Raw genomic sequence first — 41,106 nt, forward strand, 5'->3', positions numbered from 1 at the left:
ATATTCCTGGAATTTACGCAATTGGTGATGTAAATACCTATCCAGGAAAATTAAAACTGATTTTATGTGGATTTCATGAAGCAACATTAATGTGTCAAAGTGCGTACAAAAAAATCTTTCCAGACAAAAAGTATGTAATGAAGTATACCACAGTTGGTGGAGTTCAAGGTTTTGATGGTACAACAAAAGAAGCGCCAAAAGCCGTAGTAAAAGCTATAAATTAATTTTTTTAGAAGCTATTTCCAGCTTTCCACTATATCTTTTTTATCTGTCATTCCTGCGAAGGCAGGAATCTCATCTAAAAAAGGATGTCGTTTCAATCTGGGCTAAACTTGTTTGAAACAAAACGCTTTCTTACAGTCAATAGCAAATTTAAAAACATAACATAGATACAGATTTTAAAAACTTGAAAGTTTAAAACCTTAAATTGTCAGGATTACTTAACTTTGTAGACTCAATAACGAAAAAAAGAATATATTAATAGCTAAAGACTAAAGTCCAACAAATAAAAAGATGCAAGACATCAATATAAAAATAACAGATAGAAATGGTGTAACGCATGATGTTGTTGCGCCAACAGATATGGCAATGAACTTGATGGAAGTTGTACGTTCTTATGAATTAGCAGAAGAGGGTACAATTGGAGTTTGTGGAGGAATGGCAATGTGTGCGTCTTGTCAGTGCTATGTAAAATCAGCGCACGAATTACCAGAAATGTCTGATGATGAAGATGCAATGTTAGCAGAAGCATTTTATGTAGAAGACAACAGCAGATTAGGATGTCAAATACAAATGACTCCAGAAATAGACGGATTAGAAGTAGAATTAGCTCCAGAAGCATAATTTATATTGATGAAAGAAGTAGAACCTATAGTAGCGTTTAAAAACTACAGTATGTGTTTGCGAGACGCTGTAGCTACGTTTACCAAACAATTAATCAACAATTTGTTTGATGTCAATCATCTATCTGAAAGTGGAGTAAAAACTAAAGTACATTTTTTAAAAATTTTAGAAAGACTATCCATTGAAGATGGTAAAGAAATTTGGGCTGTTTACGAGAGCTATTTTACAGAAATAAGAGAAAAATTAGATTTAGATGCTTTAGCTGCTCATAAAAATGACCCAGCATCAAAAAGTTTAGAAGAAGTTTATTTAGCGTACCCAGGCTTTTATGCTATTGCTGTGCATCGTTTAAGTCATCAATTGTTACAATTAAAAGTGCCAATTTTACCAAGAATGATGAGCGAATTTGCCCATAGCACAACAGGTACAGATATTCATCCAGGAGCAGAAATTGGTGATTCTTTTTTTATAGACCATGCCACAGGAATTGTAATTGGAGAAACCACGATTATCAAAGACAATGTGCAAATTTTTCAAGGTGTTACTCTAGGAGGAATTCAAGTAAAGAAAAGTTTAGCCTCTACCAAAAGACATCCAACTATAGAAAGTGGAGTTGTAATTTATGCAAACGCTACTATTTTAGGTGGTGATGTTGTTATAGGTGCAAACTCTGTAATAGGCGCTAATGTTTGTATTACAGAATCAATATCAGAAAATTCGGTGGTTACAGTGCAATCAGAAAATAAAATATTTCAAAAGAGAAAATAGAAAGATGAAAACTAAAAGTATCATAGATTTTGTTGGAAACACACCTTTGGTGGAAGCTCAAAACATTTTTCAAAAAGAGGGTGTAACCTTATTGTTAAAACTAGAAGGAAATAATCCTGGAGGAAGTGTAAAAGACAGAGCTGCTTATTATATGATTTCTGAAGCAATCAAAAGAAAAAATATAAAAAAGGGTGATACTTTAGTAGAAGCAACAAGCGGAAACACAGGAATTGCTTTGGCGTTAATGGCAAAAGTTTTAGGTGTAAATATGGTAATTACAATGCCAGAAAACTCTACGATAGAACGTGTAAAAACAATGCGTGCTTATGGTGCAAAAGTAATTTTAACTCCTTCTGATAAAGGTATGGAAGGTGCCATAGATCATGCCTTAAAATTAAAATATAAAAAAGGATATTTTCGTTTAAATCAGTTTGATAATTTCGATAATCCCAAAGCACACTATAATACTACTGGTCCAGAAATTTGGAGAGATACAGAAGGGCAAGTAACCCATTTTGTATCAGCAATGGGAACTACAGGAACCATCACAGGGGTTTCGGATTTTTTAAAAGGGAAAAATAAAAATATTCAAATCATAGGTGCACAACCTAAAGATGGAGCAAAAATTCCAGGAATTAGAAAATGGCCAGAAGAATATTTACCCGCAATTTTTAAGGCGAATAAAATAGATCAAGTTTTAGAAGTTAGTGAAGAAGAAGCCAAAGAAATGACCATTCGTTTGGCAAAAGAAGAAGGCATTTTTTCTGGAATGAGCAGTGGAGGTTCTGTTGCTACAGCTATAAAAATAGCCAATTCAATTGATGAGGGGGTTGTGGTTGCTATTATTTGTGATAGAGGAGACAGATACCTGTCATCAGATATCTTTGAATAAATTATAAAAACACAAAAAAAGTTCGTTACTTTGTCTCGAATTTAGTTCATAAACTTATTAATATGTTATCACGAAAGGTTGAGGGAATAGACCCTGTGAGACCTTGGCAACCCTTTTAATGCTGAACTTGTTTCAGTATCTTTAGAGAAGAAGGTGCTACATTCTACGAATGTTTGCTGAACTTGTTTCAGTATCTTTTAGATATTTCTAAATAGATTTTACATACGAAAGATAACAGCGAAAACACTTTACTTTTCCTGATGACATATTAAAGAATACTAGAATATGTCAAATATTTATAAAGCTTTACAAGAAAGAATTTTAGTCTTAGATGGTGCCATGGGTACTATGCTACAAGCCTATAAATTTACGGAAGAAGATTTTAGAGGCGAACGTTTTAAAGATTATCCAACACCTTTACAAGGAAATAACGATCTATTGTCAATTACACAACCAGAGGCTATCAAAACCATTCATGGTAAATATTTTGAAGTAGGTGCTGATATTGTAGAAACCAATACATTCTCTGGAACTACGATTGCAATGGCAGATTATCAAATGGAAGATTTGGTGTATGAATTAAACTACCAATCTGCAAAAATTGCCAAAGAAGTTGCTGATGAATTTACAGCAAAAGAGCCTCACAAACCACGTTTCGTAGCAGGTTCTATGGGGCCAACTAACAGAACTGCAAGTATGTCTCCAGATGTAAACGATCCTGGATACAGAGCCGTTACTTTTGATCAATTAAGAATCGCATACAAGCAACAAGCAGAAGCTTTGTTAGATGGTGGTGCAGATTTATTATTGGTAGAAACGGTGTTTGATACTTTAAATGCAAAAGCAGCTTTGTTTGCCATAGAAGAAGTAAAAGAAGAACGAAATATAGAAGTTCCTGTAATGCTAAGTGGAACAATCACAGATGCTTCAGGAAGAACTTTATCAGGGCAAACTGCAGAAGCTTTTTTAATTTCAGTTTCTCATATTCCACTTTTATCTGTAGGATTTAATTGTGCTTTAGGAGCAAATCTTTTGCAACCACATTTAGAAGCAATAGCCAATAAAACAGATTTTGCAATTTCTGCACACCCAAATGCAGGGTTACCAAATGCATTCGGAGAGTATGATGAAACTCCAGAAGAAATGGGTGAGCAAATCGAAGAATATTTAAAGAAAAATTTAATCAATATTATTGGAGGATGCTGTGGCACCAGTCCAGAACATATAAAAGCAATTGCAAATATTGCTGCTAAGTACAAACCGAGAATAGTTGTTGGTTAATGGTTTTTAGTTTTTGGTCAGAATAAAAACCATCAACTACAAACTAATAACTATAAACTAGATAAAATATGGATTATACAGAATTGGATGTTTGGAAATATTCTAGAAAGTTAGTGAAAGAAGTATATCTTTTAACTAAGAATTTTCCTAAAGAAGAATTATATGCTTTGACTAATCAGGTTAGGAGAAGCTCTATTTCTGTACCTTCAAACATAGCTGAAGGTATAGGAAGACAATCAAATAAGGAAACAATACATTTTCTATATATAGCAAAGGGATCTTTACAAGAAGTGGAAACGCAGTTATATTTATCTTTCGATTTAGATTACATATCAGAAGAACAATTAAAAAGCATTTTAGAAAAAATTACTTCTAATAAAAAACTATTAAATGGTTTTATTAATTATTACAAGAAATTAAAAGTATGAGTAAGACCAACAACCAACAACCAACAACTATTAACCAAAAACGTTATATGAAGCTGTCAGGTTTAGAACCTTTAGTTCTAAACGAAAACAGCAATTTTATCAACGTTGGAGAACGAACAAATGTAGCAGGTTCACGTAAATTTTTACGATTAATTAAAGAAGAAAAATTTGATGAAGCTTTAGACATTGCACGTCATCAAGTAGATGGTGGAGCACAAATTATCGACATTAATTTTGATGATGGTTTGATTGACGGAAAAGAAGCCATGGTTCGTTTCCTAAATTTAATTGCAGCAGAACCAGACATTTGTAGAGTTCCTATTATGATTGACAGCTCTAAGTGGGAAATCATAGAAGCAGGTTTACAAGTTGTGCAAGGTAAATGTGTGGTAAACTCTATTTCTTTAAAAGAGGGCGAAGAAAAATTTATATGGGAAGCCAAACAAGTAAAACGTTATGGAGCAGCAGTAATTGTAATGGCTTTTGATGAGGTTGGACAAGCAGATAATTACGAACGAAGAATTGAAATAGCTAAAAGATCTTATGATATTTTAGTTAACAAAGTAAACTTTCCTTCAGAAGATATAATTTTCGATTTAAACATTTTTCCTGTAGCCACAGGTATGGATGAGCACAAAAGAAATGCCATCGATTTTATTGAAGCTACAAAATGGGTAAGAGAAAATTTACCCAATGTTTCTGTAAGTGGTGGTGTAAGTAACGTATCATTTTCGTTCAGAGGAAACAATGGTGTTCGAGAAGCAATGCACTCTGTGTTCTTATATCATGCTATTCAAAATGGTATGAATATGGGAATTGTAAATCCTGCAATGTTAGAGGTGTATGATGATATTCCTAAGGATTTATTAGAACATGTAGAAGATGTTATTTTAAACAGAAGAGAAGATGCTACAGAACGTTTACTCGATTTTGCAGAGACTGTAAAAGGTTCTAAAAAAGCAGCTGGAGCAGATTTAACTTGGAGAGAAAACCCGTTACAAGACAGAATTACTCATGCCTTAGTAAAAGGTATTGATGCTTTTATTATAGAAGATGTAGAGCAAGCAAGACAAGAAGCTGACGCACCAATAGAAGTTATAGAAGGTCATTTAATGATTGGTATGAATGTGGTAGGCGATTTATTTGGAGCAGGAAAAATGTTTTTGCCACAAGTAGTAAAATCTGCTAGGGTGATGAAAAAAGCGGTTGCCTATTTAAACCCATTTATAGAAGCAGCAAAATCTGACAAATCAGAGCCTGTAGGAAAAATATTAATGGCAACTGTTAAAGGAGATGTGCACGATATTGGTAAAAATATTGTAAGTGTTGTTTTAGCTTGTAATAACTATGAGATTGTTGATTTAGGTGTGATGGTTCCACCAGAAAAAATCATTCAAACTGCTATTGATGAACGAGTTGATGCCATTGGTTTAAGTGGTTTAATCACACCTTCTTTAGATGAAATGGTGTATTTAGCCAAAGAAATGCAACGTCAAAATTTTGAGTTACCATTATTAATTGGTGGTGCAACAACCTCAAAAGCACATACAGCTGTTAAGATAGATACCCAATATAAAAATGCAGTGGTTCATGTAAATGATGCCTCAAGAGCTGTAACTGTTGTGGGTGATTTGTTGAACAAAAAATCAAGCCATTTATACACGGCAAAACTGAAAAAAGATTATGACGAATTCAGAACCAAGTTTTTAAAGCGTGGTAAAGAAAAATCATATATTTCTATTGATGAAGCTCGCAAACGTAAATATAAAATCGATTGGGAAACCTCAGAAATTGTAAAACCAAAAGAATTAGGTATTCAAACTTTAGAACAACTGAGTTTAAAAGAATTGGTACCTTTTATAGATTGGAGTCCGTTTTTTAGAAGTTGGGATTTGCATGGAAAATTTCCAGATATTCTTACAGATAAAGTTGTTGGAGAACAAGCAACCATAATGTATGAGGAAGCACAAGAAATGATTAAAGAAATCATTGCTAAACAATTGCTAAAACCAAAAGCAATTTTTGGTTTGTTTGAAGCAAATACAATCAATGATGATGATATTGAAGTTTCACGAAAACCGAATAGAAATATCATTTCGAGCATTGGTTCTAATGAAAAGAAAGTTTCATTAGAAGTAGCCAACGAAGTTGTCGAAAAATCTCATAATCACAAGATTGTTTTCAGAACTTTAAGACAACAATTAAAAAAACGAGAAGGCATACCAAATTTAGCATTAGCAGATTTTATCGCACCAAAAGAAACAGATAAAAAAGATTACATAGGCGCATTTTGTGTGGGTATCTTTGGCGCGCAAGAACTAGCAGATAGTTACAGAACAAAAGAAGACGATTACAATGCAATTATGGCACAAGCCATTGCAGATCGTTTTGCAGAAGCTTTTGCAGAATATTTACATAAACAAATTAGAACCAAACATTGGGGATATGCAGTTAATGAAGCCTTAACGAATGAAGATTTAATCAAAGAAAATTACAAAGGTATTCGTCCTGCACCAGGTTATCCTGCATGTCCAGATCATTTAGAAAAAGAAACTATTTGGGATTTGTTAGATGTAGAAAATCAAATAGGAGTAACCTTAACAGAAAGTTTGGCCATGTGGCCAGCAGCAGCAGTTTCTGGTTATTATTTTGCCAACAAAGAAGCCAAATATTTTGGTCTGGGTAAAATTACAGATGATCAGGTAACAGATTACTCAGAACGAAAAGGAATTACAAAAGAGAAAGCACAAAAATGGTTGCACTCGAATTTGGCGGAGGAGTAAAAAAGTCATTACGAGGACAAAGGACGAAGTAAACTCTTGTTAAATAATAGATTGCTTCATTACATTCGCAATGACGTTAGCAAACAAATTGCGTTAGCGATTGAAACGACATCCTTTTTATGCTGAACTCGTTTCAGTATCTTATAGGGTAAATTCATAAAGTTCTTAGAAAAGACAGATGCTAAAGAAACTTAGCATAAAAAGATATAGTGTAAAGCGCGACTTGGTCCTGATTGCTATCAGGATAAAGTAACGCCCAAATAAAATAAATTAATAATACAAAATACCCACAACAGTTTCCCTCCTTTGGAGGGATTAAGGGAGGCTTATGAAAGTTACAGATCACATTAAAGAAGCAAACGGAAAAACATTGTTTTCGTTTGAAATTATTCCGCCTAAAAAAGGAAATAGCATTCAACAATTGTATGACAACATAGACCCTTTAATGGAGTTCAAACCGCCATTTATAGATGTTACAACATCAAGAGAAGAGTATGTTTATATTGATAAAGGGAATGGTTTATTAGATAGAAAAATCACCAGAATGCGCCCTGGAACTGTCGGGATTTGTGCTGCAATAAAACATAAATATGATGTAGATACTGTACCACATGTTTTGTGTGGAGGTTTTACAAAAGAAGAAACTGAGTATGTTTTAGTAGATTGCCATTATTTAGGAATCCAAAATGTTATGGCCTTACGAGGTGATGCCATGAGTCATCAAAAATATTTTACGCCAAATAAAGATGGTAATCACTATGCTAAAGATTTGGTAGCGCAGATTCATGATTTAAATAAAGGAAAATATTTACATGATGTTGTAGAAACCAACAATTGCTCAGATTTTTGTATCGGAGTTGCAGGTTATCCAGAGAAACACCTAGAAGCACCATCGCTACAAACCGACTTAAAACGCTTAAAAGAAAAGGTAGATGCTGGTGCAGATTATGTAGTAACACAAATGTTTTTTGACAATCAAAAGTATTTTGAGTTTGTTGAGGCTGCAAAAAAAGCCGGAATTAACGTGCCAATTATACCAGGAATAAAACCAATTGCAGTAAAACGTCACTTGCAATTATTACCTCAAGTTTTTAGAATCGATATTCCAGAAAATTTAATTGCTGAGGTAGAAAAATGTAAGACAAATAAAGATGTACGTCAAGTAGGTATTGAGTTTGCTATTAATCAATCTAAAGAATTATTAGCAGCTGGTGTGCCTGTTTTACACTACTATTCAATGGGTAAAAGTGATAATATTCATGCTATTGCAGCTGAGTTGTTTTAAACCTATTCATAAAAACAATTGATAGATAGATAGTAAAAAGCAATTTTTTAAAAATTTAGTAGCAAATAAAAAGTGTACTTTTGACTATCAAAATTTAAAATAATATTAAAAAATATATAGATGGCATTAGAAATAACAGACGCAACTTTTGATGAGGTAGTATTAAAATCAGACAAACCAGTATTAGTAGATTTTTGGGCAGCTTGGTGTGGACCTTGCAGAATGGTTGGGCCAATTGTTGATGAAATTCATACAGAGTACGATGGTAAAGCTATTGTAGGTAAGGTAGATGTTGATGCAAACCAAGAATTTGCTGCGAAATATGGTGTAAGAAATATACCAACTGTTCTAATTTTTAAAAATGGTGAAGTAGTAGATAAGCAAGTGGGTGTTGCGCCTAAAAATGTTTATACAGGTAAAATTGATGCTGCATTATAATAGTTTAACAATATATAAAACATAAAAGGTTTGGCTAACGTCAAACCTTTTTTTATTTTAGAATTTTAGTTGTAATAGCCTATGGACAAACTTTTTGTGTATGGTACCTTAAAACCAGGGTGTTCTAATCATCATATCTTACAAAATATTGGAGGAGATTGTATAAAAGCAACTCTTTTTGGATTTGAATTTGATAAGGATTGGGAAAAACAAACAGGATATCCTGGATTGATAAAAAGTAATTTTGATGCTAAAGTGGAAGGTTTTCTGTTTGTTTCTGAAAACTTAAAGAGAAATTGGGAGGTTTTAGATGGTTTTGAAACTGAAGCTTATACCAGAAAAATAGTTCCGATAACCATAAAAAATAATCAAAAAGTTAACGGTTTCGTATATGTAATTAATACCAATTTTGATATTAATAATTTCTGAAGAAAACATGAAAAAAGTATTTAGTTGTATTGTTAGTGTTTTGATTTTGGTTTCTTGTACAACAACAACTAAAGATCTAAAATTAGAAACCGGAATTTCATATAAATTAGCCAAAAAAAGAAAACAACAAATTTTTGATGTTGTTTACCATCTACACTTTCAAATTCCAAGAGAAAAAGAAAAGTCGATTTCATCAAAATTAACAATCAATTTTACAATTAATGATTTAAAAAATGATGTTGTTTTAGATTTTAATGATAAAACCTCTAACTTAAAATCAATTGTAATAAATGATAAAAATGCTGAAATTAATCATCAGAAAGAACATATCATCATTGACAAAAGGAATTTGAATTTAGGGGATAATTCAGTTGAAATTATTTTTGATGCAGGAGAACAATCATTAAATAGAAATGATGAATTTTTATACACATTATTAGTTCCTGATAGGGCAAGTACTTTGTTTCCTTGTTTTGATCAGCCAGATATTAAAGCCAAATATAACTTAACAATTACTGCTCCTAAAGATTGGAATGTGTTAGCAGGTGCTGTGCTTAAAGTTAAAGAAAATACCAAAGAAGATTTTAATACTCATGTTTTTGAGCAATCTGATTTAATGAGTACTTATTTATTTTCTTTTGTAGCAGGTAAATTCACAGAAGAAACTAAAAATCCAGGTGCTTTTGACATGCGCTTTTTATATCGAGAAAATAACAAAGAAAAGATAAATGAAAGTGTGGGAGAGGTATATAAAATTCATCAAAATGCATTAGATTTTTTAGAAGGTTATACTGATGTAAAGTTTCCGTTTCAAAAAATGGATTTTGCTGCAATTCCTTCTTTTCAATATGGAGGAATGGAACATGTGGGCGCCATTCAATACAGGCAATCTTCTTTATTTTTAGATAAAAATGCAACACAAAATCAATTATTACGTAGAGCAAAGTTAATTGCTCACGAAACCTCACACATGTGGTTTGGCGATTTGGTTACCATGAAATGGTTTAATGATGTATGGATGAAAGAAGTCTTTGCTAATTTTATGGCAGATAAAATAGTGAATCCTAGGTTTCCTAAAATAAATCATAAATTGAGTTTTATGATGAGTCATTACCCAAGTGCATATTCAGAAGACAGAACAAAAGGCACAAATCCTATTCGTCAAAATCTAGACAATCTTAAAAATGCTGGTTCTTTGTATGGTAGAATTATTTATAACAAAGCACCCATTATGATGCGTCAGTTAGAGTTTTTGTTGGGTGAAGATGTGTTTCAAGAAGGAATTCGAGAGTATATTAAAACTTATCAAAATTCCAATGCAGATTGGGGCGAACTCGTAGCTATTTTAGATAAAAAATCAACAGACAATATCAAAAAATGGAGTGATGTTTGGGTAAATTCGTCAAGCAGACCTATTTTTTATGAGGAAATTGAAACCAATAAAAATGGTAATATTACCAAGTTTGTCTTACATCAAAAAGCAGAAGATGGTACTGACAAAATATGGCCACAATCTTTTAAAATTACATTGATTGATCAAAGAGGCACTAAAAAAGATATTGAGATAAACAATATTGGAAAATCGTTAGATATTACTTTCGCTACAAAAGGTTTAAAACCAAGTCAAGTAGTATACAATACGAACGGTTTTGGTTATGGAGTTTATCCTATTTACAAAAATCAAGTGCATACGTATAGGAATATTAAAAATAAGGTTTCCAGAGGTTATCAATACATTAATTTATATGAAAACATGTTGATAGGAAATATTACTCCTTTAGATGTGTATAAATTTTATTTAGAAGCTATTAAATACGAAAAAAATGAATTGATTTTAAGTTATTTATGTGGTAGAATGGATGTTATTTTTTGGCATTTTTTAAATGAAAAACAACAAGAAGACTGGGTGACAATTACAGAGCAAGTTTTAATTAAAACATTGTTAGAGGATACACCTAAAAACATAAAAAAAATACTATACAACTTGTATGTAGAGCAAGGCTATACCAAAAAATCTCTAAAAACACTTTATACGCTTTGGAGTAAAAAAGGAACTATAGATAACTTGTTTTTAAACGAAAACGATTATACAAAATTAGCTATGAAGTTGGCCATTTTTAAACATCCATTAGCAACACAAATTTTAGAGGAACAACAAATAAGAATTTCAAATCCAGACAGATCTAAACGTTTCAATTGGTTACTTCCTTCATTATCGTCCAAATCTACGGTTAGAGATACTTTTATGGTGTCACTTTTAGATAAAAAAAACAGAGAAAATGAATCATGGGTGCAAACTGCTATGAATAATATTCATCACCCTTTGCGTCAAACAGCAGCATCTAAACATTTACGCCCAATATTAAAAAAATTAGAAGAAGTGCAATTAACAGGCGATATTTTTTTCCCTAAAGGATGGTTGGCTTCTTCAATTGGAAATTATTCATCAAAAGAAGCATACACTATTTTACAAGAATTTTTATCAGAAAATCCAGACTATAATCCCGTTTTAATAAACAAATTATTACAGGTTACAGATAATTTAGTAAAAGCACAAATAATTAAAAGAGAAGAATGAAGGTATCTGAAGTAAAATCATCAGAAATTAAAAACTTAGAATTACTTGCCAAGCAAGTGGTAGAAGGCTTTATTACAGGTATGCATAAAAGTCCGTTTCATGGTTTTTCAGTAGAGTTTTCAGAGCATAAACTTTATAATAAAGGAGAAAGTACACGTCATATAGATTGGAAATTATTTGCGAAAACCGATAAATTATACACCAAAAAATACGAAGAAGAAACCAATTTAAGATGCCATATTATTATCGATAATTCTGCATCTATGCATTATCCCATTGTAAAAAAACAAACTTTAGATAACTTAAATAAAGTTGGATTTTCGGCGGTTGCAACAGCGTGTTTAATGGAAATTTTAAAAAAACAAAGAGACGCAGTGGGCTTAAGTATTTATGCTGATAAGTACGAATATTATGCACCAGAAAAAGGAAGCGAACGTCATCGCAAAATGTTGTTACATCAATTAGAACAGTTGCTAGTATCAGAATCTACAGCTACCACAGAAACTTATCGATATTTGCACGAGATAGCAGAGAAAATTCATAGACGCTCTTTAATTTTTTTATTTACAGATATGTTTCAAACCACAGCAGAAGATACTGCATTGTTCGAAGCTTTACGTCATTTAAAATACAACAAACACGAGGTCGTTTTGTTTCATATTTATGATGCGAAAACAGAACTTAACTTTAATTTTGATAATGCACCAAAAAAATTTGTAGATGTAGAAACAGGAAACGAAATAAATGTGTTTGCTGAAAATGTGCAAGAAAAATACAAAGATTTAGCTTTGGGTTATTTTAAAGATTTGAAAAACAAATGTTTGCAATATAAGATTGATTATGTTCCAGTAGATATTAATAAAGGTTACACAGATATTTTAACCGCATATTTATTACAAAGAAAAAATTTTAAATAATTTTTTTGTTTTCTGCTTGCAAATATAAAAATCTGTGTTATATTTGCACCCGCTATTAGCAACGGTTTGGTAGTTCAGCTGGTTAGAATGCCTGCCTGTCACGCAGGAGGTCGCGGGTTCGAGTCCCGTCCAGACCGCATAAAAAGTCCTTAACAATTTAAGTTAAGGGCTTTTTTCTTTTTATCTTTGTGGTATAATATCGCATAAAAAATACCAGTTTTTTAAATCTGATGATTCAGAGTTTACAATTTTAATTTAAAAAAATGAGCATACAAAAAGCACAACAACAAGTTGATACTTGGATTAAAAATCACGGAGTTCGTTATTTTAATGAATTAACCAATATGGCTCAATTAACAGAAGAGGTTGGGGAAGTAGCTAGAATCATTGCAAGACGTTATGGAGAACAAAGTGAAAAAGAATCTGATAAAAATAAAGATTTAGGGGAAGAGTTGGCAGATGTGTTGTTTGTGGTTTTGTGTTTGGCTAATCAAACTGGCATTGATTTAGAAGATGCTTTTAATAAAAAGTTAGACATAAAAACAAAGAGAGATCATGATCGTCATCATACTAACGAAAAATTAAAATAAAGCCGTTCAAAGCAAAAGTGAAACAAACTGAGGTTTGGTTAAATTTTTTAAAATTTCAGTTCACTTTTTACAATTCTATCACTTATTGTATAGCTTTATAAAAATTATAATGCTTTTTTAAAAGGTGATTTTAAAGTTATTGCCGATGAAAATTTTAGAAATGGAAAGTAGATGGTTTTCATTGGTTAAAAATATAACTCATATTATTTTTAGGGTGTATGTAACGAATAGGAATATAAAATAGTGAATTTAAAAAGTATCAATAACAAACTCAACAAAAATGTAAATGAAGAAACCGAGTATCTGAATTCTATTCCTCTATGGAAATATTTCTTGGTGTACATTCCTGTTTTATTTTTAATGTTTGCAGTTGCTCAATTTATTGGTTCTCTTCTATTCGATATCAATTTTAAATGGATAGCTATTTTTATTCAGGCTGTATTATTTGCAGTATTTTTTAGAATTTTTCATTACATAAAAAAAAGGGTAAAGGAGAACTGGAATAATAAGTACAATTAAAGAATTACAGAAATTTTAACTATTCTTTATAAAAAATAAACGGTGGTGCATAATAAATTTTATGAATAAGCACAGAGGTAAAACTATTAAAATTAGATAATGAAACGAATTGTTTTTTTTGTGATACTATGTATAGGTCAATTGATAAATGCGCAATGCGCTATGTGTAAAGCAGTTGTGGAAAATGGAGATGTATCTATGGCAGAAGGTGTTAATAATGGAATTACTTATTTAATGGTTTTTCCTTATCTATTAATTGGTATTTTGTTCTTTACCATTTATAGATATCGAAAGCGCGCTAAAAATTAACATTTCAATAAGAGTAAATTGTTGTAACATATTTTACTTTTAATCGTCTTATAAACAATAGCAAAAGAAATGATACTTCTTTTGTAAAAAGACGAATAACAATCAACCAAAAACAAACCTGTTTTGAAAATTAAACTTATAGTATTTGTAGCTTTATTTACTTCAATAGCTACCTTTTCTCAAAAAAAATGGACACTAAAAGAATGTGTAGACGAAGCATTAAAGAAAAATATTTCTATTCAACAAAATAGATTAAGTCTTGAATTGGCTAAAAAAGATGTTGATATTGCTAAGGGTAACTTTTTGCCAAACTTAAATGCGAACACTGGTGGTAATTTAAACTTTGGTACTGGTTTTGACCCTGTTTCACAAGATAGGGTAAATACAAGTTTCTTTGGGGGTTCTTTAAGCGCGAGCTCAGGTATCGCTGTATTTAATGGTTTTAGAAATACCAATATCTATAAACAGGCACAATTAGGTGTAGAATCTAGCTTGTTAGATTTAAAACAAATGGAAAATGATATTTCACTATTTGTAGTAAACGGGTATTTAAATATCTTGTTTGCAAAAGAAAATCTTGAAGCTGCAAAAGTACAATATGAAATTAGTAAAACTCAAATTGAAGCAGCAGAGGCAAGGTTTAAATCTGGTGTAATTCCTAAAGGAGATTTACTAAACACACAATCTACTGCAGCAACCAATTTGCAAGCTGTAATCACTCAAGAAAACACCTTAGATTTAGCCTTATTGAATTTGGCGCAATTATTACAAGTACCAGTGGTTAATTTTGATGTTGCTCCTGTAGATGTTGGGCAACCATCAGCTAATTTGTTTTATAATAATTCAAATATGATTTATAATAAATCTTTGGATAGAATGCCAGAAATTGCTAGAGCAAAATTAGCTATTGAAAATGCAGATTTGAGTATAGAAATATCTAAAGCTTCATTTTTACCTTCAGTATCTGCTTCTGTAGGTTTATCTACAAATTACGGGTACAATTTAAATTTGCCAACAGGTTTTTCTAACACTCCTTTATTTGATCAATTAAGTGATAATTTTGGTTATGGTGCAGGATTTAATGTAAGCATTCCGATTTTTAATAGATTTCAAACTAAAAATAGAGTAGCTCAATCTGTAATCAATAAAGAAGTCTCTCAGTTAAGATTAGAAAGTGAAAAAGTATCTTTAAAACAAACTATAGAACAAGCTTTTTTAGATGTAAGAACAGCATTAAAAAGTTATGAAGCTGCAAAAATATCATTGGCTTCTCAAAAAGAAGCATTTAAAAATGCGCAAGAACGTTATAATTTTGGGGCAATGACACAGTTCGATTTCGACCAAGTAAGAACACGTTTGGTAAATGCACAAGCAACCTTAATACGCTCTAAATACGATTATGTATTTAAAACTAAAGTGTTGCAATTTTATGCTGGTGATTTGGTTTTAGATTAAGTTTTCACTAAAAAAATATTTGAAGCCTCACTAATTTAGTGAGGTTTTCTTTTTGAACTATATTTGTAAAAAAAACAGGTTTTGAGTATCATTTTAAATATTGAAACAGCCACAAAAAATTGTTCTGTCAGTTTAGCTAAAAACGGAGAAATTTTAGCAATTAAAGAATTGAACAATGGTAAATATTCACATGCAGAAGTACTGCATCCTTATATTGAAAACGTTTTAAAAGAATCTAACTTATCACCTAAAGAGATTGATGCTGTTGCTGTAAGTAAAGGCCCAGGTTCTTATACAGGTTTACGTATTGGAGTGTCTGCAGCCAAAGGCTTGTGTTTTGCTTTCGATAAGCCTTTAATTTCAATTGATACGTTAACTTCATTATCTCACGCTATTGATGTTGAGGATGGACTAATTGTACCTATGATTGATGCTAGAAGAATGGAAGTATATGCAGCAGTTTACAATCAAACTCATCAACAAATAAGAGAAATTAAGGCAGAAATTATAGATGAGAATTCTTTTTCGGAATATTTAAAGGATACTAAAGTTTATTTTTTAGGCGATGGTGCAGAAAAGTGTAAAACTATTATTACGCATCATAATGCTATTTTTTTATTTGATAAGTTTCCATCAGCAGAACAGATGGCTAAATTATCATTTGATAAATACAAAAAAAGCGACATCGAAAATGTCGCTTATTTTGAGCCTTTTTACTTAAAAGATTTTGTAGTAATTCCTGAAAAAAAGAAAAAGCCTACTTTTTAATTCTATTCAGATTTGTTAATGTTAACTCTATGTGGATAAGGTATATCTATACCAGCAGCATCTAGCGCTTCTTTGGTTTGCTCAATTAAGTCAAACTTTACATTCCAATAATCTTCTTTTTTTACCCAAACTCTTGTAAAAAAGTTAATAGAGCTATCTGCTAATTCAGAGAGATTTACGGCTGCAGCTGGTTCTTTTAAAATAGACGGATGAGCATTAATTATATTAAAAATTACTTCTTTAGTTTCTTTAATGTTAGAATCGTAACCAACACCGAAAGTTATATCTAAACGTCTTGTATCTTCTGTACTAAAATTAACAATATTACCATTAGAAAGTGATCCATTTGGAATTATAACTTCTTTATTATCAGGAGTGTTTAATTTTGTGGTGAATATTTGAATTTCTTTTACAGTTCCACTTTCACCTTGGGCTTGAATAAAATCTCCTATTTTAAAAGGTTTAAAAATCATTATTAAAACACCACCAGCAAAATTACCTAAAGATCCTTGTAGCGCTAAACCAACCGCCAAACCTGCTGATGCAATAATAGCAGCAAAGGATGTGGTTTGAATACCTAATAACGAAATTACAGTAATAAAGAGTAAAATTTTTAAAATCCAACTAATAAGATTCCCTAAAAATTTTTGAAGCGTAATATCCACGCCTCTATTATTCATTACTTTTTTTGATGATTTAACGATTACCTTAACTAAATATAAACCAACGATTAGTAATAGTAAAGCAGCTATTACTTTTGGGGCATATAAAATTAAAACATCTTTTGCTGTTTCTACGTATTTTTCCATAATGTTATGTATAAGAATTAACTGTAAAAATAATAGTTTTAAATAGAAGTGTAAAACGTTTTCTTACATTAATGCTGTGGTAATAATACCTAATATGGAAGGTATTGATTGGATGTAAAATATGCTTATTTTTTTTGTTGAATAGAAACCATAAATACCAGCAATAAAAACACATATTAAAAAAAATAGGGTTACATCTGTGTTGTTAATCGCTAATGACCATAATAAACCAACAGCTAAAAATCCATTGTATAGGCCTTGGTTAGCAGCCATAACTTTGGTTTGCTCAGCAAATTCTTTACTTTTTAATCCAAATGTTTTAATACCTTTTTCTTTAGTCCAAAGTACCATCTCTAAATAAACAATGTAAAAATGTATGATAATTACGAGTAATGTAAAAGCAATTGATAGGTACTTCATATAAAAAAGATTAATGATAATGTAGTTATTAAGTGTGTAGGCTTAATATCAGTTTATCAATAGTTTAGGTTTCTAAGTGAGGTAAATATAATTGATTTTGATAAAACAGATGTAATAATTATTTTCTAATGTTAATTTAATGTTACCAAAATGTTGCGTAAAAGTAAAAAAATTAGTATTTTTGTAAAGGAAATGTAAACCTTAAAAAACAATGATCATGAGAAAAATTATTTCACTTGTTATCCTATGCTTTGCTATAGCAGGATATGCGCAAGAAAAACAACCGACTTTTAAGGCTGAAAAAGATTTAGTAAAAGCTACTTATTATTATGAAGATGGATCTATAAAAACTCAAGGTTTCTTTAAAGATAAAAAATTGACTGGAGAGTGGGTTCGTTTTGATAAATCTGGTAACAAAATTCAAATTGGTAACTATGATAATGGTAAAAAGGTAGGGAAATGGTTTCTTTGGGCTAAAGAGTCTTTAAAAGAGATTAACTATCAAGATAACGCTATTGCATCTGTAAATGTTTGGAAATCTGAATCTAAAATAGCTCTTAATAACGATTAAATACAAGTTTAGTTTTATTTAAATCCATTAAAGAATATCTTCTTTAATGGATTTTTTTTTGTTAAAGCAAACTTTTTAGGTACTGATATTCTTTATGACTTTGTTCTAATATAGTGTTTGTTCTATACGCTTATATTATGAAATACGTAATATTATCAATTTTAAGTAATAAATGAAAGCCTATACTTTAAGTCTTAACCTTATTTTATTATTTAAAAATATGATCCACCTTAATCTAAAAACAAAAAACGTTTCGAAAATTCGAAACGTTTTTTTGTGTTTTTGAAGATAATAAATATATAATCAATATTATTTAAAAATTTATTTATCTAAAATTATAATTCTAACAATCCGTTAGTTTTAGAAACTCCAGCAGCAGATTCTTGTAAATGTGCTTTTTCAGCATCATTTAAGTTAATTTCTACAATACTTTCAATTCCTTCTTTTCCTAATACCACAGGAACCCCAATACATAAATCAGATAAACCATACTCACCATCTAATAGAGTAGAACATGGGAATATTTTCTTTTGGTCACAAGCAATTGCTTGCACTAATCCAGATACTGCAGCACCAGGAGCATACCAAGCAGAGGTGCCTAATAAGCCAGTTAAAGTTGCTCCACCTACTTTGGTGTCCTGTAAAACTTGCTCTAATCTTTCCTCTGAAATAAATTCAGAAGCAGGAACCGAATTTCTTGTTGCCAACCTAGTTAATGGTACCATACCTTTATCAGAATGACCACCAATTACCATTCCATCAACATCAGAAATTGGCGCACCTAAAGCTTCAGCCAGTCTATACTTAAAACGAGCAGAATCTAAAGCACCACCCATTCCAATAATTCTATTTTTAGGCAATCCAGTAGTTTTATGCACTAAATAAGTCATTGTATCCATAGGGTTAGAAACCACAATGATAATTGTATTTGGAGAATGCTCAATTAGGTTCGAAGAAACTGTTTTTACAATTCCAGCATTGATTCCTATTAATTCTTCACGAGTCATACCTGGTTTACGAGGTATTCCAGAAGTAATTACGCAGATATCAGAACCTGCTGTTTTAGCATAATCGTTTGTACTACCTGTAATTTTGGTATCAAATGCGTTTAAAGATGCAGTTTGCATTAAATCCATAGCTTTTCCTTCTGCATAACCTTCTTTAATATCTAACAAAACCACTTCTGCAGCAAAGTCTTTAATAGCAATGTATTCTGCACAACTTGCACCAACTGCACCAGCACCAACAACTGTAACTTTCATATCTTTTCTGTTTTTTTTATTTGTGATAAATTTACGATGTAAAAATACGATTTATAAAATATTTATAGATGATATAAATCATAAAAAAAGCACCTATAACTAGATGCTTTATTTTGTTGAAATTTTTTGTTATCTAATGCTAAAAGCAATACCTAAATTTGCAGTATTGTATTCTTGTATAGCATAGCTACCATATATTTTAAAGAAACCTAAACTTAATCTGGCATCAAGGGTGGTTGCAATTCCACTAGAATTAAAATCTAAATTTGATGGTATGGTTAATGTTTGGGTCACTGTATCGTTTGGAGCTGGAAAACCTGTTTCAAATACTCCAGTATAAGTACCAGACATATTAAAAGATGAAGAGCCAGAATTATACCCAATACCTCCAAAAACATTGATAAATGGAAAATTTAAAGAAGCAATTGCTTGCACAGTAAAAGCATTCAAATCAAACTCAGCCAATGCATTTTGAGTTCTAATATTTCCAGAAGTAATATCTGCTATACCATAACTTACAGTCATCGAGGTGTAAGCAGCTAATAACGAAACGTGTAAAGGAGTTTTGTCTATTGGGCCAAACCAGTTAGTAATTTCTTTTTTAAGTCCAACACCAAATAAGTTTAAAGAACTTTCATCTTGGTCTTCGCCAAAGTTAATATTAGGTACAAATCTTACCATAGCCTCAAGTTTCCAAGGCAATCCCAAACCTATTTGTACTGCAGGTGCAGGTACTAAGTTTGCTGGTAAACTTACTCCACCAGGTGCAGTAAAATCTGCTGTAACAGTTTGGCCATTTACATTTCTAGTTACTTGAAAATTAGCACCAGTATCAGCACCAGAAAAAGATGATGTTGTTGGAGATGTTGAAGTTAAATTGCTAGAAAGCCCCAATGCAGATATATTAATAAGATCTTTTTCTGATGGTATTTGAGCTCCACTCGCCCCAATAGAAATATCAAAACCTAATTTTTTATGCACTTTAGCAGTATGATACCATCCTGAATTCATACCATTGATAAAACCTTCCATACCAGGTGCAAAATAGGCTTGTAAAAGTTTTTGTGAATCATTGACATCTGCCAATAGAATATTTTCAAAACCATCTTGTGCTTTTGAATGAAATGATAAGGCGAATACGCCTAAAAATAACAATACAGCTTTTTTCATGTCGTATATGTTTGGTTAATAATTATTTATATTTAGTCTTTATCTTTGCTAATATAAAAAAAATACACATTCCTTTTGAGAAATGTGTATGATTTGTTCTTAATAAAGTATGTTATACATCAATATTTGCATACTTAGCATTGCGTTCTATAAAGTCTCTTCGAGGAGGAACTTCATCACCCATTAACATAGAAAAAACACGATCTGCTTCTGTCATGCTATCAATAGTAACTTGACGTAAGGTTCTAAATTCAGGATTCATCGTTGTATCCCAAAGTTGTTCTGCATTCATTTCTCCTAAACCTTTATATCTTTGGATATTTGCACTTCCGCCCATTTTCTGAGCAATTAAATCACGCTGATTGTCATCCCAAGCATATTCTCTTTTTTGTCCTTTCTTCACTAAATATAGAGGAGGTGTTGCAATATAAATATAGCCTTGCTCAATCATTTCGCGCATATATCTAAAGAAAAATGTTAAAATTAAAGTGGCAATATGAGAACCGTCAACATCGGCATCACACATAATAACTACTTTATGATAACGAACTTTCGTTAAATTTAAGGCTCTTGGGTCTTCTTCTGTACCAATAGAAACACCTAAAGCTGTAAACATATTTTTGATTTCTTCATTCTCAAAAACCTTGTGTTGCATTGCTTTTTCAACATTTAAGATTTTACCACGTAGTGGAAGAATGGCTTGGAAATTTCGATCTCTACCCTGTTTTGCTGTTCCTCCTGCAGAATCTCCCTCAACTAAGAAAATTTCACATTGAGAAGGATCTGTTTCAGAGCAGTCAGACAATTTACCAGGTAAACCACCAATAGACATTACAGTTTTACGCTGAACCATTTCACGAGCTTTACGTGCTGCATGTCTGGCTTGCGCTGCTAAAATTACTTTTTGAACAATAGTTTTTGCATCGTTAGGATTTTCTTCTAAATAATCCGTCAACATTTCTGCAACAGCTTGCGATACTGCAGCGCTTACTTCTCTGTTCCCTAACTTTGTTTTGGTTTGGCCTTCAAATTGTGGTTCTTGTACTTTAACAGAAACTATTGCTGTTAAACCTTCACGAAAATCATCTCCAGCAATATCAAATTTTACATTTTTAAGTAAACCAGATTCATCTGCATACTTTTTTAAGGTATGGGTTAATCCACGTCTAAAACCAGATAAATGCGTTCCTCCTTCATGTGTATTGATATTATTTACATAAGAATGTAAATTTTCTGAATACGATGTGTTATATACCATAGCAACTTCTACAGGAATCCCATTTTTTTCACCTTCCATGGCAATAACACCAGCTGTTAATTGCTCTCTTGTAGAATCTAAATATTTTACAAATTCAGATAAACCTTCGTTAGAGAAAAAAGTTTCCGATATAAAATTACCTTCATCATCTTTATTCCTCCTATCTGTTAAAGTTATAGTTACACCCTTATTAAGATATGATAACTCTCGCATTCTGTTAGCAAGTGTATCATAATTATATTGAGTTGTTTGTTGAAAGATTGATTTGTCTGGTAAAAAAGTAACAATGGTACCTGTAAAATCAGTTTCACCTATTGTTTTTACAGGGTATAAGGTTTTTCCTTTAGCATATTCTTGTTGCCAAACTTTACCTTCTTTATGCACGGTAGCTGTTAAATGATCTGATAATGCATTTACGCAACTAACACCTACACCATGTAAACCTCCAGAAACTTTATAAGAATCTTTATCAAATTTACCACCAGCACCAATTTTTGTCATTACCACTTGTAATGCAGAAACGCCCTCTTTTTTATGAATACCCACAGGAATTCCACGACCATTATCTTTAGTAGTAATAGAGTTATCTTCATTAATGGTAACTTCTATACTATCACAATAGCCACCCATTGCTTCATCAATAGAGTTGTCTACAACTTCATAAACTAAATGGTGTAAACCACGAACTCCAACATCACCAATATACATTGATGGACGCATTCTTACGTGTTCCATACCTTCTAAGGCCTGAATGCTGGAAGCATCATATTCTTTTTTAATTTCTTCGCTCATTTTATAGGTTTATATTATAATTTTGATTGAAAATTGCAAATTATGCAACCTTCAAATATAAGGAAAAATAACACTTTTTTTCTTGTAATGTTGATAAAAATAAGAAATGTTGATAACTCTAAAAGTTTCTTAAATCGCTTAAAAAGCACCTTAAAACGTATTTTAATATTTTTTACCCAGTTAAATTTTATTGAAAAACCAAAAATGCTTTATAGAGATTATTTTAAAATTAAAAAAAATGATGACTACATCGATTTAGCTTTTAATGTTTTAAAAAAAAGTGAAAAATTTTATGATGATTGTCACGTTTTGATGAGTATGTATCTCTTAATTTTGTCCTGTTATTCATAATAAAAGACAAGATGAAACAGATTAAAAAATGGTTGTTGGTAATGGTATTATTTTCTTCAATCATTTCAAATGGACAAGAAAAGAAGAAGTTTAAACCTGAAATAAAATGGAATATGACTTCTCAAATTTGGTTACGTTATTCAGATTTTAATGAAGGGTCTTTAATAAACAATGAAATTACCAATAATTTTATGGATATTTCTATTAGACGTTTAAGAATTCCTGTTTATTCTCAAATAACACCAAAAATATTTGTGTATGCTATATTTGGTGGAAACAATTATAATTTTAAAAACAAGCCTTTTCAGTTAGAAGTGCTTGACTTGTACTTAGAATATTCTTTTCATAAGGCTTTTGAAGTCGGTGTTGGTAAATCTGGTTGGCAAGGTTTAAATAGATGGAATATTAGATCGAGCTCTAAAATGATGGGGTTAGATTCTCCTTTATTTACCTTAAATTCGGTAGAAAAAAATGATGACTTAGGCCGTTTATTTGGTGCTTGGGTTAAAGGACAATTTGGAAAGTTTGACTACAGATTTACTTTCAATAGACCTTTTATTATTACTACAGCACCTAATGGAGAAGTGAATTTTTCAAATAACTTACCTAGAGTTAAATATTCATCATACATTAAATATCAATTTTTTGAGCACGAATCAAATAAATCTGCTTATCAAATAGGAACTTATGGAAATACAAAAAAGGTATTTAATATTGGAGCTGGTTTTCAATTTCAAGAAAATGCCACAAGTGATGGAGATGCAATGTTGCCTACTACAACTTTTTATGATATGAAACATTGGGCTTTAGATTCATTCTTAAATCTTCCATTGGCAAATGATGCTGCAATTACAGCTTATTTGGGTTATTATGATTACGATTTTGGAAAAGATTATGTTAGAAATGTTGGTGCAAATAATCCAACAACTAGTGGAGGTACAGATTTTAATGGTGCAGGTGTAGCTTTTCCAATGATTGGTACAGGTACAACTTGGTATATGCAGTTGGGATATGCGTTTAAAATGACTGAAATATTAGAGCAACCTGTTGTAATTCAGCCAAATATTTCGATACAAAGTTCTAATTGGGATGCTTTAAATGATCAGATGACCGTTTATGATTTTGCTGTTAATTTTTTGTTTAATGGTACACACAACAACAAGTTTAGTATAGGCTACCAACATAGACCCATTTTTGATGCAACTACTATTCAGCAGAAAAGTTATAAAGGAATGGCTGTTTTACAATATCAAGTTTCTTTAAAATAAACAATGTTTTTAAAGTAAAAAAAATCCGCTTTTGGCGGATTTTTTTTGGTTGATTGATGAATGATTTTCTTAAGATCTTATAATTTTTACATTCATTTCTTCTACCTTTTTATCAGATAAAATAGAAGGAGCATTAAATAATAAATCTTCAGAAGTTCCTGTTTTAGGGAAAGCCATTACCTCTCTAATAGAAGCTTTTTTCTCTAAAATCATCATTAACCTGTCTACACCCCAAGCAATTCCTCCATGAGGTGGCGCTCCATATTGAAAGGCTTTGTACATGGTTCCAACACTTTTTATCATTTCTTCTTTATTGTAACCCATATTTTTATAAGTTGCTTCTAAAATTTCTGACTTGTGTGCACGAACAGATCCACCACCAATTTCATATCCATTTAAGATTAAATCGTATTGTTGAGCGATAATAGTTCCAATTTCATCATCATTGCCAGTCATGTGCTTTTCTAAGTCATAAATGGCTGGCATAGAGAATGGATTATGTGTAAATGTCCATCTTCCTTCATCTGTTTTTTCAAACATTGGGAAATCTACCACCCAAGCAGGTCTTAATTCCTTTGGATTTATCAACTTTAAAATACGTCCCATTTCTTGACGAACAGCATCTAATGCTTTATTTGCAGTTGCATAATCTGCTGCAGAAAAGAATACAATATCTCCAACTTGCGCATTTGTTGCTTTGATTATATTAGCAGCAATTTCTTCCCCTAAAAATTTAATTATAGGCGATTGTAAATCGTTTTCATTTACAATAATGTATGCCAAACCACCCAAGCCATGTTGTTGTGCAATAGCTGTTAAGTTTTCAATCTGACCTTTAGACATCCGTTTGTTACCCTGTTCTGCAGCAGAAACTTTGATACATTTTACAATTCCGCCTTCGTCAATAGGTTTACTAAATACCTGAAAAGTTGTGTCCTTTACAATGTTTGTAATGTCTTGCATTTGTAATCCAAAACGTAAATCTGGTCTATCACAACCATACTTATCCATCGCTTCTTTGTAAGTAATGGTTGTAAAAGGATGTAAAATCCATTTTTTACCATAGATTTTTTTTACTATTTCATTAAACATTTTTGTGTTTAAATCGATAATCTGTTGCATACTTGCATATGCCATTTCTATATCTAACTGCGTAAATTCTGGTTGACGGTCTCCACGTGAATCTTCATCTCTAAAACATCGCGCAATTTGGAAGTATTTTTCAAAACCACCAACCATCAACATTTGTTTAAATTGTTGTGGTGCTTGAGGTAAGGTATAAAAAGAACCAGCTTGTTTTCTTGTTGGTACAATAAATTCTCTTGCGCCTTCATCTGTTCCAGCCGTTAAAATCGGCGTTTCAATTTCTAAGAATTCTTCTTCGTCTAAAATATCACGCATTAGCTTGATTACTTTATGACGGTTTACAATTGCTTTGCGAACATCATCATTTCTATGGTCTAAAAACTTGTATTGAAAACGCGTTGTTTCATTCGTTTTCATGGCTCTTTTTATTTCAAAAGGTAAGGTTTTAGAAAGGTTTAATATTTCTAATTCAGCCGTTTCTAATTCTATTTTACCTGTTCTTAAACCTGCATTATAATCATCTTCATTTCTTTGAACAACAATTCCTTTAACCGTAATTACGGTTTCTGGCTTTAGTTTTACGAGTTCATCTAAATTCGGAAAGGTTTCTCTACTTAATCGTACTTGAAAAATTTGGTAGCTCGAGTCGCGTAAATCAATAAACATTAATTCTCCATGATCTCTTACACTTGCAACCCAACCCGCTAGTCTAACTTCTTCTGTTATAGAATTGTCTGTTAAATCTGATATTTTATGGGTTCTGTAATTGTCCTTGATTATTATAGGGATTTCGGCTAATTCTTCTTGGTTTTTGGTTTTTGGTTGATGGTTTTTAGTTGTAGATTCTATATTTCCAACTTCAGACTTCAAACTTCCTCTTTTTTCAACAGAAATCTGAGAAAGTATCTCCTCACGAATTACTTTTCCTGAAGCTCCTTTACCAATAATTTTGATGACTTTACCAACTAAAATACCAGCTTTTCCTTGGTTTCCTGCTTTAATATCGTTGGCAATTGCTTTATTTTCTGCAATTACTTGTATCACTGCAAGTTTTATTTTCTCTTCAGAAATCGTGTTTTCATCAAAGTATTTGTTGTAATCAAAAGTTCTATCTTTTAAATAACGAATAATAGCATTTTGTACTAAAACAGCGGTGATTTTTTCTTCCTTAAATAATTGAAAAATCTCAATTAAATGATTTACATCATGAATGTCTTTGTATTCGTCTGCACCAATATTATTTACCAATGTTTTCGCTACAAAAGATGGATCTTTAATCACATTATTCATCGCAATAAAAGTTTCTGAACGTAAAGAATCCGCAGTAAAAAACTTGGCATCTTGAGGTAAAACGCCTCCTTTAATCAAAATAGATTCTACAGCAAAAGGTAAAGAACTTACATCAACATCAATAGATTCTACTACGTTTTTGATGTTTACAAACGGTAAATCTGGCTCTGAAATGAATCTATAATCCGCTTCAAATTCCTTTTTACGCATTGTTTTGGTTTGCTTTAAATCGGCATCAAACAATACTGTAGTTTGGTCTGGTCTAAAATCTTTATGCGCTATATAATAGTTCAATTGCTTTTCAACTTCTTCTTTTAAAGCTTCAATCATAAACTTAAACGAGTTCAAGTTTTTGATTTCTGTACGCGGATTTAAATTGTAACTATGTTTTTTACGAAGCGAAACAGAAACATCAGATTTAAATTCACCTTTCTCTAAATTCGCTTCAGATATTTTTAAATTCTGAACGATTCTCTGAATGTATTGTGCGTAGGTTGATGCATCTTCAATATGACGAATACATGGTTCTGTAACAATTTCAATTAAAGGGACTCCAGCTTTGTTAAAATCGACCAAAGAAATCTTCTTTTCGTGCATCAATTTTGCTGCATCTTCCTCAATATGAACTTGCGTTAAATTCACTGTAAATTGAGAGCCATCATTTCTAAAACAAGAAACCTGTCCATCAGGAATTACAGGATTATGAAACTGTGTAATTTGTATATTTTTTGGATTATCAGGATATTCATAATGCTTTCTATCCCAAGAAATCACTTCATTTTCAAAAGTAGATTTTACCGCTTTTCCAAAATAAATTGCTTTGTTTATGGCTTCTTTATTTATGGATGGTAAAACCCCCATTTGTCCTGTACAAACTGAGCATATATTTGTATTCGGTTGCGTAGTTTCTTGGTTTGCACAAGAACAAAATAACTTGGTATTTGTGTTTAAGCGAACATGCGTTTCTAAACCAATTACTAACTCTAAATCGTGCTTTTTTAACAGCTCATTTAATTGTTCTAACTCCATTATATCAATTCTTTTAAGAAGTTCGCAAATTGTAATACTAATGCATCATTTTTCTTGGCTGCCGTAATTTGAATTCCGGTTGCTGTACCTTGTGGCGCAGTTAATGTAGGTAGTTGCCCTAAACTAAATCCAACAGTATAAGCATCAGACAAATACATGGCTAGAGGATCTTTTAAACTATCTCCAATTTTTGGAGGTGTATTTGGGGTTACTGGTGATAAAATGATATCAACCTCATTAAAATCTTTCTCGAAATTCTCAGCTATCTGATCTCTTAAATTCAATCCTTTTAAATAAATTTCATCAGAGAAACCTTGAGATAACACTTGATTTCCACCAACAATTCTACGTTTGGTTTCTTCAGAGAAATTTTCTGAACGTGTAATAGCATAAGTGTCTTTTAAATTATCACCCTCAATTCTGTTACCGTAATTTGTGCCATCTAATCTGGATAAATTTGATGCAGTTTCTGCCATTGCTAAAGTATAATAGGTAGAAACTAAAGTGTCTGATTCAAAGAAATCTAATTCTTTTACTGCAATACCTTTTGCTTTTATTTTATTAATGGTTGCTAAAAAATCTGATTTTATTTCTGGACTAATTGCATCACTTTCAATAAAGTTTTTGAAGTAACCTACTGATTTTATATTTTTAATATTTGAAGTAGTTTCTTCTGGTATTGGTTCAGATTGATAGGTAGTTTGATCTTTAACATCTTTCCCACTCATCACATTTAAAACGATTCTAATATCTTCTATTGATTTTGCAAGTGGTCCAACACAATCTGTTGAAGATGCATATGCCATTAAACCAAAACGAGAAATTCTTCCATACGTTGGTTTTAATCCATAAACATTATTGTATCCTGCAGGTTGACGAATAGAACCTCCTGTATCTCCACCAATTGAAAATATAGTGTAATCTTTGGCAACGTTCACAGCAGAACCACCACTTGAACCTCCACCAACTAAATCTTGATTTACAGCATTTTTTACTGCGCCAAAAATGGTGTTTTCTGATGAAGAACCGTGTCCAAAACTATCGCAGTTTTCTTTTGCTAAAGGGATTGCACCAGCATCTAGTAATTTTTGGATTGCGGTTGCTGTATAAGGTGATTTGTATTTTTTTAGTAAATCAGAACTTGCTGTAGTATAAGTGCCTTGCACCATGTACACGTCTTTTATTCCAAACGGAATTCCTTCTAGCAAACCAATTTCTTCTCCATTTTTGATTTTTGCATCAACTTTAGCAGCAGCTTCTAAAGCCAGATTTTCTAAAAGTGAATTAACCGTATTGTGTGTATTTTCTTTTAATAAATCCAACTTATTTTGCACCAATTCCACACAGGAAATTTCCTGGTTTTTTAATTGATGATGGATTTCTCTAATTTTACTCATAAATATTTTTTTTGAGTTCTTAAGCGCTAACAACTATAAACCAATAACTCTTTTATTCTTCTATCACCTTAGCAACTACTAAATAACCATCCTTTTGCTTTGGGAAGTTTTCAATGATGATATCCTTTTCTATTTGAGAACTCTCTACAACAACATCCTCTCTTAAATCATCTAAAGACAATATATTATTAGCGTTATTGCTTAAATTACTTGTTGAAGTGTTTGCTTTTTTAATTGCATCAAAAAGTTTACTTACTGTCTCAGATGCTTTTGCTCCTTTAATACTCGACAGAATGTCGACAGTCATCATTTTACTCATTTCTAATATTTTTTAGCTTCTGAAACAAGTTCAGAATAACAAAAAAGCCTTCCAATTCTGGAAGGCTTTATATGGTATTAAACAATAACCTTCCAACCCTAGAAAATAGGATTATTGAAATTATTATTGTTATTGTTGCTCATAATTTAATTTAGTTGTCGACAAATATATATAGAATTGTTTTGTCTACAAGTTTTTATTTATTTTATTTAATCTTCTGATTTAGCTTTATGCTAAAAAAAACACACCAATAATTTAACATAAATTATTGGCGCATTCATTAATTCAGTAAATTCAAATCAAACACATTGTTTGGAGCTACAAATTAACGAGATTTAATTGTTTTTATAAACCTTTAATTTAATATCTGTTAATAATTTATATTTTTTTATAAAATATGGTTATAAATTAATACTTTTATAACGATGAGTATTGATTCTATTTAAAAAATTAAATTCATGATAAAAAATTTGACAATAAATTTGTTCAACTAAAAAACCCTTTCTACATTTGTATCAATAATGAAAAATAATACGAATATTATATGGTGGTGGAACTCTCTTAGCTAATTAAGTGAGAAAACACCTATATATATAAATAGTATAAAAAAAGGCTTATCTCACGATAAGCCTTTTTTTATAATGCTGAATTTACTTCAGCACTTTGTATTAAGAAATAAGAAATACTGAAATAAATTCAGCATAAATGAAAAAAATACAATTTAAAACAATATCTAAAACAAAAATTGCAGACACCATAACACCTGTAGGTTTGTATTTGCGTTTTAGAGACAAATTTGCAAATACACTTTTATTAGAAAGTTCAGATTATCATAGTAAAGAAGAAAGTTTCTCTTTTATTGCTATAGAGCCTGTGGTTTCTATAAAAGCAGAAAATCATCATTTAGTTTTTTCTCACAAAGAACAGGAATTAGCAACTGAAAAAATTGGAAGAAATTTCAATACTATTTTCGAAAAATACACGCAAAATATCGAATTAGACTGTCCTGCAGAATTAAAATCATTCAATGGTTTGTATGGTTATACTACGTATGATTCTGTGCAGTATTTCGAAAATATTGCTTTAAATGTAACAGATGCTCCATCTGCAATTCCTTTAATGCAATACAGTTTTTATAGATTCATTATTGCCATCAATCATTTTAATGATGAAATGACATTGATAGAAAATGTAGAAGAAGGTACAGCATCTCGTATTAAAGAAATTCAAACGATTATAGATGCGCAAACATTCAATACCCAAAGTTTTAATATTGTTGGCGATGAAACCTCAAATTTAAAGGGCGAAGAATTTATAGAGTATGTAAAAAAAGCAAAATCGCACTGTAAAAGAGGAGACGTTTTTCAATTGGTGTTGTCACGCCAGTTTCAACAAAAGTTTAAAGGCGATGAGTTTAATGTTTATAGAGCTTTACGTTCTATAAATCCATCACCTTATTTATTTTATTTCGATTATGGTTCTTTTAAATTGATGGGATCTTCACCAGAAGCACAAATTAAAATTTCTGCTGGTAGAGCAACCATCAATCCAATTGCTGGTACTTTTAGAAGAACTGGAGATATGGCTAAAGACATTCAGTTGGGTAAAAAATTATCCGCAGATAAAAAAGAAACCGCAGAGCATGTTATGTTGGTAGATTTGGCGAGAAACGATTTAAGCAAACATGCAAACAATGTAGAGGTAGAGGTGTTTAAAGAAGTACAGTATTTTAGTCATGTAATTCATTTAGTATCTACAGTTTCTGGTCAGTTAAAAGGAAATCCAATAGAAATTGTGGGCGATACTTTTCCAGCAGGAACTTTGAGTGGCGCACCAAAATACAAAGCAATGCAGTTAATCGACAAATATGAGAATCAATCTCGTGGATTTTATGGTGGTGCAGTAGGTATAATTGGGTTAGATGGCTCTGTAAATTTAGCCATTGCCATTCGTAGTTTTGTAAGTAAAAACAATGTTTTGTATTATCAAGCAGGAGCAGGAATCGTAATTCATTCAGACGAAGAAAAAGAATTACAAGAAGTAAATAATAAATTAGCAGCGTTAAAAAAAGCGTTGATTTTAGCAGAGGATATTTAAAAAAATGCTTTAAGCCATTAGCGGTTAGCCTTTTGCTAAAAGCTAAATGCCAAAAGCCAAAAGCTTTTTAAAATGAAAATATTAATTTTAGACAATTACGATTCGTTTACCTACAATTTGGTACACATGGTAGAAAAAATTACGGGAAATTTTCCTGCAGTTTTTAGAAACGATGAAATCAGTATCACTGATGTAGCAAAATACGACATCATCATGTTATCTCCAGGACCTGGAATTCCTGATGAAGCAGGAATCTTAAAAGAAGTGATTAAAACTTATGCAGGTATCAAACCTATTTTTGGAGTTTGTTTAGGTTTACAAGCAATTACCGAGGTTTTTGGTGGAAAAATCATCAATTTAGACGATGTTTTTCATGGAGTTGCTACAGAAATGAGGGTCACAGACCCTACAGCAATGATTTTTAAAGATGTTTCAGAAACTTTTATGGCGGCACGTTATCATTCCTGGGCTGCAACAGATGAGGGTTTTCCAGAAGAATTAAAAGTAACAGCAAGAGATGAAGACGGTTTAATACAAGCAATTGAGCATCAGGTTTACCCAATTTCTGCGGTTCAATTTCATCCAGAATCTATTTTAACAGATGTGGGTGAGCAGTTGGTTAGAAATTTTATCAACGCTTGTAAAAATTAGAAAATTATTTGTCATTCCCTTGAAAAAGGGAATCCATAAAATTATGAAGTAAAATAGATTCCCAATCAAGTTGGGAATGACAAGAAGAAATGAAACAGATACTAAACAAACTATACAACCACGAAAGACTATCAAAACCTGAAGCAACACAAGTCTTAAAAGATATTGCTGCTTCAAAATACAATGATGCTCACTTAGCATCATTTATGACGGTTTTTATGATGCGTCCAATTACCGTTGATGAACTTTCTGGTTTTAGAAATGCGTTGAAAGAATTGTCTATAAAAGTAGATTTCTCTGACTTTAATACCATTGATATTGTGGGAACTGGAGGAGATGGAAAAGATACATTCAACATCTCAACCTTAACATCTTTTATCGTTGCTGGTACAGGTCAAAAAGTGGCAAAACATGGTAATTATTCTGTGTCTTCGCAATCGGGTTCATCTGATATGTTAGAAAGTTTTGGGTATCAATTCACAAATGATGAAAATACTTTAAAAGAGCATTTAGAAAAAGCGAATATTTGTTTTTTACACGCGCCGAAATTTCACCCTGCAATGAAAGCAGTTGGTCCCACAAGAAAAGCGTTGGCATTAAAAACATTTTTTAATATGTTAGGGCCACTGGTAAATCCAAGTTCGCCTAAAAACCATATGTTAGGGACTTTTAATTTAGAAATTGCACGTTTGTACAATTATATTTTACAAGAAGAAAAAGACATCAATTACGGAATTATACATGCGCTAGATGGTTATGATGAAATCTCTTTAACAAGCGGATTCAAACTATTTACCAAACAAGGAGAGCAAATTATAAATCCAGAAGATTTAGGGCAGCAAAGAATAGCGCAATCAGAAATATTTGGAGGAAATAATGTGGCAGATGCAGCAAAAATTTTTAAGTCTATTTTAGAAGGAAAAGGGACAGAAGCACAAAATAATGTGGTACTAACAAACGCTGCTTTTGCATTAACTATTGTTGATGAAAATAAGTCTTTCGAAGATGCTTTTGAAGAAGCAAAAGATTCTTTGTTTGGTTTAAAAGCAAAAGAATGTTTACAAAAATTAGTAAATTAAAAAGTAATGTCAGTTCGAGTGAATTTTGAGGAACGAAAAATTTTTATCGAGAACAATTGAGACTACTCGATACAATTTTCTCCTAGCGTCGAAAATCACTCGAAGTGACAAAATTATATATAATGGCAAAAAAGAAAAACAACTTAATTTTAATTATTCCTGCATTTCTGTTGATGGGAACTGCTATCGGAATTCAAACTAAAAATCTTTTTAAACAAATGATTATTGGTTTAATAGTTGGAATTATTGTTTACTTTTTTTTGAGATATAGAAATAAAAAATTAAATAAATAGAAAGTTCTCGATATAATTTTCTCAAAAAAGAGAAAATCACTCGAACTGACATCCTTACTGTCACATCGAGTGAATTTTGAAGCATGAAAAATTTGTATCGAGATGATTTTTAAAAATAAATATGACAATTTTAGATAAAATAATCGCATTTAAAAAGAAGGAAGTTGCAAAGATAAAAGCAGAAATTCCTGTAAAGAAATTGGTGGAAAGTCCAAGTTTTGGAAGAACAACTTTTTCATTAAAAAAATCGTTGTTAGAAGTTGGTTCAACAGGAATTATTGCAGAATATAAGCGTCAATCTCCATCAAAAGGAATTATTAATGACAAAGCAACCATTTCAGAAGTTACCAATGGTTATTTAGATGCCAATGTAGCTGCACAGTCTATTTTAACAGATACTTCTTTTTTTGGAGGAACCATGGCAGATTTAATGGAGGCGAGAGTCATCAATCAACAAAAACCAATCTTAAGAAAAGATTTTATTGTGGATGGTTTTCAAATTGTGGAGGCTAAAGCCATTGGTGCAGATGTAATTTTATTAATCGCTTCTTGCTTAACATCTGAAGAATTAAAAAACTATGGAAATCTTGCTACAGATTTAGGGATGGAAGTTTTGTATGAAGTGCATACTCAAGAGGATTTAGATAAAATTAACGATTTAGACAATAAAATTATAGGTATCAATAACCGAAATTTAAAAACTTTTGAAGTTGATTTAGAGCATTCTATAAAGCTAGCAGGTCAAATACCAGATACATGTTTAAAAGTTTCAGAAAGTGGAATTTCTGATCCTAAAATAATTATTGGATTAAAAGAATTTGGTTTTCAAGGTTTTTTGATTGGAGAAAATTTTATGAAAACAGACAATCCTGGGGAAGCCTGTCAAGATTTTATCAATCAAATACGCTAAAAAGTGTAAGTGTGGAACTGTTTAATTGTGTAAAAGACATTTTCTAGAGATTGATTAAGAATATTTACACGATTAAACAAATAAACGATTAAACCGTAAAAAGAATGAAACTCAAAGTTTGTGGAATGAAATTCAAAGAAAATATGCAGCAAGTTGCTGAATTACAACCTGATTATTTGGGGTTTATTTTCTATGAAAAATCGAAGAGAAATTTTGAAGGAATCATTCCAGAATTGCCAAAAGAAATTAAAAAAACAGGTGTTTTTGTCAATGAATATCTAGAGATTGTTATTTCTTTGGTAGAAGAATATAGGTTAGATGCGATTCAGTTACATGGAGATGAATCTGTGGAGTATATTCGACTTCTAAAGGAGAATTTACAACAAGCTGAACTCGATTCAGCTTCTTATTATGTGGAATCCAAAAAAAATAGAGGTTCCAAAAGAAAGAGCCTGAATCAAGTTCAGGTTATCAAAGTTTTTGGTATAAAAGATGAATTTAATTTTGATCTATTACAGCCTTATTTAGAAGTAGTAGATTACTTTTTATTTGATACCAAGGGAAAAGAAAGAGGAGGAAATGGCGTAAAGTTTGATTGGACTGTTCTAGAAAAATATCCTTATAAAAAACCTTTCTTTTTAAGTGGTGGAATAGGTGCAGATGATGTAGAACAAATCCAAATAGTAAGAAAAACCAATTTACCCATTTACGCGTTAGATGTAAATAGTAAATTTGAAAGTAAACCTGGAGTTAAGAAAATAGAAGCGTTAGAAAAGTTTAAAAAGAACGTCATTACGAACGAAGTGAAGTAATCTTCTTATTTATAAAGAGATTGCTTCGTAAACTCGCAATGACAACATAATTTAAAATATGAAATCAAAATTTCACCCAGATAAAAACGGATATTTTGGACAATTTGGAGGAGCATTTATCCCTGAATTGTTGTATCCAAATGTAAAAGAATTAGAAGATAATTACATTCAAATTATTGAATCTGAAGAGTTTCAAACAGAATACAAATCTTTATTAAAAGATTATGTTGGGCGCCCAACACCATTGTATTTAGCAAAACGTTTGTCTGAAAAATACGGTGCTCACATTTACTTAAAACGAGAAGACTTAAACCATACAGGAGCACATAAAGTAAACAATACTGTTGGTCAAATTCTAATAGCAAAAAAGCTAGGAAAAACTAAAATTATTGCAGAAACAGGAGCAGGTCAACATGGAGTTGCAACCGCTACAGTTTGTGCCTTAATGGGCTTAGACTGTACAGTATTTATGGGAGAAAAAGACATTGAACGTCAAGCACCCAATGTTGCAAGGATGAAAATGTTGGGAGCTAAAGTGGTTTCAGCGACATCTGGTTCTAAAACCTTAAAAGATGCCACGAATGAGGCTATAAGATACTGGATTCAAAACCCAGAAACTTTTTATTTAATTGGTTCTGTGGTTGGTCCACATCCACACCCAGATATGGTAGCGCGTTTACAAGCTATTATTTCTGAAGAAATGAAATGGCAATTAAAAGAAAAAACAGGTAAAGAAAACCCAGATACAATCGTTGCTTGTGTTGGTGGAGGTTCTAATGCTGCAGGTGCTTTTTATCATTATTTTGATGATGAAGACGTAGAATTGATTGCAGTAGAGGCTGCAGGTTTAGGTGTAAATTCAGGTGAAAGCGCAGCCACATCACAATTAGGTGAAGTTGGTATAATCCATGGTTCTAAAACCATTTTAATGCAAGATGATTATGGGCAAATTGTTGAGCCATATTCTATTTCTGCAGGTTTAGATTATCCTGGAGTTGGTCCTTTGCACGCCTATTTGTATGAAAGTAAAAGAGCTAAATTTATGAACGCAACTGATAAAGAAGCGTTAACCGCAGCTTACGAATTAACCAAAATAGAAGGTATTATTCCTGCTTTGGAAACCGCTCATGCTTTGGCAGTTTTACCAAAAATGGATTTGAAAAAAGACCAAGTTGTGGTAATCAATTTATCGGGTAGAGGAGATAAAGATTTAGAAACGTATATTAAATATTTAGAAGATTAATTTTTAAAAATTGTCACCTTGAGCGCAGTCGAAAGGTTTTGGCAATTTTAAAATTAGTTCTCGACTGCGCTCGAACAGACAAAAATTATGAACTCAATTCAACAATTATTTCAACAAAAAGATAAAAATCTTTTATCTATATATTTTACTTGTGGATTCCCTAAATTAGATGATACTACCAAAGTAATTCAACAATTAGAAAAAATTAATGTAGACTTTATAGAGGTGGGTTTGCCATATTCAGACCCTTTAGCAGATGGCCCTACAATACAAGATAGTAGTCAAAAAGCATTACAAAATGGTATTAATTTAGATATTGTTTTTGATCAGTTAATGACAATCAAAAGCACCAATAAAACACCTTTGGTTTTAATGGGGTATTTAAATCAGATGCTAAAATATGGTGAAGATAAATTTTGTCAAAAAGTAGTAGATTGTGGAATTGATACCTTAATCATTCCAGATTTACCAATGGTAGAGTTTGAAAATCATTATCAACAATTATTTGATAAATATGGTTTGACAAACGTGTTTTTAATCACTCCAAATACAGAAGAAGAGCGAATTAAAAAAATAGACAGTTATACAAAAGCATTTATTTATGTAGTTGCATCATCATCAATTACTGGTGCAAAAGGAGAAATTTCTGATCAGCAAATAGCCTATTTTGAGAGAATAAAAAATATGAATTTAAAAAGTAAATTGATTGTTGGTTTTGGTATTTCAGATAAAACTACATTTAATACAGCCTGTAATTATGCAAATGGAGCCATTATTGGTTCTGCATTTATTAAATATTTAGATGCTAATGGAGTTGCTAAAATTGATGATTTTATACAACCAATTATAAGTTAAGAAAACCTTAAAATATTCTTAAAGCTTTTTAGTTTGCAGATTCACAAATGAATATAGTTTAAATTAGTTGTCTTAAAAACTAACCAAGATGACAAAAAAGACTATTTTTATCTGTTTCCTTCTATGTAATTTTTCTTTCATTGTTGCACAAAACTCATTAATTAGAATGCCTAGTTTGAGTCCTGATGCTAAAGAATTAGCCTTCTCTTATCAAGGAGACATTTGGGTGTATAATTTAAATACAAATTTATCGAAAAGACTCACAGTTCATGAAGCTTATGAGGCAAATCCTGTGTGGAATTCTAAAGGAACACACTTGGCATTTTCATCGAATAGAAAAGGTGCAAATAATGTATTTACGATTCCTAAAACAGGAGGAATCCCAAAGCAAGTAACCTATTATCCAACAGGAGATACACCTTATGGTTGGACCAAAGAAAACAATATTTTATTCACAACAAATAGAGTTTTGAAAGGGCCACAATGGGATGCACAAACCTATCATATTAATGCAGATGGAGGAACTCCAGAAAGAACCATAACAGCCCTTGGTTCTATGGCTACTGCATCACCTAATGGTAACTTTATTGCCTATGCAAAAGGTGCTTGTAGAATTTCTAGAGAAGATTATACAGGTTCTGCTCAAAGAGATATTTGGTTGTTCAACAAAAAAACCAACCAATATATTCAGATAACAGATACACCAAAAAACGATCATTCTCCAGTTTGGGATGCGCAAGGAAACCTCTATTATATTGGTGCAGAAAGTGGAAGATATAATATTTATCAACAAACTATTAGTGATAATGGAACTAAAAATGGAGCATCAAAAAAGCTAACCAATCAAACAAAAAACGGAGTAGTTTCTTTTTCTGTGAGTAATAACGGAACTATTGTATATTCTACTTTATTTGATGTGTATTTGTTAAAAAGCGGAAGTGCAAAAAAACTAAGTATAAATGTTGCAACAGATTATCGTTTTGAGCTAGAAAAAACAGCAACTACTACAAGTGGCATTTCCACTTTTGATGTTTCGCCTAATGGAAAATTAGCGGCTATGGAAATTGAAGGTGACATTTTTGTGAAAGAAAATGACAAAGAAAAAAAGTATACCAATAATGTTAGTAATCATCCTTTTAGAGATCGTAATCCACAGTTTATAAATGATAAAGAAGTATTGTTTATTTCAGATAGAGAGGGTCATAATGAAATTTATGTATCAAGCTCAACAGATACTTTAGTGGGTTTAGAAAGAAGTTTAAAAATTAAAACTAAGAAATTAACAAATAGTAAAGAAGATGTTTACAACCTATTGGTTTCTCCAGATCATAAAAAAGTTTCATATCAAGTTGGTCGTGGAAATTTAATGGTTGCTGATTATAAAAACGGAAAAATTACCAATATTGTTCCTTTTTCTGAAGGGTGGAATGCTCCTTCTGGTGTAAGTTGGAGTCCAGATAGCCAATACTTGGCATATTCCCAACAAGATTTAGATTTTGATAGTGAGATTTTTATTCAGTCTGTAGAGAATCCAAAAGAGAAATTTAATGTTTCTATGCATCCAAGATCTGATAACTCTCCTTCTTGGAGCTCTGATGGTAAAATGCTTTCTTTTGCATCTAATAGAAGTGGGAATAGAGGAGGAATAGATTATGATATTTGGATGGTTTGGTTACAAAAAGAAGATTGGGAAAGAACAAGAACAGATCGTCAAGATGGCGATTATTACCAGCCAAAACCAGCAAAAAAATCAAAAAAAGAAAAAACCGTAAACGTTAGTATTGATAAAGATAAAATTTATGATCGTTTGGTAAGAATTACAAGTTTACCAGATGATGAATTTGGAGGAATATTTAGTCCCGATAACAAATCTATTTATTACTCTGCAACAAATCCGGCTACAAATAGTAGAAGTTTTTATAAAGTAAAACTAGATGGAGGTGCTCCTAAAGAAATAAAAGGAACTTCTAGAATTGGAGGTTTTTCTGAAGTCAATGGAAAGTTTTATTTTACTTCCAGAGGAAAATTAAGTGAGTTAAATCCAAAAACAGACAAAGTGACTTCTTTTCCTCATTCTGCCAAATATACTTCAGATTTTAAAGCGATGAATGCACAAATGTTTGAGGAAGGTACACGAGTGTTAACCATGGGCTTTTATGATCCTAATTTTCACGGATATGATTGGAAGAATTTAGTGAAAAAGTACAAACCATTAGCATTAGCGGCTAGTACTGCTCAAGATTATGCTTTTGTGTTCAATCAGTTACTTGGTCAATTAAATGCTAGCCATATGGGGTATAGAGGAAGTACGCCTGAAGAAACGAATAATGATAATATTGGACTTTTAGGTTTAGAAGTAAAAAATACATCGAAAGGAGCTGAAGTACTTTATGTGTTAGAGAATTCTGTGGCAGATAAATCTAAAGTTGGCATTCAAAAAGGTGATATCATTGCAAAAGTGAATCAAATTAAGGTAGATAAGAATACAAATTTTTATAGTTTATTGAAAAACACAAGAGGTGATGAAGTATTGTTAACCCTGTCTAATGGCGATGAAGTTGTTGCCAGAACATCAGGTAGTTTACGGTCTTTACAATATCAAGCTTGGGTAGAATCTAGAAAGAAATTAGTCGATAAATTTTCTAATGGTAAATTAGGATATATTCATATTCAAGGGATGAATGCCCCAAGTTTTGAGCGTTTCGAGCGTGAATTAAAAGCAAGTGGTTATGGAAAAGAAGGGATTGTAATTGATGTAAGATATAATGGTGGTGGTTGGACAACAGATCGTTTAATGGCGGTTTTAAACGTGTATCAACATGCCTACACAGTACCAAGAGGGGCTGCTAAAAGCCTACAAAAAGAGCATAAAAAATTTGCAAAACATTATCCGTTTAATGAGCGCGCAATTTTATCGGTAAATACAAAACCAACAGTAGCTGTGTGTAATGAAAATAGTTATTCGAATGCAGAAATATTTTCACACGCTTATAAAAATTTAGGTTTAGGAAAATTAGTAGGGCAACCAACTTTTGGAGCAGTAATTTCTACAGGAGGTTATGGTTTAACGAATGGTTATGTAAGAATGCCTTTTAGAGCTTGGTATGTGGCAAAATCAGGAAAGAACATGGAAAATGATGCGCCTGCTGTACCAGATTATTTAGTGAAAAATGCTCCAGGTTGGGGAGATAGAGGAGAAGATGATCAATTAAAAAAAGCAGTTGAGGTTTTGTTAAAAGATATTAAGTAGAGATACAATATATTGCCATTCTTTTTATATTAGTCATATTAAATCAAAAATAAAAACCTATAAAGTTTAAAAAGCTATTAAGAAAAATAAGATTTCTTAATAGCTTTTTTAAATTTAATGGTACTAAACCAAAAAGTGTGTAAGTAAAGTTATTCTGAAATTTTTCTAGAGCAATATTTCAATTGCTCAATGAGGAAAAATTTCGGAAATAACTTTACGATAAAATAATCATTAAATTTATAAACACACTTTTATTTATGAAACCAGAAGATTTATTAAACGACAAAGACTTTTTAAAACAATTTAAAACAGGTTCAGAACTGACCAGTTTTATAGAACAGCTTCACAAACGAGGAGTTGAAAAAATATTAGAAGGTGAGTTAGATGCTCATTTAGATTATGATAGGCATCAAAAAAGTAACAACCCTAACTCACGTAATGGTTATGGAACTAAGACTATCAAAACCAATTTAGGAGAAACACAAATCCAAGTTCCAAGAGATCGAGACGCTTCTTTTAATCCAATGCTTATTAAGAAACGAGAAAGTACAGCAGATGGCGTTGAGAATTTGATTATTTCTTTGTACGCCAAAGGAATGAGTACCACAGAC

36 protein-coding genes, 1 tRNA gene, 1 pseudogene and 1 riboswitch are annotated in these 41,106 nt (G+C 31.5%); of the genes and pseudogenes, 30 read left to right on the plus strand and 8 right to left on the minus strand.

Features of this window, described 5'->3' with window-relative positions:
• The 18 genes and pseudogenes from ACTG3V_RS09690 to tsaB form a co-directional block, all read left to right on the plus strand.
• Positions 1-224 (plus strand): annotated as a pseudogene (locus tag ACTG3V_RS09690) (ferredoxin--NADP(+) reductase); the annotation flags it as partial.
• Between the two features lie 289 nt (positions 225-513).
• Positions 514-843, plus strand: coding sequence for a 2Fe-2S iron-sulfur cluster-binding protein (locus ACTG3V_RS09695; protein WP_439131967.1), 330 nt, complete (start codon positions 514-516; stop codon positions 841-843).
• Positions 844-852: 9 nt separating this feature from the next.
• Positions 853-1,611 carry a serine O-acetyltransferase EpsC gene (gene epsC / locus ACTG3V_RS09700; protein WP_439131968.1) on the plus strand — a complete coding sequence of 253 codons (759 nt, stop codon included), beginning with the start codon at positions 853-855 and terminating at the stop codon, positions 1,609-1,611.
• A gap of 4 nt (positions 1,612-1,615) precedes the next feature.
• Positions 1,616-2,503, plus strand: coding sequence for a cysteine synthase CysM (gene cysM / locus ACTG3V_RS09705; protein ID WP_439131969.1), 888 nt, complete (start codon positions 1,616-1,618; stop codon positions 2,501-2,503).
• Between the two features lie 62 nt (positions 2,504-2,565).
• A riboswitch (SAM riboswitch) is annotated at positions 2,566-2,711 on the plus strand.
• A gap of 77 nt (positions 2,712-2,788) precedes the next feature.
• Positions 2,789-3,784, plus strand: a complete 996-nt coding sequence (locus ACTG3V_RS09710) for a homocysteine S-methyltransferase family protein (protein WP_439131970.1) — start codon at positions 2,789-2,791, stop codon at positions 3,782-3,784.
• Positions 3,785-3,852: 68 nt separating this feature from the next.
• Complete coding sequence (locus tag ACTG3V_RS09715; RefSeq protein WP_439131971.1) at positions 3,853-4,212, plus strand: four helix bundle protein; 360 nt, start codon at positions 3,853-3,855, stop codon at positions 4,210-4,212.
• Positions 4,209-6,995 (plus strand): methionine synthase, encoded by a 2,787-nt coding sequence (gene metH, locus ACTG3V_RS09720; RefSeq protein WP_439131972.1) that lies wholly within the window; start codon positions 4,209-4,211, stop codon positions 6,993-6,995. Before ACTG3V_RS09715 ends, metH begins: the two co-directional genes overlap by 4 nt.
• Positions 6,996-7,323: 328 nt before the next feature.
• Entirely contained in the window at positions 7,324-8,280 is a 957-nt protein-coding gene (metF, locus tag ACTG3V_RS09725; protein WP_439131973.1) for a methylenetetrahydrofolate reductase [NAD(P)H], read from the plus strand.
• Positions 8,281-8,400: 120 nt separating this feature from the next.
• A complete protein-coding gene (gene trxA / locus ACTG3V_RS09730) occupies positions 8,401-8,718 on the plus strand; it encodes a thioredoxin (RefSeq protein ID WP_144895515.1) in 318 nt (105 codons plus the stop codon).
• 81 nt (positions 8,719-8,799) lie between these two features.
• Entirely contained in the window at positions 8,800-9,147 is a 348-nt protein-coding gene (locus ACTG3V_RS09735; protein WP_439131974.1) for a gamma-glutamylcyclotransferase family protein, read from the plus strand.
• A gap of 7 nt (positions 9,148-9,154) precedes the next feature.
• Positions 9,155-11,725 (plus strand): M1 family metallopeptidase, encoded by a 2,571-nt coding sequence (locus ACTG3V_RS09740; protein ID WP_439131975.1) that lies wholly within the window; start codon positions 9,155-9,157, stop codon positions 11,723-11,725.
• The gene (locus ACTG3V_RS09745; protein ID WP_439131976.1) at positions 11,722-12,642 is read left to right on the plus strand and encodes a DUF58 domain-containing protein; all 921 of its coding nucleotides are present in this window, start codon (positions 11,722-11,724) and stop codon (positions 12,640-12,642) included. The genes ACTG3V_RS09740 and ACTG3V_RS09745 overlap by 4 nt, the downstream gene beginning before the upstream one ends.
• A 63-nt stretch (positions 12,643-12,705) precedes the next feature.
• A tRNA-Asp gene (locus ACTG3V_RS09750) sits at positions 12,706-12,779 on the plus strand.
• Positions 12,780-12,905: 126 nt separating this feature from the next.
• Positions 12,906-13,232 carry a nucleotide pyrophosphohydrolase gene (locus ACTG3V_RS09755; protein ID WP_439131977.1) on the plus strand — a complete coding sequence of 109 codons (327 nt, stop codon included), beginning with the start codon at positions 12,906-12,908 and terminating at the stop codon, positions 13,230-13,232.
• Positions 13,233-13,475: 243 nt separating this feature from the next.
• Positions 13,476-13,751, plus strand: a complete 276-nt coding sequence (locus tag ACTG3V_RS09760; protein ID WP_439131978.1) for a hypothetical protein — start codon at positions 13,476-13,478, stop codon at positions 13,749-13,751.
• A 99-nt stretch (positions 13,752-13,850) separates the two neighbouring features.
• Positions 13,851-14,060: a hypothetical protein gene (locus ACTG3V_RS09765; RefSeq protein ID WP_439131979.1), complete on the plus strand. Its 210-nt coding sequence runs from the start codon at positions 13,851-13,853 to the stop codon at positions 14,058-14,060.
• A gap of 123 nt (positions 14,061-14,183) precedes the next feature.
• Positions 14,184-15,515: a TolC family protein gene (locus ACTG3V_RS09770; RefSeq protein ID WP_439131980.1), complete on the plus strand. Its 1,332-nt coding sequence runs from the start codon at positions 14,184-14,186 to the stop codon at positions 15,513-15,515.
• An 81-nt stretch (positions 15,516-15,596) separates the two neighbouring features.
• On the plus strand, positions 15,597-16,283 hold the full coding sequence (gene tsaB / locus ACTG3V_RS09775; protein WP_439131981.1) for a tRNA (adenosine(37)-N6)-threonylcarbamoyltransferase complex dimerization subunit type 1 TsaB: 687 nt from the start codon (positions 15,597-15,599) through the stop codon (positions 16,281-16,283).
• A 2-nt stretch (positions 16,284-16,285) separates the two neighbouring features.
• Here the strand turns inward: tsaB and ACTG3V_RS09780 are convergent, their stop codons facing one another.
• Together ACTG3V_RS09780 and ACTG3V_RS09785 are read right to left on the minus strand one after the other, a co-directional pair.
• Positions 16,286-17,092 carry a mechanosensitive ion channel family protein gene (locus ACTG3V_RS09780; RefSeq protein ID WP_439131982.1) on the minus strand — a complete coding sequence of 269 codons (807 nt, stop codon included), beginning with the start codon at positions 17,090-17,092 and terminating at the stop codon, positions 16,286-16,288.
• Between the two features lie 63 nt (positions 17,093-17,155).
• A complete protein-coding gene (locus ACTG3V_RS09785; protein ID WP_439131983.1) occupies positions 17,156-17,512 on the minus strand; it encodes a DUF1304 domain-containing protein in 357 nt (118 codons plus the stop codon).
• 217 nt (positions 17,513-17,729) lie between these two features.
• Between ACTG3V_RS09785 and ACTG3V_RS09790 the strand changes: the two genes are divergently transcribed.
• Positions 17,730-18,083, plus strand: a complete 354-nt coding sequence (locus ACTG3V_RS09790) for a toxin-antitoxin system YwqK family antitoxin (protein WP_439131984.1) — start codon at positions 17,730-17,732, stop codon at positions 18,081-18,083.
• A gap of 335 nt (positions 18,084-18,418) precedes the next feature.
• On the opposite strand, the gene mdh is transcribed toward ACTG3V_RS09790, so the two are convergent.
• The 3 genes from mdh to gyrB all read right to left on the minus strand — a co-directional run bounded on the left by mdh (position 18,419) and on the right by gyrB (position 22,565).
• The gene (gene mdh / locus ACTG3V_RS09795; RefSeq protein ID WP_439131985.1) at positions 18,419-19,345 is read right to left on the minus strand and encodes a malate dehydrogenase; all 927 of its coding nucleotides are present in this window, start codon (positions 19,343-19,345) and stop codon (positions 18,419-18,421) included.
• A 129-nt stretch (positions 19,346-19,474) separates the two neighbouring features.
• Positions 19,475-20,515 carry a DUF6588 family protein gene (locus ACTG3V_RS09800; protein ID WP_439131986.1) on the minus strand — a complete coding sequence of 347 codons (1,041 nt, stop codon included), beginning with the start codon at positions 20,513-20,515 and terminating at the stop codon, positions 19,475-19,477.
• A gap of 112 nt (positions 20,516-20,627) precedes the next feature.
• The gene (gyrB, locus tag ACTG3V_RS09805; RefSeq protein WP_439131987.1) at positions 20,628-22,565 is read right to left on the minus strand and encodes a DNA topoisomerase (ATP-hydrolyzing) subunit B; all 1,938 of its coding nucleotides are present in this window, start codon (positions 22,563-22,565) and stop codon (positions 20,628-20,630) included.
• A 362-nt stretch (positions 22,566-22,927) separates the two neighbouring features.
• Here gyrB and ACTG3V_RS09810 point away from each other — a divergent pair, with 362 nt between their 5' ends.
• Positions 22,928-24,184, plus strand: a complete 1,257-nt coding sequence (locus tag ACTG3V_RS09810) for a porin (RefSeq protein WP_439131988.1) — start codon at positions 22,928-22,930, stop codon at positions 24,182-24,184.
• A gap of 69 nt (positions 24,185-24,253) precedes the next feature.
• Here the strand turns inward: ACTG3V_RS09810 and gatB/aspS are convergent, their stop codons facing one another.
• From gatB/aspS to ACTG3V_RS09825, 3 genes are read right to left on the minus strand one after another with little or no spacing between them, the layout of a single operon-like run.
• Entirely contained in the window at positions 24,254-27,589 is a 3,336-nt protein-coding gene (gatB/aspS, locus tag ACTG3V_RS09815) for a bifunctional amidotransferase subunit GatB/aspartate--tRNA ligase AspS (RefSeq protein ID WP_439131989.1), read from the minus strand.
• Positions 27,589-28,986: an amidase family protein gene (locus ACTG3V_RS09820; protein WP_439131990.1), complete on the minus strand. Its 1,398-nt coding sequence runs from the start codon at positions 28,984-28,986 to the stop codon at positions 27,589-27,591. Before ACTG3V_RS09820 ends, gatB/aspS begins: the two co-directional genes overlap by 1 nt.
• A 52-nt stretch (positions 28,987-29,038) precedes the next feature.
• Positions 29,039-29,293: an Asp-tRNA(Asn)/Glu-tRNA(Gln) amidotransferase subunit GatC gene (locus tag ACTG3V_RS09825; RefSeq protein WP_439131991.1), complete on the minus strand. Its 255-nt coding sequence runs from the start codon at positions 29,291-29,293 to the stop codon at positions 29,039-29,041.
• Between the two features lie 717 nt (positions 29,294-30,010).
• Here ACTG3V_RS09825 and ACTG3V_RS09830 point away from each other — a divergent pair.
• From ACTG3V_RS09830 to ACTG3V_RS09875, 10 genes are all read left to right on the plus strand, one after another.
• Complete coding sequence (locus ACTG3V_RS09830) at positions 30,011-31,402, plus strand: anthranilate synthase component I family protein (protein ID WP_439131992.1); 1,392 nt, start codon at positions 30,011-30,013, stop codon at positions 31,400-31,402.
• A 72-nt stretch (positions 31,403-31,474) separates the two neighbouring features.
• Positions 31,475-32,053, plus strand: coding sequence for an anthranilate synthase component II (locus tag ACTG3V_RS09835; protein ID WP_439131993.1), 579 nt, complete (start codon positions 31,475-31,477; stop codon positions 32,051-32,053).
• 89 nt (positions 32,054-32,142) lie between these two features.
• Positions 32,143-33,132 (plus strand): anthranilate phosphoribosyltransferase, encoded by a 990-nt coding sequence (trpD, locus tag ACTG3V_RS09840; protein WP_439131994.1) that lies wholly within the window; start codon positions 32,143-32,145, stop codon positions 33,130-33,132.
• Between the two features lie 122 nt (positions 33,133-33,254).
• The gene (locus ACTG3V_RS09845) at positions 33,255-33,425 is read left to right on the plus strand and encodes a hypothetical protein (protein WP_439131995.1); all 171 of its coding nucleotides are present in this window, start codon (positions 33,255-33,257) and stop codon (positions 33,423-33,425) included.
• 121 nt (positions 33,426-33,546) lie between these two features.
• Positions 33,547-34,335 carry an indole-3-glycerol phosphate synthase TrpC gene (gene trpC, locus ACTG3V_RS09850; protein WP_439131996.1) on the plus strand — a complete coding sequence of 263 codons (789 nt, stop codon included), beginning with the start codon at positions 33,547-33,549 and terminating at the stop codon, positions 34,333-34,335.
• 104 nt (positions 34,336-34,439) lie between these two features.
• Positions 34,440-35,147 (plus strand): phosphoribosylanthranilate isomerase, encoded by a 708-nt coding sequence (locus tag ACTG3V_RS09855; RefSeq protein WP_439131997.1) that lies wholly within the window; start codon positions 34,440-34,442, stop codon positions 35,145-35,147.
• A 58-nt stretch (positions 35,148-35,205) separates the two neighbouring features.
• Positions 35,206-36,390: a tryptophan synthase subunit beta gene (trpB, locus tag ACTG3V_RS09860; RefSeq protein WP_439131998.1), complete on the plus strand. Its 1,185-nt coding sequence runs from the start codon at positions 35,206-35,208 to the stop codon at positions 36,388-36,390.
• 87 nt (positions 36,391-36,477) lie between these two features.
• On the plus strand, positions 36,478-37,245 hold the full coding sequence (gene trpA, locus ACTG3V_RS09865; RefSeq protein WP_439131999.1) for a tryptophan synthase subunit alpha: 768 nt from the start codon (positions 36,478-36,480) through the stop codon (positions 37,243-37,245).
• 88 nt (positions 37,246-37,333) lie between these two features.
• The gene (locus ACTG3V_RS09870; RefSeq protein ID WP_439132000.1) at positions 37,334-40,495 is read left to right on the plus strand and encodes a S41 family peptidase; all 3,162 of its coding nucleotides are present in this window, start codon (positions 37,334-37,336) and stop codon (positions 40,493-40,495) included.
• A 257-nt stretch (positions 40,496-40,752) separates the two neighbouring features.
• On the plus strand, positions 40,753-41,106 hold a 354-nt coding region (locus ACTG3V_RS09875), incomplete at its 3' end, for a transposase (RefSeq protein WP_439132001.1).

The sequence above is a fragment of the Polaribacter sp. genome, assembly GCF_965660385.1.
Lineage (GTDB): Bacteria > Bacteroidota > Bacteroidia > Flavobacteriales > Flavobacteriaceae > Polaribacter.

Bases quoted from the DNA above. Each gene is read 5' to 3' on its own strand.
- gatB/aspS (WP_439131989.1), bottom strand. From the start codon at position 27,589: ATGGAGTTAGAACAATTAAATGAGCTGTTAAAAAAGCACGATTTAGAG.
- trpB (WP_439131998.1), top strand. From the start codon at position 35,206: ATGAAATCAAAATTTCACCCAGATAAAAACGGATATTTTGGACAATTT.
- trpA (WP_439131999.1), top strand. From the start codon at position 36,478: ATGAACTCAATTCAACAATTATTTCAACAAAAAGATAAAAATCTTTTA.
- ACTG3V_RS09820 (WP_439131990.1), bottom strand. From the start codon at position 28,986: ATGAGTAAAATTAGAGAAATCCATCATCAATTAAAAAACCAGGAAATT.
- epsC (WP_439131968.1), top strand. From the start codon at position 853: ATGAAAGAAGTAGAACCTATAGTAGCGTTTAAAAACTACAGTATGTGT.
- gyrB (WP_439131987.1), bottom strand. From the start codon at position 22,565: ATGAGCGAAGAAATTAAAAAAGAATATGATGCTTCCAGCATTCAGGCC.
- ACTG3V_RS09780 (WP_439131982.1), bottom strand. From the start codon at position 17,092: ATGGAAAAATACGTAGAAACAGCAAAAGATGTTTTAATTTTATATGCC.
- ACTG3V_RS09715 (WP_439131971.1), top strand. From the start codon at position 3,853: ATGGATTATACAGAATTGGATGTTTGGAAATATTCTAGAAAGTTAGTG.
- trpC (WP_439131996.1), top strand. From the start codon at position 33,547: ATGACAATTTTAGATAAAATAATCGCATTTAAAAAGAAGGAAGTTGCA.
- ACTG3V_RS09755 (WP_439131977.1), top strand. From the start codon at position 12,906: ATGAGCATACAAAAAGCACAACAACAAGTTGATACTTGGATTAAAAAT.
- ACTG3V_RS09825 (WP_439131991.1), bottom strand. From the start codon at position 29,293: ATGACTGTCGACATTCTGTCGAGTATTAAAGGAGCAAAAGCATCTGAG.
- ACTG3V_RS09855 (WP_439131997.1), top strand. From the start codon at position 34,440: ATGAAACTCAAAGTTTGTGGAATGAAATTCAAAGAAAATATGCAGCAA.
- ACTG3V_RS09810 (WP_439131988.1), top strand. From the start codon at position 22,928: ATGAAACAGATTAAAAAATGGTTGTTGGTAATGGTATTATTTTCTTCA.
- ACTG3V_RS09870 (WP_439132000.1), top strand. From the start codon at position 37,334: ATGACAAAAAAGACTATTTTTATCTGTTTCCTTCTATGTAATTTTTCT.
- ACTG3V_RS09710 (WP_439131970.1), top strand. From the start codon at position 2,789: ATGTCAAATATTTATAAAGCTTTACAAGAAAGAATTTTAGTCTTAGAT.
- trxA (WP_144895515.1), top strand. From the start codon at position 8,401: ATGGCATTAGAAATAACAGACGCAACTTTTGATGAGGTAGTATTAAAA.
- ACTG3V_RS09790 (WP_439131984.1), top strand. From the start codon at position 17,730: ATGAGAAAAATTATTTCACTTGTTATCCTATGCTTTGCTATAGCAGGA.
- mdh (WP_439131985.1), bottom strand. From the start codon at position 19,345: ATGAAAGTTACAGTTGTTGGTGCTGGTGCAGTTGGTGCAAGTTGTGCA.
- ACTG3V_RS09735 (WP_439131974.1), top strand. From the start codon at position 8,800: ATGGACAAACTTTTTGTGTATGGTACCTTAAAACCAGGGTGTTCTAAT.
- ACTG3V_RS09785 (WP_439131983.1), bottom strand. From the start codon at position 17,512: ATGAAGTACCTATCAATTGCTTTTACATTACTCGTAATTATCATACAT.
- ACTG3V_RS09695 (WP_439131967.1), top strand. From the start codon at position 514: ATGCAAGACATCAATATAAAAATAACAGATAGAAATGGTGTAACGCAT.
- ACTG3V_RS09740 (WP_439131975.1), top strand. From the start codon at position 9,155: ATGAAAAAAGTATTTAGTTGTATTGTTAGTGTTTTGATTTTGGTTTCT.
- ACTG3V_RS09745 (WP_439131976.1), top strand. From the start codon at position 11,722: ATGAAGGTATCTGAAGTAAAATCATCAGAAATTAAAAACTTAGAATTA.
- metH (WP_439131972.1), top strand. From the start codon at position 4,209: ATGAGTAAGACCAACAACCAACAACCAACAACTATTAACCAAAAACGT.
- ACTG3V_RS09835 (WP_439131993.1), top strand. From the start codon at position 31,475: ATGAAAATATTAATTTTAGACAATTACGATTCGTTTACCTACAATTTG.
- trpD (WP_439131994.1), top strand. From the start codon at position 32,143: ATGAAACAGATACTAAACAAACTATACAACCACGAAAGACTATCAAAA.
- cysM (WP_439131969.1), top strand. From the start codon at position 1,616: ATGAAAACTAAAAGTATCATAGATTTTGTTGGAAACACACCTTTGGTG.
- ACTG3V_RS09765 (WP_439131979.1), top strand. From the start codon at position 13,851: ATGAAACGAATTGTTTTTTTTGTGATACTATGTATAGGTCAATTGATA.
- ACTG3V_RS09830 (WP_439131992.1), top strand. From the start codon at position 30,011: ATGAAAAAAATACAATTTAAAACAATATCTAAAACAAAAATTGCAGAC.
- ACTG3V_RS09845 (WP_439131995.1), top strand. From the start codon at position 33,255: ATGGCAAAAAAGAAAAACAACTTAATTTTAATTATTCCTGCATTTCTG.
- metF (WP_439131973.1), top strand. From the start codon at position 7,324: ATGAAAGTTACAGATCACATTAAAGAAGCAAACGGAAAAACATTGTTT.
- ACTG3V_RS09800 (WP_439131986.1), bottom strand. From the start codon at position 20,515: ATGAAAAAAGCTGTATTGTTATTTTTAGGCGTATTCGCCTTATCATTT.